Source organism: Flavobacterium sp. A45 (assembly GCF_002001005.1).
Classification (GTDB): Bacteria; Bacteroidota; Bacteroidia; order Flavobacteriales; family Flavobacteriaceae; genus Flavobacterium.
On the sequence record NZ_MUNX01000082.1, the window covers coordinates 1 to 41,693 of the forward strand.

The following is a 41,693-nucleotide window of genomic DNA, read 5'->3' on the forward strand; positions in this document are numbered from 1 at the left end:
CATTAAAACACAAATAAGTTATCAGAAAGTTTTATATATTACCGCTAAAAAAACCACATTTTTTGATTCTTCGAATAGAGTTTCATAACTTTAACTGGATCTTTTAAAGCAAAAAAAGTTATACAACTAAAATTTATATGGACAAACTTAGCCACAAATGACTTGGAAAGAACAACCCAATTTTTCACAGCATTAGGCTTTGTGTCAAATGGGAAAATGGATGAAGGAACCAGCTTTTTTTTGGGGCAAAACAAATTTGTTATCATTTTTTTCATTGAACAAAGATTAAAAAAAGACAAAAATGGATCAGGAAATTAAAGCATACAACGAAAAGCAAGCTTCGGGAGACAAAGAAATTTGCAACCAGCTTGCTACAGGTATTGACAACGAACTGACTGAAGCCGAACGTAAAATTTGGCACGCCCATCCTGTTTGGTTTTTAGACGGTAACCCAATTGTCGGCTACAGCAAACAAAAAGCGGGAGTCCGACTAATGTTTTGGAGTGGAGCCGACTTTGAAGAAGAAACTTTAAGCGTAAGAGGTCAAAAATTCAAAGATGCTTCTGTATTCTACAATAGTGTTTTGGAAATCGACACGAATGATTTAAACCGTTGGCTGAAAAAATCAAGAGACATTCAGTGGGATTATAAAAATATAGTGAAAAGAAAAGGGCAATTAGAAAGACTGAAATAAACTAAAAGCCCAAAGTTAAAACACAAGTATATGAACGACACAAGCCATCATGATGAGCGAATCGCTAAAATGACATTTGCTTCTGTATATCCACATTATCTCGCAAAGGTGGAGAAAAAAGGCAGGACAAAAGAAGAATTGCATCAGGTAATCGAATGGTTAACCGGTTATGACGAAAAGAAACTGCAGGAACTCATTGATGAAAAAGTCACTTTTGAAACCTTCTTTCAGAATGTTTCCATAAACCCTAATGCTTTCCTCATTACTGGTGTAATTTGTGGCTATCGCGTGGAAGAAATCGAAAACAAGTTGACGCAACAAGTTAGATATTTGGATAAATTGGTAGATGAATTGGCAAAAGGTCGCAAGATGGAGAAGATTTTGAGACTTGCTTAGAGCTGTCTGCAAATAATGGAATTTCTTTTTTAAATAGATCTCAAAAAATGGAACGACATAACAGTAAATTATAAATATAATGGAAGACACAAAAAATCTATCAGAAGGCACCTCACCGAAGGTAACAGGAATTGGCGGTATTTTCTTTTTTTCAGACAATCCACAGGAAACGAGAGAATGGTATGCCAAAAATTTAGGGTTTGAAGTCAATGAATGGGGTGCTACTTTTGAATCCAGAAAAAGTAACAAACCAGACGAGATAGAATCGCTTCAATGGAGCCCTTTCAAAATGGGAGACGAGTATTTTTCCCCATCCAAAAAAGACTTCATGATTAATTACCGAGTTCAGCATATTGAAGAACTTGTAAAAAAACTCAAAGAAAACGGAGTAACCGTATTGGACAGCATTGCCACCTACGATTATGGAAAATTTGTGCATATTATGGACGGCGAAGGCAACAAGATTGAACTATGGGAACCTTGATAGTTATTTGATGAGTTGTTTTTCATACTATAAGAATCAATAAGTCAAGAAAAAAACATTAGTTGTACTCATGCACAAATCTAGTATTTACAACGCCATAGTATAAAACTCAGTTTTTATTTATATTTTTAAAATCCATTTTAAAGGCTTTTATGAAAAACACATTTTTATTGATACTGACTTTTCTATCTATCATCTCATTTGCGCAAGACCCAGAATTTAGAAAACCCAATTATGATGAAATTAAAAAAGAAATAAAAGACGCTAATTCTGTTTATTATTATCCCAAATTAAAACAAAAATTCGATTCTGCTGATTTTACGATGTCAATGGAAGAAAAACGTCATTTATATTATGGCTTTGTTTTTCAAGATGATTATTCAGCAGAATATACTTCAAAAAACAGAGATAAGTTCATCGAAATTCTACAAAAAAAAGAATTAAACGAAATAGATTATGACCAAATCATCTCTTATGGAGACAGCATCCTCAAAACTAGCCCTTTCGATTTAAGGGTTTTGAATTATCAAAATATAGCATTCGATAAAAGAGGGATTACCAACAGAATGATTAGCAGTTCCTCTCAAATAAGAATAATTACAAATGCCATTTTGAGTTCAGGTGATGGTTTAACTAAAGAAAGTGCTTTTTATGTAACCACTATTTCGCACGAATATGACATTTTAAATATAATCGGTTTTGAATTTGGAGGTAGTCAAAGTCTAATCAAAACTTATGATTATCTTACCGTAAAAGAAAATGAAGATAAAATTAAAGGTCTTTATTTTGACATCAGCCCAAGTTTAGCGAAGCTTGACATTAATTTTTCAACCGAAACCTTTAAAAAAGAAGATTTAATAGGTACATGGAAAATAATCAATGTACTCGAAAAATCTCAAAATAAATATTTAGCTGAGTTAATTAAAGGATTTGAGGTTTCTTCTTTAATTTTTAATCAAGACAATACTTTTCATTTTAAATCCACTAACAAATCAAGAGGAATTTTAGAATTTACAAAAATGATGGGGACATCCAATTGGATTTATGACCCTAATAAAAATTTGATCAAAATAGGAACAAAAAAAGATCATTACTCGGTGATGGGTTTTAAATTCGTCCAAAAAGAAGGAAAAACTTTTTTTGTTATTGAAGACACTGACATGAAATTAACATTTGAAGTGCAAAAAACATGAATGTTAGCAAAACTATAAAAGAAGCTTTCCTTTGAATAAATTTAAAGTTTTTTATCTAATCCAAAGTAAAGGCTAAGTCTCCCGACTTCGCCACACAAGCTAAGTAAACAATACAATCCCACAATTCATAACCTTTTCATAATCAATAAGAAAAAAAATCACTGACAATAGTTTAGCAATGTAAGTCGTAAAAAAAACTTTGTCGAATAGTATTACGAAGATTTCTCCTCCTTCGAAATGACAATTTTGTGTTCAAACTTTGAGGCAAATCAGAACAATGTCATTTATATTGCTTTTTTAATAGAAAAATTAAACCTCGAAAATACCCAAGTGTAGCAAATAAAAGTCAACCCCAAGTCTCTAAATATATTCCCGTAAACTCTCTGATACTTCAATCATCAACAAATATAAATTTAACAATCCCCTTGCCTATTTGCTTTATTTTTTTAACTTTATGATTCCATAATTTATAAAAAAACGTAATGAAAATAGCAGTTTTAGGTACTGGAGCCGTTGGCACAACCATAGCCTCCAAATTGATCGAATTGGGTCATCAGGTAATGATAGGTTCCCGAAGTAAAACCAACGAAAAAGCAATTGAATTTGTAAATAAATTTGACCAAAATGCCACTAATGGTACTTTTGAGGAAGCGGCTACTTTTGGAGAAATTATCTTCAATTGCGTCAAAGGACAATTTGCAATTGAGGCATTAAAGCAAGCTGGCAACGGAATCGTCAATAAAATTCTCATTGACATCTCTAACCCCATCGATACTAGCAAAGGGATGTCATTTTGTTTAATTCCTGAACTTTGCAACACCAATTCATTGGGAGAAGAAATCCAAAAAACATTTCCTAATACTAAAGTGGTAAAAACCCTAAACACCATGTGGAGCACTCTGATGATGATTCCATCCATGCTGAAAGATGGAGATCATACCAATTTTATATGTGGCAATGATGAGGAAGCCAAAAACATAGTGCGAAATTTACTGAAAGAAATTGGTTGGAAAGAAGAAGCCATTGTGGATTTGGGCGATATTACTGGTTCTAGAGGTACTGAAGCAATGCTCCAATTGTGGTGGAAAATTTGGGGAGTCACAATGGGAACTTTCAGCATTAAAGTTGTCAATTAATAAAACAACAATTAAAATGCCTCCAAAAAGCTAAGACCTTTTGGAGGCATTTTTCTTTAGTATAAACACAAAAAGATAGTCGATTTAACTTTTTAAAAAATCCAAAAGTCAGTACCGCTACTCTTTTAAAAAATAACTATTTTTGCAATCTAATTTTTTTACCATGTCAAAGAAGAAATACAAAATAGCGGTGATTCAATTGAATCTAAACGATGTTGCCGAAAACAACCTTAAAAAATGTTTGAGTTGGGTACGTGATGCCGCCAGTCAAGGGGCTGAGGTGATTTCGTTGCCTGAGTTATACAGCAGTCATTATTTTTGTCAAAGTGAAGATGTTGACAATTTTGCTTTGGCAGAACCATTGTACAGCACTTCATTTATTGCTTTTAGTGCTTTGGCAAAAGAATTGGGAGTAGTTATTATTGTTCCTTTCTTCGAAAAAAGAATGGCAGGAATTTACCATAACAGTGCTTACATCATTGATACCGATGGTTCAGAGGCTGGATTATACCGCAAAATGCACATTCCGGACGATCCACATTTCTATGAAAAATTCTATTTTACGCCAGGTGATTTAGGTTTCAAGGCCTTCCCTACCGAAAAAGGAAAAATAGGAACTTTAATTTGTTGGGATCAATGGTACCCGGAAGCAGCTCGTTTAACAGCCTTACAAGGTGCCGATGTGTTGTTTTACCCAACAGCAATTGGATGGCATCCGCTTGAAAAAGAACAATACGGCGAAAACCAACACGGGGCTTGGATGAACGTGATGAAAGGTCATGCCGTTGCCAATGGCGTTTATGTAGCAGCAGCCAACAGAATTGGTTTAGAACAATATATTGAAGGAACTGCAGGAATTCAATTTTGGGGATCTTCGTTTATTGCGGGACCACAAGGTGAAATTTTGGCGCAAGCTTCACACGATAAAGAAGAAATTCTGATTGCCGAAGTAGACTTGGATTTACAGGAAAATGTACGCCAGAACTGGCCTTTCTTTAGAGACAGAAGAATTGACGCTTTTGGTGATATTACTAAACGAGCAATCGACTAATATTCTCTTTTTAAATAAATAAAAAAACTACCAAAAGTAAATTACTCTCGGTAGTTTTTTTTTTTATTCAACCAAATCTCAAAGATTAAAAAAAAGGTACTAGTAGACTAAATATTCTGATAATCATCTTTTAGACCTTAGTGTCTTAGTACCTCTACATTCAACAAATTACTACTAATTCAAATCTGGCTGATATATTTTAACTGAACCATCTCCTTCGCTGCTTACAACAACCAAACTCCTCTTTGTTGGACTTTTAGAAGCTGGAATAAACAATAAACCTTCGGGAGCATCGCCTGTCTTTAATGTCTGTAAATATTTTGGAGCTGCTGGATTACTCACATCATACACCATAAATGCATCAACTCTTTCCAATCCCACAAAAAGAATTTGCTTATCTCCCATTTTAGCTACATAAACGGCTTCAGGTTCCACAGCTTTATCATCACTTCTTCCGTCATCATAAACTCCAAATTCTTGCGCTTTTTTGTCCAACTCATTTTTACTGTCAAAAACCAATTGTCCTGTAGCACCATTCCAAATTGAAAAAGAGCGAGCTCCAAATCCCACCAATTCATCAAAATCTCCATCTCCATCAGTATCACCCATTTTGGTATTGATATTCAATCTTCCCATACTTGCATCGGCTTTTAGTGCTGCAGCATTTGGAAAAATAGTTGGATCCAATATCACTGACGCATGATTGATTCTGCGAACATCTGTAAAAGCAGAATATTCTCTGGCATCACCTTCATTTGCGGTAACAATATATTGCACTTTATTCACTTCAAAATTACTAATGGCATCCGGTTGGAACATTCCTTTTAATTTCCATGGATTGAAAGCAACAGCAGCATCTTTGTCGCTGATATCAATAGCATTTTCAGCTAAACTGTAATCTTTATAACCCAATGGAAAAACTTGCGTGATTTTTTTAGTAACCAAATCAATTTTTGCAATACCATTGTTTTCCTGTAAAGTTACCCAAGCCGTTTTGGAATCGGCAGAAACGGTGATGTATTCCGGTTCAATGTCCGCGGCAAAATTATTGGTTGGACTAGCTATTCGAAATGCTTTGGATTTTAAAACTGATAATTGACTGCTAAAACTGGCAAAATTCAAAGTGGTAACAGCATAACCGGAAGCTACATCAATAATTGAAACCGATCCATCTGGATCTTGTGAATAGGTATCATTTGGTTCACCTTCATTTGCGGTTAGTATGAATTTCCCATCATGTGAATACGTAATCATATCAGGCAACGCCCCTACTGTAACTTCTTTCACAAAGGCATAACTTGAAGTATCAAAAACGACTACTTTACCAGGATCTTGCTTGTTAATTGTAGATTCTAGGGCAACCGCCAATTTACCATTAAAAACAGCCACACTATTTGCAGCTCCACTATATAAAGTTAAATCAATACTGGTCAGTAAAGTTGGTTTACTGGGATCCGAAATATCAATTACATCAATTTTGTTGGCACTGCTGTTATTTACGGTAAATATTTTTTTAGTGATTTCATCATAGGCACTAATTTCAGCGGCTCCAGTTCCACCAATTGTCAATGATCCAATTTCCTTGAAAGTAGAAGGATTCTCATTTATTGTTTCCTCTGGTGTTTCGTTGGAATCACTATTACTTTCACAACCCACCAATAAAAATAACGCTGCCAGTACAGCTACACTTTTCTTTATCATTTTTTCTATTTTTAATTTTCCCAAAAATACCTATCAAATTCACAGTACTTATTACTAGAATATTATAAAATCTTTAACATAACTTTTCAGATGAATCAAAATTGCACCCATAAATTAAAATGTAATCCTAAGAATTATTTATTAATTCTACTGTTTGTTTATCTTTGCACGCATTACAATTAGCACTTACTATGACTACAATTACAAGACGATTCCCTGCAGAGTGGGAAAAACAACAAGGAATTTTATTGTGTTTTCCACATAATGGAAAAGATTGGCCAGGAAAATATGAAGCCGTTCAATGGGCTTTTGTTGAATTCATCAAAAAAGTAGCCACTTACGAACAAGTATTCTTAGTTGTTGCTGACGAAAATCAAAAGGAGAAAGTAACTGAAATGCTGGAAACAGCTCACGTAAAAATGAGTAGTGTCTCTTTCATCATCCATAAAACTAATCGTAGTTGGATGCGTGATTCCGGGCCAATAATTGTGAAAAACGGTACAAAAAGGGAAGCTTTAAATTTCAATTTTAACGGTTGGGCAAAATACAAAAACATCAATCTTGACAAACATGTTCCTGCTAAAGTGGGTGAATTTCTTAACATTCCCGTTACTCAGGTGATGTACAAAGGCAAACCTGTCATTGTTGAAGGCGGTGCCATTGACGTAAACGGAAAAGGAACATTATTAACTTCTGAAGAATGTTTGATGCATCCCGATATACAGGTTCGAAATCAAGGATTTACCAAAGAAGATTATGAAGCAGTTTTCAAAGAATATTTGGGAGTTACCAATGTGATTTGGTTGGGTGACGGAATTGAAGGCGATGATACGCACGGACATATTGATGATTTATGCCGATTTGTTAACGAAGATACCATTGTCACCATAGTAGAATTAGACAAAAACGACTCGAATTATAAACCCTTACAAGATAATTTGAAGCGTTTACAAAATGCCAAACTCGAAAATGGAAAAGCTCCAGTTGTAGTGGCTTTACCAATGCCAAAAAGAATTGACTTTGAAGGATTGCGTTTGCCTGCCAGTTATGCCAATTTCTTAATTTTGAATAACTGTGTTTTGGTTCCTACTTTTAACGATGCTAATGACCGAGTTGCCTTAAATATTTTGGCAGAATGTTTCCCTGATCGAGAAATCATCGGAATCAGTGCTACTGATTTCATTTGGGGATTTGGAACATTGCATTGCTTAAGCCAACAAATTCCAGAGTAAAAAAACTGTTTAAAAGTTTAAAGGTTTAAGTGTTTAAAAAACTTAAGGATTTATTTGTTTTAGGTTCAAAATAACAACTATAAATAAAAAAAAGACTTGTAGAATATAAATCTGCAAGTCTTTTTTATTTAAAACTATATGAAACCTTATAAGTTAAAGCATTAAACTTTTAAACACTTAAACTCATTAATCTCTTGTAAAAGGAAGTTTTTGATTATCGCTGATAATCATTTCAAATCCATTTTTAGCTTCGTTAAATTGAAATTTAACTCCTGCTTCTTTAGATTCAAATAAATCTTTACCAATTGGGGTAAGAGAAAATTTTGGATAATCAGTGATTTCAGCAAAAAGCACACTATTTTTTTCAGTCATTTCAATTTTCAAAGGTGCTTTGGTGGTAGAATATTTACCTAGATAAGCATCCAAAATAACATCTTTTTCAACCACTCCATTTCCTGATTTCCAAGTATTGTTACTTTCATTTACGTCTGGAAATGCATGATCGGCATCAATAACTACGCTCTCGATTTCTTCGGTAGTATTTACTTTGAAAGACCAGTCTACATTACGCTGCCAAACTTCAACAGGCAATTTAACACGGGTTACTTTTCCGCTTTTGGTTTTAACGTCTAAAACTACTGGCATAGCCATTTTCTCAAAGTTTTCAATTGTTATTACTGCTCCTTTGCTAGGATCATTTTTCACATACTTAACAGAATTTACACCTTGATCCAAACGCCAGTTATTGACAAACCAACCTCTCCAAAACCAACTTAAGTCTTCACCCGACACATTCTCCATCGTTCTGAAAAAATCATCCGGAGCTGGATGTTTGAAAGCCCAACGTTCTACATACGTTCTAAAAGCCAAATCAAAACGTTCCGGTCCTAAAACCTGTTCTCTTAAAACAATCAATCCAGAACTTGGTTTGAAATAACACAAAAGACCAATATTTTTTTCCTTCATATTATCAGGAGAACTCATTATTGGTTCATTCTTTGGGTCTGTAAAATATTCGGCATTTTGGTGAAGATCTGTAGGTTTGCTTTTATATTCTCCATTATTAAAATCAACCGAACTTAATGAATTAATGAAAGTATTGAATCCTTCATCCATCCACCCAAATAAACGCTCATTAGAACCCACAATCATAGGGAACCATCCATGACCAAATTCATGATCCGTAACTCCCCACAAATCTTCACCTTTAGATTCCCAACTGCAAAAAACAATACCTGGATATTCCATACCTCCTTCGTTTCCAGCTACGTTTGTAGCAACTGGGTAAGGATATTCAAACCATCTTTTAGAATAATTTTCAATTGAGGCCTTTGTATATTCTGTAGAACGTCCCCAAGCCTCATTCCCTGCACTTTCAACTGGGTAAGCCGATAATGCCAATGATTTTTGTCCACTTGGTAGATTGATTCTGGCACCATCCAATATAAATGCCGGTGAAGATGCCCATGAAACATCTCTTGAATTCTTAATTTTAAAACGCCATGTCTTTTCAGTAGCAGTTCCTGCTTTTGAAGCATTTTCAGTTACTTCTTCGGCAGTACGGATCATTACCGTTTTTTCACTTTGTTTGGCTTGCGCAAGTCTTTTTTGCTCTGTGGCAGAATATACAGCAGTTGGATTCAACAGATCACCTGAACAAACTACAATGTGATTGGAAGGCACAGTAATATTTACATCAAAATCACCATATTCCAAATAAAACTCTGATGCTCCCAAATATGGATTAGTATTCCAACCTCTCAAGTCATCATACACACACATACGCGGATACCATTGCGCAATAGTAAAAATTTTACCGTTTTTGGTATCCAAAACTCCCGTTCTGTCCGAACCTTCTTTTGGAGAAATAAAAGAGAAATCAATTTTAATAGTAACAACTCCTCCTTTTGCTTTCAAATCATCTGGAAGAAAAATCTGCATTCTTGTATCAGTAATACTGAATTTTGCTTCTTTTTCAACAGACTTACCTTTTGAAACAGTAACAATTTTTACCGATTTGATTTTATGACCTCCGTCAAAAACCTCACCTCTAGCACCATTACGACTTCCGGCTAATGGTATAAGTGCATTCCCTCTTGAATCCGCTTTGAATAAATTTTGATCCAAATGCATCCAAACAAATGACAATTTATCATTACTGTTATTGGTATAAGTTACAATGCCAGTACCCGTAATTTCATTTGTCTTTTCATTCAATTTTGCCGTCAACTTATAGTCTGCTCTATTTTGCCAATATTCATGTCCAGGCGCACCGTTTGTAGATCGTGTTGACGAACCATTGTTTGAATAAAAAAATGGTCCAAAAGCATCATGATAATCATACTTTGAAACTGGTTTAGCTGGAGATGTGCTAGTTGCAGGAGCTTCTTGACTCCATGCGGCACTAAATACAATTAATAAAGTCAATTGCAACAAGACTCTAAAACAATTATTTCTCATAAGGTAAATTTTTATTGATTTTTATTTGGGTAAATGCAAAATAGACATCTGCAATAGACTTTTTGAAACCCGTTCCTTTATATGCTTATTTCATAAATTTCGTGTTTCTGAAACAAATTAATGGAAAAAAATTCAGATTTCAGCTTAATATTAAGAATTTGATTGATTTTATATCCAAATATAATCTCAACTTTCTTTCATAAAACAAGAATTATAAAATATCTTTACAATACTAATTTTAACAGCAAAAAAACTATTATTGTGACCACAACTATATCCAACTCCTTTTTAACCGCACAAATAAAACATACTGGAGCCGAATTATGTTCCTTAAAAGATAATTCCAATAAAGAATACATTTGGAATGGAAACCCTGCCTTTTGGGGAAAGCATTCTCCTGTTTTATTTCCAATTGTAGGTACATTAAAGAACAATTCTTACCAACATGACAATGTTCAATATCAATTATCACGACACGGTTTTGCCCGTGAAATGGAATTTGAATTGATTGACAAACAAGAAAACTGTGCTACTTTTTCATTAGTTGCATCTCCAGAAACCAAAGAAAAATTTCCATTTGATTTTGATTTACACTTAATTTATACTTTGGAAAATAAATCCTTGACGATAGAGTACAAAGTCTTTAATAATGGGGAATCAAAAATGCCATTTTCGATTGGAGCACATCCAGCATTTGATTTGTCAGGAAATTTTGAAAATTACAGCTTGGCTTTTGAGAAAGAAGAAACTTTAAATTATTATTTACTCGAAGAAGGCTTGATTTCAAATGCAACCAATGAATTGACATTAGACAAAAATGAATTGCATTTGAATTATGAGCTTTTTGCAAATGATGCTTTGGTTTTCAAAAAAATAACGTCCAAATCGATAACCATTTTGGAGAATTCAAAACCATTTTTGAAAGTGAGTTATTCCGATTTTCCGGATTTGGGAATTTGGACTCCTCCAAATGCTCCTTTTATATGTATTGAACCTTGGTTTGGCTATTCTGACACTGTAGATAAATATGGTAATCTTTTCGATAAGGAAGGCATACAAATATTGGAAGCTAATACCTCTTTCCATTCAGCTTTCAGTATTGAAGTTCTGTAAACTAATAACGATTTGAATCTTATGCTAGAAATAAACTTTTTACCATTCCCAATACTAAAAACCAAACGCTTTTTATTGAGACAACTCAACGCAAATGACGCTGATGCAATTTTGTCACTACGTTCGAATGACGAAGTCATGAAATACATTCCGAGGCCTTACCTTAAAACCAAAGAAGAGGCCTTGGAACTTATAGCCATGTTTGATGACAAAATAGAAAATGGAATTGGCATCAACTGGGGTATTTACTTTCTTGAAGAACCCGAAAATCTCTTGGGAATTATTGGCTATTACCGAATGAAACCTGAACATTACAGAGCAGAAGTAGGTTACATGATTTTTCCGGAACATAGTGGAAAAGGAATCGTATCGGAAGCATTGCAAAAGGTGGTGGAATATGGTTTTAAAGAGATGAAACTGCATTCCATAGAAGCTGTTTTGGATCCTGAGAATAAAGGTTCGGAAAAGGTTTTGTTAAAAAACGGTTTCACAAAAGAAGCCCATTTAATTGAAAATGAATACTATGAAGGTCGTTTTCTTGACACAATGATTTATTCTCTTTTGAATAAATGATTATAGGATTCATATAATTACTTCAATTCTAAAAAATGGAAATCAAACAAGCGGTCATAAATGATAATGAAATTTTGACAGAAATAACAAAAAAATCAAAAGCCTATTGGGGATATTCTGAAGAACAGATTTTAAAGTGGAATGACAGTTTAACTATTTCCAAAGAATATGTTGAAACGAATTCTGTTTTTAAATTAATGGATAATGATAAAACTATTGGTTATTATTCTTACCTCATAGAAAAAGAGAGGAACGTAATGCTTGACAACTTATTTATTTTGCCAGAATATATCGGAAAAGGATTTGGTGAATATTTAATGAGTGATTTTTTAAATCGGATGAAGATCGAAAAGTTTGAAAAAATAACGCTTAATTCTGAACCAAATGCTGAAAATTTTTATCTAAAAATTGGATTCAAAAAAATTGGCGAGTTTGAAACGTCAATAAAAAATAGATTTATGCCAATTATGGAAATGAGCCTTTGAATCGATTAAAAAAATCAATCCTTAATAATACACAAATCTTTCTTATGAAGACCAATGCCCTAGCCCTGATAGAAGTGGAAATCCTTTTACTTTTCTTTTAAAAGTAAAAGATTGAAACGGATAGCAGGATCAAGCTCCTGATTATTTGGATTGAATTTTCGGAAGGGTTTTTATATACAGTTCTTCAACTTGTTTTCTAGCCCAATCCGTTTTTCGCAAAAAGGTGAGACTTGATTTTACACTTGGATTTTCGTTGAAGGATTTTATTTTAATCAGTTCGCCTAATGTGTCAAATCCATAATATTCTACTAATGTTTCCACAATTTTTTGAAGTGTGACTCCATGAAGCGGATCCTTTGATTGTTGTTTTTCCATGATGCAAATTTATAGCATTTTCCTAAAAACAATTGTTCTTTCATTAATTAGTTCCTAAATTTGCCCAACTATGCAAAAAACCGTCAACATACTCAATAAAAGAGCCCGATTCGATTATGAAATCCTTGAAACATATACTGCTGGAATTGTTTTGGCAGGAACCGAAATCAAATCCATTCGATTAGGCAAAGCCAATATTACCGAAAGTTTCTGCGAATTTAGCGGTACCGAACTTTTTGCAATCAATACTTATATTGAGGAATACACTTTTGGGAATCAATTTAACCATAAAGCAAGAAGTGAGAGAAAACTGCTTTTGAACAAAAGAGAATTGAAAGGACTGGCTCGAAGCGTACAAGCCAAAGGTCTTACTATTGTGCCTTTAAAATTGTTTACTAACGAAAAAGGTCTGGCGAAACTGCAAATTGGCCTTTGCAGAGGTAAAAAAACATACGATAAAAGAGAATCACTTAAAGAACAAGATACTAAAAGAGATTTGGACAGAATAAAAAAAGCATATTAGTGTAATTCACGTTAAATTTTGTTTTATTGCGTAGTTTTTTATCAAATTTTAACTACTTTTACTTACATTAAAACAAAAATAAACAAAATTATGAAAAACTTTTTTATTGCATTAATCTGTGTATGCTTTGCCAGTTGTGGAAGTAATACTTCTATTGTATCCAGTTGGAGAGACCCAAATGCTACACTTGCCAAAGAAAATTTCCAAAAAGTATTAATTGTTGCATTAGCAAAAGACGAAAGCACAAGAAGATCTACTGAAAACAGGATTGCCTCCATAAACCCAAAGGTTCTAAATCCTTCCTACAATTATTTGAACCAACAAAATTTAAATCTTACCCAGGAACAAAAAATAAGTATTGTACAATCTGAAGGTTTTGATGGAGCTATTACTATGCGTTTCATTAGAGCAGATAAAGAAACACAATATGTTCCCGGAACAACAAACTACTATAGTGGTATGGGATATCCTGGTATGGGATATGGCTATGTAGGTGGTTACGGTATGGGTTATGGTGCAGGTTTTGGTGGATGGTACGGCGCTTATGCTCCAGCTTATTATTCTCCAGGCTACTACCAAGAAAATGTATACTACTACATTGAAACTAATATTTTTGATTTAAAAAACAACAAATTAGTTTGGAGTGCAACTACAAAATCTCTAGATGTATCAGATGTAAATACTACAGTTGATGAAATCATGGAAGCTTGTGTACAGCAAATGAGAGCTGATGGTTATATGTCTCCAAAATCAAAATAAAACATAGTTCATTTCCCTTAAAAGAATTGAAACTAAAAAAGCAACACTGAAAATTTTTAGTGTTGCTTTTTTAGTTTGTGAAAAATATACTATTTAAAACCTACTATTTGTTCTTCAGCCGCAATTACTTCTTCTACAAATTTTTTGTATTCCAAATAATCCTTTGGAGCGATATTATCCCAAACAATGGTTACATCTCTTTTTATCTTCAAAGAATTGTTTTTTATAAGTTCAAATTTTAAAGTATAATTTTGATTCTTAAATGAAAAAGTTTTACTCTCTGGTATTTCTGAAAACTTCTTATCTTCAGGAATATTTAGAATAACTTCTGATTCATATTTATTATTATTTTCATAATTATAATAGTTAATATCAGATTTCCTATTTTCTGTAGCAATAATGTCTCTTGTATAAACTTTATCGATAAAAGGGATTTCTGTTATTTTGAGTCCACCTACTTTTTGTAAATTTTCGGATATCGAAAACTTAGTTTCATAGGTGAGTCCTTTATCAAACATTTCGTTAGATACCAGTTTTACAGATTCCAAGCTAATCACTTTTTGCAATTGCTTATTATATCCTTTTTCAATTTCCTTTTCTCTAACATCCTCAGTAGTTCCATCAGAAAACAATTCATTATAATATGATTTCGTTGCTCCTTCGATGGTATGTGTATTCACAAATATTTTTGATTTTTCATCTAATGTTACAACTGAAGAGGTTTTCAAAATATTTTCAATCGTAGAATCGAAAGGAATTTTTATCAATATAGATTTTTCATTTTCCTTTTTATCAAATGAAATAACTAGTGCATTTGCTTTATATAAAGAAGTTGGTAGCATTCGATATGGCAAATATTTATCGGTAAGTTCCAAGAAAACAATTTTATTATCGATTCTTGTTTGTACAATGCAATGATTAAATTCCAATGACGGTAATCGCATCGAATTAAAACCATTATCATTTGTTGAAACTAAAACCAAATTAGATTTTAATCCAGCATATTCTGATAATGCTACAAATAAGGTTGATACATCTTTACAATCTCCTAGTTTTGTTGTAATTGTTTTAGAAGGTTTTTGAGGCACATAACCACTTTGTCTAAAATCTAAAGAACTATAGGTAATGTTTTTTTCGATATAAGCATATATTGCTTTCGCTTTTTCTTCATCACTTAAACTAGCAACTCCTTTGGGAAAAATTGCATTAAAAGTATCTTTGGTAATTTTATCCAATTTTAAATTTTTCTTCACCAAATCCGAATACCAATTCGAAATATCGCTCCAAGATTTTAAGGTCCCTACTTCAATCGCATTTGTCAAGTCACTCGATATTGGAGAGTAATCCTCTTTAAGCGGTAAAGCTGGTATATTAGTTCTTTTCCAAATACTACAGTTCTTTCCATTTAATTTTCTTGTAGTTGGCACAACATCACCATTACTGAAATTGGTATAATATTGGCATTCCACTGGGCTTATCAATCCAAAAATGGCTTCAGTTGATGGATAATCGCTATCAAAATAACAAGACAAATTAAAATCTTTATAAAAACGACCTGTTCCATTATCAATGCGTTCGTATTCTATATAAATTACATCACCCACTTTTAAATTTGAAAACACCAATAAGTTATCCCCTTGTTCGGCAGGAACAATAGTTTCGTCAGTTTTAATAATTTCAGATTTTAAAACAGTATTATAATTCAAGTTTATCGAATACTCTTTCATTTTCTCGATACCGCTTTCGGATGTTATTTCATATACATACGAAATTCTAGATTTTCTTCCTCCTTCTGGAAAAACATTTACAATATATTCGTCCAACAATAATACTACACCATAATCACTTTTCAGTTTTGAATTCCTCCTTGCTTTAACCAATTTATAAATGTCCTTTGTGGCTATTTCATCAATTTCATTAGGAATATTAGAAATATCATACAACTGCTTTCTTAACGTCCCATTTCCAGAATTATGGATTAATGACTGTCTAATGTATTTTTCTGCTTCTTTATTATTCTTCATCAAATTATAGATGGCGGCTTTCTTTTCCATATTGGTAAAAGAATATGGAAAATTCCTCAAATTCTCATCTACAGCTGAAAGTGCTTCTTCATATTTATTTTCATTTGTCAAAATAGTAATATAATCATTTCTGAATACATTAATATAAGGATATTCATCAACCCTTCTTTTTATTATTCTCTCAACTGAAGCTTTATCATTCAGTTCATTATAATAATTAATCAATAAATTATCTACTTCATTTATTATTTTACCTTTAGACATTTCTTCCAAAAGTGAAATAGTTTTTGCCTTATCATTTTTGAGACTAGAATACAAATTTGCCGATGCTATTTTAAGCTTCTCACTTCCAAAAGTATCTTTATCTATATCTCCAAGCATCCTTAACATTCCCTCTATATCTTCTTTTTTGGAAGCTATCATAAAATCGAACATTAATTCACAGAAACGTTGTTTATATTTCTTGGAACGATCTCTATATGCTTCTAAATCTGCAATAGTAGAATTTTGAATCCATTTACTATCAATTATTTTTGAAACAGAAACAAAATAATAATCAAGATCATTTTTCTCTATATTTTTTAAAATCTCCTGTTTCTTTTGATCCTCATCGCCAACTAAATTATAATATCTTAGAAAATAGCTCCCAATAAAAGAGCTATTAGGATATTTTTTATCCAAACCCTCTATAGCCTCATAGGCATTAACAGTTTTATTATTTGATTCATAAGCTGTAAATTGATATAACTTGTATAACAAATTATTAGGATATTTTTTTACTAGATCATCAAAATATTGTTCATAATCTAATTTTAAAACTTCCGTTTCCGTATTTTCAGATTTTGAAATTGTATAGGGCTGAAAAGTCTTGCTAAATTTCAATTCACTAGGAAAGCTAGTGTCGAGATTTTTAAGTTGTGCCGAAAAATAATCGTTTCCTCCTGTTGTAGCTAATTTAAAAAGTAATCTATTAACTCCCTTTTCTAAATCAATTTTTATTGAGTATGCATCAAGGTTTGTCTTTTTAACATCCTGATTATAGTAAATCTCTTTATCATTCAAAAATATTTTCAACCCTTGACCAGCTCCAAAATTCAATAATAAAAATTTCTTTTCAGGTGAATCAATAAAAGTTTGTGCATAAATAATACCATTCCCATATTCGCTTTCATTTATAAAAAATTGATAAGCATCGTCTTCAATATTTTTAGGATTGTACCAACCAATTTTGCCGTTACTGTTGGCATCAAAAAGTTTATCATTTTTGGTATAATTTTCAGCTTCATACTCTATATCTAAACCACTACCATTTAAATTTTCAAAAACACCACAAAACTGCCATTCATTTATTGCTCCTATATCTGCAAATGATTTTTTAGCCTCTTCAAATTGCATTCTTTTGCGCTCAAAAACTCCTTTTCTATACTTAACGATAGGTAAGTCCTTAAACTTTGGCGAAGAAGCTAGATAATCAATCTTTTTATAAGTAAGATCATTGCTAGCATCAGTCGAAATATTACAAAGTATAATATCTCTATTAATAAAAGGTGCTATATAATATTGTGAATTGGGAAGTTTTTCTAAATTTTTGATCAATGTTTCATCAAAATTTATCTTACCAGATTCTTCATCAATAAAAGCATCCAAAAACAACAAATCAATATTTGTTGTTTTACTTTTGCCAAACTGTTTGTCAAATAAGATCCTGGCTTCTTCTCGTTTATTATTAATCAATAAATTAAGAATGTTTGTATAATCTGCTTGAGAATAAATAAAATTGGTAAACAATAATAAAAATAAAATAGTAGTTTTTTTCATGAATTTTGATTGGTTAAATAGCTTTTTAATTTTTATCTTCTAATAAAGGAACAAAACGAAACTCTCCAAATTCATGTTTTTCAAATTGCTTTTCATTGACGCGGATTAACAATGTCATAATTTGAACATCCTCACCCAACGGAATAACGAGCCTTCCTCCTATTTTCAGTTGAGCCATCAAAGGTTGCGGGATTATTGGAGCACCAGCAGTAACAATAATACTGTCAAACGGAGCGTGATTCGGCAACCCTTTATAACCATCACCAAAAGAAAGATGCTTGGGACGAATACCTAGCTTGGGCAGTAAAGCTGATGTTTGTTTGAACAACTCATTTTGTCTTTCTATACTAAATACCTGAGCGCCCACCAAACACAAAACGGCAGTTTGATATCCGGAACCTGTTCCAATTTCCAAAACTTTATGTCCTTTTTTTATTTCCAACAACTGCGTCTGAAAAGCAACAGTATAAGGCTGGGAAATTGTCTGACCTGCCGCAATAGGAAAAGCCTTATCTTGATAAGCATAATCTTCAAAACTTGAATTTAAAAATAAATGACGAGGGATTTTTTTAATAGCTTCCAAGACATTCTTATCAGTAATCCCTTTTTGTTGCAAAACGGTTACTAATTGATTACGAAGTCCTTGATGCTTGGCTGTATCTTTCAAAATTTAAGTTTTTATTTAAAGCAAAAATAGAAAACTAAATCAATTTTTAATTCAAAATAAAATCTAATTCCATTCCTAAAATAATAATACATTACACTAGAATTTAATATTTTTATAAATTGGAATTTCTTATTTTATTACTATTTTTGTGGAAACATCATTATTATGCTGAAAATTGGAGTATTGGGTGCTGGTCATCTCGGTAAAATACATTTGCGTTTATTACAACAATCTAAAAAGTATGAATTAGTAGGTTTTTATGACCCCAATCAAGAAAACGCTGAAAAAATAAGTAAAGAATTTGGATATAAAAATTTCAGTACTATAGCAACATTGATTCATGCAGTTGATGTTATTGATATAGTCACTCCTACTCTTTCTCATTACAAATGTGCCAAAGTAGCCATCAAATCAGGCAAACATGTTTTTATTGAAAAACCCATTTCCAATACGGTTGAAGAAGCCGAAGAAATCATTGCTCTTGCCAAAGAATACAATATAAAAGGTCAGGTTGGACATGTCGAAAGGTTCAACCCTGCATTTACAGCAACCAAAAACATGATTGAAAACCCAATGTTTATCGAAACACATCGATTGGCAGAATTCAATCCTCGTGGTACTGATGTTCCTGTTGTTTTGGATTTAATGATACACGATATTGATGCTATTTTAAGCGTCGTTAAATCAAAAGTAAAAAACATCAATGCCAGCGGAGTTTCTGTAATAAGTGACACTCCAGATATTGCCAATGCCCGAATTGAATTCGAAAATGGTTGTGTAGCCAATTTAACCGCGAGCCGAATTTCAATGAAAAACATGCGTAAATCGCGTTTTTTTCAAAAAGATGCCTATATCTCTGTTGATTTTCTGGAAAAAAGATGTGAAGTGGTAAAAATGAAAGATGCTCCAGAAGTTCCTGGCGATTTTGACATGATTTTACAAAATGCAGAGGGAGTAAAAAAACAAATTTATTTCTCTAATCCTGATGTAGAACAAAATAATGCTATACTTGACGAATTGGAATCTTTTGCAGATGCCATCAATAACGATACTACTCCAGTAGTTACTTTGGAACAAGCTACAGAAGCTTTGAGAGTAGCGTATCAAATTATAGATTGTTTTAAAAAATAAAAACCAAAAAATATACATTGAAAGTTTAAAGTTTAAAGTCAATCATTCGTCTTTAAATTTTAAACTTTTTTAACTTTAAAATACAAAAAAATGAAAATTATAGCTGTAATCGGAGCAGGAACTATGGGTAATGGAATAGCTCATACTTTTGCACAAAGTGGTTTCACCGTAAAATTAATTGATGTTTCCGAAAAATCATTGGATAAAGGAATGGCAACAATAGCAGCCAATTTAGACCGAATGGTTTCAAAAGGAACCATAACCGAAGAAGACAAAGCGAAAACAATCACCAATATTATTACCTATACCGACATCAAAGATGGTGTTGTTGGAGTTGATTTAGTAGTTGAAGCCGCTACAGAAAATGTAGAATTAAAATTAAATATTTTCAAACAATTAAACGAAGCTTGCTCTCACAATACTATTTTAGCTACTAATACTTCATCTATTTCAATTACTCAAATTGGAGCTGTAGTAGCACATCCAGAACGTGTAATAGGAATGCACTTTATGAATCCGGTGCCAATTATGAAACTGGTAGAAATCATTCGTGGATATAACACAAGTGATGAAGTGACCAACATCATCATGAAGCTATCCGAAAAACTAGGTAAAGTTCCTGTTGAAGTTAACGATTATCCAGGTTTTGTAGCAAACAGAATTTTGATGCCAATGATTAATGAGGCGATTGAAACGTTATACAATAAAGTAGCAGGTGTTTATGAAATTGACACTGTAATGAAACTGGGAATGGGGCACCCAATGGGTCCTTTGCAACTAGCCGATTTCATTGGTCTTGACGTTTGTCTTGCCATATTAAATGTAATGTACGACGGTTTCAAAAACCCAAAATATGCTCCTTGTCCGTTATTGGTAAATATGGTGAGGGCTGGAAAATTGGGAGTGAAATCAGGCGAAGGTTTTTATGATTATAGCGAAAGTAAAAAGGCTGAAAAGATTTCGAAACAGTTTGTTTAAAACATTTTAAGTTTAATCAATTGAAATGTCTGACAAACAAAGTTTAGGTAAGAAGCTAGAAAATGAGCTAGAAAATGAGCTAGAAAAAGATGAAGTCTTAATTTGGTCTGATTATCCAAAACAAAGTTTTCAAATAGTATTTGAAGACCTTATAATTATACCATTTTTAACAATCATTTTTTTTATAGGTGTCTATCTGCTCATTATGGTTTTAAACTTTGACGCAAACAAAGACTTAATTATTTTTTCAATTTTTACTGTTGTTATCTCTATTTTATTAATAAATTACAGATATGTTCAAAAAGTAAATATTCAAAAAAAATCAATTTACGGATTAACATCAAAAAGAGTAATTATAATTGCCAACAATAAAATAAAATCTCTAGATTTAATTCACATTAAAGAAATTTCATTTGTAGAACATCCCTTTAATTTTAAATATGGTTCTGTTATATTCGGTGAACCTGAAAATATTTTTGGAAGTTCAAATGAACCTTTTAAGTTTAACAATCGTGGAGGATTAAATTTAAAAAGAGATGATTTTGCATTTGATTTTATTACTGACACAAAAAAAATATATCATTTGATTGAATCTAAGATCAATAAATAATTTATAATCACTAACAAATGTCCATTCAGCAAAACCTTCTCCATATAAAATCAACTCTTCCAGAGCATGTCACTCTGGTAGCGGTTTCCAAAACCAAACCCGTTTCTGATCTAATGGAAGCCTATAATGCTGGTCAACGCATTTTTGGAGAAAACAAAATTCAGGAAATGGTAGATAAATGGGAACAAATGCCCAAAGATATCGAATGGCATATGATTGGACACGTACAAACCAATAAGGTCAAATACATGGCTTCTTTTGTGAGCTTAATTCATGGAGTGGACAGTTTAAAATTATTGGAAGAAATTAATAAACAAGCTCTAAAAAACAATAGAATTATAGATTGTTTGCTACAAATATACATCGCCGAAGAAGAATCAAAATTTGGACTTGACGAAGAAGAACTGTCTGCACTCCTATCTTCAACTGCTTTAAAAGAGTTGAAAAACATCCGAATTGTTGGTTTAATGGGAATGGCAACTTTTACGGATAATCAAAACCAAATCAAAAAGGAATTTTCGCATTTGAAATCTATTTTTGATGGATTACAATCACTGCAAACTGCAAACTGTAAACTGCAAACTGTTTCCATGGGAATGTCTGGCGATTATCAATTATCAATTGCATGTGGCAGTACAATGGTTCGGATTGGAAGTAGTATCTTTGGAGGGAGATAAAATTATTCAATTGCAAAAATCAATGGCAATTGCAAAAATCAATTTTAAAAGTAAAAATGGATATCAATAAACCAAAATTTGCAAAAATATTCAATTTTGAAGACCGATTAGTAAGATTTGCTGGAGAGTGCATCATTTTTAGCCGTAAATTAGAAAAAACATTTGAACATGATTACTATAAAAATCAACTTATTAGATCATCAGGCAGTTCTTCTTTAAATTATGGTGAAGCTCAAGGTACGATTACTGATAAAGATTTTATTTTTAAAATTTCATTGAGTATAAAAGAACTTAAAGAATCTAGAAATTCATTAAAAATTCTTGATTATATAAAGGCTGGAATTGAAGAAGAAAGAAATGATTTATTAACCGAAGTTGAAGAATTAATAGCTATTTCTTCAAAAATGATGAATAATAAAAGAATATAAAAATCAATTGAAAAATTTAAAATTGATTTTTGATATTGTAATTGATTTTTGATATTGAATATGTACGCAATACTCGACATAGAAACCACTGGAGGACAATTCAACGAAGAAGGGATTACGGAGATTGCTATCTATAAATTTGATGGACATGAAATCGTAGATCAGTTTATCAGTTTAATCAACCCAGAAATCCCAATTCAGCCGTTTGTGGTCAAACTCACCGGTATCAACAATGAGATGCTTCGCGGTGCTCCAAAGTTTTTTGAAGTGGCCAAACGCATTATCGAAATGACAAACGACTGCGTACTTGTAGCTCACAATGCCTCTTTCGATTATAGAATTCTTCGCACAGAGTTTCGTAGATTGGGATATGATTTCAACATCAAAACACTTTGTACCGTAGAATTATCCCAACGATTGATGCCAGAACAACCCTCCCATAGTTTGGGTAAATTAGTTCGTGCACTAGGAATTCCAATGGCTGACAGACACAGAGCTAGCGGTGATGCAATGGCAACAGTCAAACTTTTCAAGATGCTTTTGGATAAAGATCTCGAAAAAACCATCACAAAAGAGCTTATAAAATTTGAAGTTATCAAAGGCGTATCTCCCAAATTATTGGACATTATCGAAAGTCTGCCTTCCAAAACCGGAATTTATTACATCCATCGCGAAGATGGCAGTATTATATTTATCGGACAAAGCAAAAATATCAAAAAAAGAGTTAATCAGCATTTTACAGGTATAACCACAAGCTCAAAAAAAATCCAAGCCGAGGTATTCACCGTAACTTTTGAGGAAACAGGAAGTGAATTGATTGCTCTATTGAAAGAGTCTGAGGAAATAAAGAAAAACAGTCCCATTTACAACCGAATGGCACGAAAAAATACTTTGCCCTGGGCTATTTATGCAGAAAAAGACCCAAATGGATATTTGAACTTAAAACTTCAAAAAGCCGATGGACGAAAAAAAGAAATAACAGCATTTGCCAACCAACAGGAAGGAAAAAGTGCTCTCAGCCGCATCACTACCACTTATCTGCTGTGCCCAAAACTTACCGGGCTTTCTACTTCAAAAACTCCCTGCTCACAGAATGATAACAATCAATGTGATGGCGCTTGCATCGGACAAATAACTTCCGAAGAATACAATTCTAGAGTTCAGGTTTTTATCGACAAAAATCTTTTCGATAACAAAAACATGATTATCATTGATAAAGGCAGAAAAACCGGGGAACACAGCGCAATATTAATCGAGAAAGGAATATGCAAAGGATATGCCTTTTATGATTTGAATTACCAAATCATAAACCCCGAAATCCTAAAAAACATCCTGGTCCCAATACCGAATAATAGAAATACCAGAGCATGCATTCAAGGCTATTTGAGAAAAAACAGGGTACAGAAAATTATTAATTTTTAATAATCAAAATTGGGAGGAATTAAATCAAAATATGATATTTTCAGGCAACAAACTCGAATCATAGTCCACGGCACAACTACAAAAGCCGGCCGAATATTTGATTTGATACTTTTGGGCGTCATCCTATTGAGTCTCTTTTTGATTATAATGGAAACTGTTGAAGGTTTTGATGCAAAATACCACAGCCAACTCGTTTTTTTAGAATGGGTAATTACTATTTTCTTCACTATCGAGTATATTTTACGGGTAATTTCCATCGACAAACCCCTCAAATATGTTGTTAGCTTCTACGGGATAATAGATTTCATTGCAACTTTACCCATGTATTTGTCAATATTTTTCCCTGGCACAAGTGTTTTAACCGCTGTTCGGGCTCTACGATTATTACGACTATTCAAAATCATAAATCATCCTCATTTCACTAGTCAATCTATACATTTAAAGGAGGCTATCAACGCCAGTAAAGGAAAAATCATTGTCTTTATTTATTTTGTTTTAATCTGCACGATCATTATTGGATCAATAATGTACATTATCGAAGGCAAAGAAAGTGGTTTCACAAGTATCCCAACAAGTATTTATTGGACTATAGTAACCTTGACAACAGTTGGTTACGGCGACATTTCTCCACAAACTCCCCTAGGGCAGATCTTTGCTTCACTGGTAATGATTTTAGGCTACGGAATCATCGCCGTCCCGACCGGAATAATAACAGCCGAATTTGCAAAAAGAAACATAAACCCAAATACAAGCTCAGAAACTTTCAAAACCACTTGCACTGCATGTAATACAGTCATCCAAAACAAAGAAGCATTATTTTGTCACCATTGCGGTGATAAATTAAATGATTCTATTGTCAGGAGCTAATCCAGCTGTACACTACAACTCCTCATTATTCCAGTAGTTTTTCTAAGGCATAAAAGGAGCTTCTTTCAGTCGCTCTTTTATACCAAGAAAAACAAACTAGAATGACTCCGGGGTTTTCATTACCATCTGGGCTAATGACAAGATTACGTTAAAAAAGAGCAAATGAAAACATTGCAATAAAACTAAATGAAATATTTAATTACCATAGTCGGACCAACAGCCATAGGAAAAACAGCCTTAAGCATTGACCTTGCCAATCACTATAATTGTGAAATTGTTTCCTGTGACAGCCGACAGTTTTTCAAAGAAATGACAATTGGAACGGCTGTACCCAGTCCAGAAGAATTAGCATCGGCGAAACATCATTTTATCCAAAACAAATCCATTTTTGATAATTACACCGTAGGTGATTTTGAAAAAGAAGCACTTATAAAAATTGAGGAATTATTCCAAAACAATGATTACGCAGTACTTGTTGGCGGTTCAGGATTGTATGTGGATGCTATCTTAAAAGGCTTTGACGAATTTCCGGCCATAGATTCTTCCATTCGTGAAAACGTAAATTTAAATTATGAAAATCTAGGAATCGAATATTTACAACAACAATTAGAAACACTAGATCCAATTTATTTTCAAAAAATAACTTCCGAAAACCCTCAAACTTTACAAAATCCGCAACGTATGATGCGATTTGTAGAAGTTTGTCTTGGAACCGGAAAACCATATTCGTCGTTTTTAAACCAAAAGACAAACAATCGAAACTTCACACCAATCATCATTGGTCTTGAAGCAGACAGAAACGTGATTTACGAAAGAATAAACCAACGAGTAGATATTATGCTCAATCAAGGGCTTTTAGCCGAAGCCCAAGCGTTATACCAGCACAAAGAATTAAACGCCTTGCAAACGGTTGGCTATAGAGAGTTATTCAGTTATTTTGATGGAGAATTTACGTTGCCTTTTGCCATTGAAGAAATCAAAAAAAATACCCGCCGATTTTCAAAACGCCAGCTCACTTGGTTCAAACGCAAAGAAAACACGAAATGGTTTGATTATTTGACTAATAGAACGAAAATCATAAGTTATATAAACAGCCAAATTCATAATTCATAATTATTCATATGCCAATAGATCCAAATTTCACTTCCATATTGAGTAAAGATTGGGAAATCAATTTTACCCAATGTACTCCAAATGGCTATTTAAAATACACTGATTTATGCAATCTTTTGCAATTAACGGCTGCAGCCCATTCCGAAGTGGGTGGAATCAGTTTTACCGATATGCAGGAATTCAACCAAGCTTGGGTTTTGAGCAGAATGAGAGTTGAAATTACAGAATTGCCCAAATGGAGAGATGTTGTAACCGTAAAAACCTGGATCAATTCCTTAGAAAATTCTCGTTCGGTACGTGCACTCGAAATGTATGTCAATGGAAAAAAAATAGTAGGCTCTGAGACATTTTGGGCTGTTTTTAATACCAAAGCCCGAAGACCGGAACCTTTGGCACTTCCCTATCAACATTTTGAATTGTATCCTAAAAACAAAGCCACTGAGATGGGTTTCTCAAAAATAAACATAACTCACGAAAAAGAAATGGTATTCGAAAGAACCGTTTTCATGTCCGATTTAGATATTGTAAACCATGCTAATAATGTAAAATACTTGGAATGGTGTTTGGATTTAATTGATGAAAATAAAATACTATCACAACAAGTAAAAAGCTTTGAAATGAACTTTTTAAAAGAACTCTCCCTAAAAGATAAAGTTATCATTCATGAATGCATTAAAGATACCAATGCTGTTTTTAGCATCACAAAAGAGGATAAAACATGCTTTGCGTTGCAACTCAATTGGAAATAAAAAAAGCTTCGAATTAATTTTCGAAGCTTTTTTTATGAATTAACAAGACCTAATTATTTGCCTTTCACAACTAATCTGAATCCTTCACCGTGAATGTTCAAAATTTCAACATCCTCGTCTTGTTTTAAATACTTTCTTAGTTTAGCGATGTAAACATCCATACTTCTAGAAGTAAAATAGTTATCATCTCTCCATATTTTTGTTAAAGCCAATTCTCTTGGCATCAAATCATTTTCATGTAGAATCAACATTTTAAGCAATTCATTCTCTTTTGGAGATAACTTAATAGGTTCCTCGTTATTAAAAGTTAAGAAACGAAGTTTTGAATTAAGATGAAACTTACCAACATTAAATTCAAATTGAACCGCTTCTGTTTTCACATCAGATGCTTTTCTTTGAATGATGGCTTTAATTTTCATCAATAATACTTCAGAATCAAAAGGTTTGTTCAAATAATCGTCTGCACCTGCTTTATATCCTTTCAATACATCCTCTTTCATAGATTTTGCAGTAAGGAAAATAATAGGCACATCGTTATTTTTTTCTCTTATTTCTTTTGCTAAAGTATACCCATCTTTATATGGCATCATCACATCAAGGATGCATAAATCATAGGAATCCTTTTTGAATTTTTCAAAACCTTCCATACCATTTTTAGCCAAAACAACATCAAAATCATTTAGCATTAAATAGTCTTTTAGAACTGCACCAAAATTAAGGTCATCTTCTACTAATAGTATTTTTTTATTTGTGTTTTCCATACTCTAATTTATTAAAGGTAATTTTATAATGAAGGTACTTCCTTTTCCCTTTTCACTTTCTACATATACTTGACCATTATGGTCGTCTACAATTCTTTTTACATAAGCTAGACCTAATCCATGACCTTTCACATTATGTATGTCTCCGGTATGTTCCCTGTAAAATTTTTCAAAAATCCTTTTTTGAGCAATTTTACTCATACCCACGCCATTATCTTTTATCTTAACAAGAACCATGTCCTTTATATTTTCTGTGTAAATGTCAATTTTAGGTATACCAGGCGTATATTTTATGGCGTTTTCTAAAATATTGACTATCACATTCGTAAAGTGAACATCATTCAGTAGAACCGTTTTTCTGACAGCTCCAAAATGTATCGCTATAGCTCCTCCTCTATCTTCTAGAATCAAGTTAACATGTTCGATAGCATCGTTTATAACTTCTTCTATATTGCTTGACTCCTTTATGATATTTAATTCTTTCTTTTCTAATTTAGAAATCCTTAATACATTTTCAACTTGGGCATGCATTCGTTTATTTTCGTCCCGAATCATTTCGAGATACTTAAACACTTTTTCTTTGTCATCAATAATCTTTGGATTTCGGATAGCGTCCAAAGCAAGATTAATTGTGGCAATCGGTGTTTTGAACTCATGAGTCATATTATTGATAAAATCAGTCTTAATCTCCGAAATTTGTCTTTGACGAATCAGCTGATTCAAAGCACTGGTATAAGCAATTATAATAATTAATGTAAATATGATAGACAGTATCGTAATGCTTACCAATTCGGACAATAAAAATTTCTTTTTATGTGGAAAAGTAACTAACAATTTATACTTTTCATTTCCTTCATTATCTGTAAAAATCGAAATCGAATAAGTCGCGTCTTTATCGTACTTAAAATTATCTGATTTTACTTTTGTTTGTATTCCATTACTTAAAATTCCAAATTCAAACTTGGTTTTAACACCATACTCTTCTAATTCCTTTTTAATAATCTCACTTAAAACCTCTTTTGTTATTCTTTCTTGAAGAGGCATTGCAGAAGCAATATCTTTAAAGAATATCTCATATTGAGCATTATCCAAAATATCTAAATTCCCTGACTTTTCAATTTTAACATCAGGAATCAAACTTTGCTGTACACTTGAATTATCAAGTTTATTTTCGTTATAAACTTCGGTAACCCTTCTAGAATTAAAGCTTTTAAATGTCTCTGTATCAAACTTCTTATCAAAAAGCCCTGCTGAAATTTTAAAATCTTCGGATATTATACTATTCGAATAAATGATAGTTTGATTAGTCTTTGGATTTTTTTGAACATAATAAAATTCTAATAAATCATCCCTTTTTGGAATCTTACCTGTACTATCCTTGTAATGATTGTATTTATCATAAAAACTATAAGCCTCACGATTGTGCAATTTCTCTGCAACATTCCCCAACACCTGTTTTACATGATACTTAAATTGTTCATCATTATTCTTAAATGAAGTATCAAACCAATATACTTGCACAAGAATTATCCCAATCAAGGACAGACTCATTAACAATACAAGCAATCTAAAAAATAATTTGTTCATTCAAGCAAAATTAGTATTTTAACAATATAATGAATAAAGCATTAACCAAAGATTAACATTTAAGAGTTCATTTGTTTAATTCTTAAAAAATTAAGAATTTTAACAATTTCAAGCTTTATTGCCTCCATACTAGTATTATTAATAATAAAATCACTTTTTGATGACTTTTCCTCATCATTCCATTGATTTTTAATTCTTTCCAATACTTTTTCTCGTGTTGTTTTATCTCTTTCAATTACCCTTTGAATTCTTGTTTCAAGAGGTGCTACAACATTTATTACAAAATCACACTCCTTATAACTGCCACTTTCAAATAAAATTGCACTTTCATAAATAACTAAAGGGCTATTTTTATGCTCCAAAAGCCATTCGTTAAAATGTTGCTTCACTGCGGGATGCACAATACTGTTGAGTTTTACTAATCTCTTGTCATCATTAAAAACAATTTCGGATAATTTATCCCTAAGTAAAACACCTTTATCAAAAACTGTGCTTCCAAATTCTTCTTTGATTTGATTCAAAACAGAATCAGACTGCATCAATTTTTTTGCCTCCAGATCTGTAATGTAAACAGGAACTCCAAGAGATGAAAATTCATTGGCAACGGTAGTTTTACCGCTCCCAATTCCTCCTGTTAAACCAATAACTTTTGTCATGTTATATTTTAAAAAACAATTCCGGAAAAGCTTGTTTTGGATCTTGCTTTAAAATTATTACTTTAATATAAGACTTTAAAAATCCTAGTCCATATCCATAAAACTGTTTCCAAACTGCAATAATTGATAAATAACCAATTTTAACACTTTTATTCTGAATAGAAGACAACAAAAATAATGCCAAAAAGTAGCCAAAATAAAATTTAAGCAGAATATCTTGATTAAAAATCAACAATACTAAAGATACAAAAAATCCTATTATAAAAACCGTTGGGAAGAAAAAAGTTAATTTATTATATTCTGGGTACCAACTATTTAGAATTGGCCTGGCTTTTCCGAACTTATTTACTTGTATAGAAAATTTCTCCCAATCAATTCTTCTTTTATGATAAACAAATGCATTAGAGAAAAGTCGGGTTTCAAAACCTAAGTTCCACAAACGGATTGACAAATCTGGGTCTTCACCAGGATGAATATTACCGAAGCCTTTAGAAACTTCGAATGCTTTGCGCGAAATTCCCATATTAAAACTACGAGGTTGAAATTTACCTATCTTTTCCGATCCGCCTCTAATTCCTCCTGTAGTAAGAAATGAAGTCATAGCAAAATTGATGGCTTTTTGTATATCCGAGAAACTATCCAAAGCTTTATCTGGCCCGCCAAAACAATCCACATAATTTTCCTTTAAAGCTTTTTCGACTTCATTTAAATAATTGGTAGGTATAATGCAATCGGAGTCGAAAATAATATAATAGTCCCCTCTAGCCTTATTCATTCCGTAGTTTCTGGAATCGCCTGGACCTGAATTTTCTTTGTAATAATACGAAATATCCAATCTGTCGCCATACTTTTTAGCAACATCTTGACATCGAATTGTAGATCCATCCTCTACAAGTACTATTTCGAAAATTTCTTCATAGGTTAATTTTGCTAAACTTTCTAATAATTCATCAACTTCATCAGGACGATTATAAACGGGAATGATCAATGAAAACAACATAATATTTTGAGTTATTATTTTTTACTTTTTTTTAATTTAAATTTCGACAAAGGTACTCTTTATCAACAAAAAAACCATCAAATAAATAATGATGGTTTCTATAAAACAAAGGTGCTTATTTAACTATTCAAACATTTCCATAACTTCTTGACTAACTCCCATATTTGAGAATCCACCGTCGTGTAATAAGTTTTGCAAAGTCACTTTTCTAGTCAAATCCGAAAACATAACGACTATGTAATCTGCGCATTCAGCAGCTGTGGCATTACCTAGAGGAGACATTTTATCTGCGAAAGCAATAAAACCTCCAAATCCTTTAACTCCCTGTCCTGCTCTGGTAGCTGTTGGAGATTGCGAAATGGTATTGACTCTTACTTTTTTATCTCTTCCAAAGAAATACCCAAAACTACGCGCAATAGATTCCAAAAAAGCCTTATTGTCTGCCATATCATTATAATCTGGGAATACACGTTGTGCAGCCATATAGGATAATGCAACAATACTGCCCCACTCATTCATGGCGTCTTTTTTATACAATACCTGCATCAGTTTATGAAAAGAAACCGCAGAAACATTCCAGCCTTTTTCGGTATACTCATAATTTTGGTTCGTATAATGATTTCCTTTTCGAACATTGACCGACATACCGATCGAATGCAAAACGAAATCAATTTTACCTCCTAAAATTTCAACCGCTTTATCAACCAGTACTTCTAAATCTGTAACCGAAGTTGCATCAGCTGGAATTATTTGGCATCCTATTTTTTCTGCTAATGAATCAATGTTTCCCAATCGCATTGCTGCAGGAGCATTTGTCAAAACAAAAACTCCCCCTTCTTCATGAATACGTTCGGCAGTTTTCCAAGCAATTGAATTTTCATCCAAAGCACCAAAAATAATCCCCCTTTTTCCTTTTAATAAATTATACATAAAATGACATTTAAAATTATACTATAACTCTGAGATTGTATTTTTCCTTTTTTAAATCATTCCAAAAAAGCAAAATTTCTGACCTTAGCCCCGATTGAAGTGAAAATCCTTTTGTGCCGGGGTTCGGCACAAAAGATTACAACGGAAAGCGGGACGATGTTTCCAAAAATGCAAATCTTTCTGCTCCAAAAATAATTAATTGAACTAAGTCAATAAAAAAACACCTTATTCTCTTGATTTTAAACCATCAAGTAATAAGGTGTTTTTGAAAATTATAAATATTGTTTGCTAATTACCCAATACTTGGAATAGCAACCATTTCGTTTGTGTCTGCTTTATAATCAACACCATCAAATCCAAAACCAAACAGATTGTAGAAATCACTTCTGTATCCTTCTAAATCTCCTAATTCAGCAAGATTTTCAGTAGTAGCCTCTAACCATAGTTTAGCAACTTGAGCCTGAACGTCATCACGCATTTCCCAATCGTCAATACGGATTCTTCCTTTATCATCAGTCAACATTGCTTCTCCCGTATATAGTCTTTCTTGATATAAACGTTGAATTTGTTCAATACACCCTTCGTGGATTCCTTTTTCTTTCATTATTTTATACAATAAAGAAATATACAATGGAATAACCGGAATTGCTGAACTTGCTTGGGTTACCAAAGCCTTGTTTACAGAAACATAAGCTTTACCATTAATATCGGCTAAACTATCAGTAATCGTGAATGCAGTAGCTTCTAAGTGATCTTTGGCACGACCGATTGTTCCTTTTCTATAAACAGCTTCAGTTAACGATGGTCCGATGTATGAATAAGCAACAGTTGTAGCACCTGGAGCCAATAAATTTTCAGCTTTCAAAGCATCAATCCACATAGCCCAATCTTCACCACCCATTACGGCAACTGTATTGGTAATATCATCCTCATTACAAGGCTCAATAGAAATTTCTGAAACTTTTCCAGTATGAAAATCAACTGTTTTATTGGTAAAAGTACTTCCAATAGGTTTCAAAACAGAACGGTGCAAAACACCTGTGTTTGGATTTAATCTTACTGGTGAAGCAAGACTGTATATAATTAAGTCAACTTGACCTAAATCAGCTTTAATAAGATCTAAGGTTTGTCTTTTTACTTCATTTGAAAAAGCATCTCCGTTAATACTTTTTGCGTACAAACCTGCTTTATGAGCTTCTTTTTCAAAAGCAGCTGAATTGTACCAACCTGGAGAAGCAGTTTTTCCTTCAGAAGGTTCTTTTTCAAAAAACACACCAATTGTAGCGGCATCAGAACCAAAAGCACTTGTAATTCTTGAAGCCAAACCAAAACCAGTTGAAGCTCCAATAACCAATACTTTCTTAGCTCCAGCTATAGTTCCTTTTGATTTTACATATTCAATTTGATTTTTAACACTTTGTTCGCTCCCTTTTGGTTGGGCTGTCAAACAAATAAATCCTCTCATTCTTGGTTCTATAATCATATTATCAGTACGTTAATTTATATTATATAATTTCAATTAATTGAATCTTTTAAAGCTTTTAAAATTGAATGGGCAAATATAGTCCAATTATTTAGTTCAACAAGGCTTTTGCGTGATTTAAGGCCGAATCCGAAATAACGGTTCCAGACAGCATTTGTGCGATTTCCACAACTCGTTCATCGATCGTTAGTAATTTTAATTCTGATTGGGTGTCGTCACCAACAGTAGATTTAAACACTTTAAAATGCTCATTACCCTTAGCTGCAATTTGAGGCAAATGGGTTATTGCAAATATTTGCATCTGAGTACTCATTTCCTTCATAATTTCTCCCATTCTATTGGCAATTTCCCCAGAAACACCTGTGTCAATTTCATCAAAAATCAATGTTGGCAATTTGGAATATTGTGCTAAAATCGCTTTTACAGCCAGCATAATTCTTGACATCTCACCACCTGAAGCCACTTTTTTCAACAACCCAAAATCAGTTCCTTTATTGGCAGAAATTAAAAATTGTAACTCGTCTTTTCCATTTTCAAAATACGTTGGAGTGCTTTTTAATTCCATATTGAAACGCACATTTGGCATTCCCAAAGTCTCTAATATAGATATTAATTTTTGTGACAAAAGAGGAATCGCTTCCAACCTATTCTTATGTATAGTGTCGCAAATTTGATCAAGCTCCTTGATATTGTCATCAACCAGTTCGGTTAGTTTTGCGATCTCATCGTCTATATTCCCCAATTCCAATACTGAGTTTTCTAATTTGGCTTGAATAACCAATAACTCATCTACAGTACTTACCTGGTGTTTCTTTTGCAAATTGTATATCAGTTGCAACTTTTGATTAATCAAATTTAATTGCTCAGGGTCATTGATTAATTTTTCAGAACAGCGGTTGAGTTCTGTTGCGATATCTTCAAACTCGATTTTCAAACTTGTTATCCTTTCGAATAACAAATTATAATCAGCAGAGAAAAGAGCAATTTTCTGAATGGCATTTTTTATTTCGTTCAAATTGTGAAAAACCCCAATTTGTTCTTCATTGGAGATAGCCAACGATTTATCAAGTGCTTCTTTAATAATTTCTACATTATTCAGTTGCTCATAATTTTCCTCTAAAAATTCTTGTTCACCAGATTTTAGTTTGGCAGACACTAATTCTTCCAAAAGAAAAGTATTGTATTCTTGCTCTTTAGACGCTTCTGATTTTCTTTTGGTTAAGGCATTTAATTTGGACTTATTCGATTTGTAGTTTTTCAAAACCGATTGATAAATCACAATTGTATCTAAATTACCCGCAATAGCATCAATAATTTTGAATTGAACGTCCTCATCAGACAGTTCTTGAGTTTGCTGTTGTGAATGAATATCAATTAAATACAAACTTAGCTCTTGCAATTCCTGCAAATTAACAGGGCTATCATTTATAAAAGCTCTGGATTTTCCGGAAGGCAAAATTTCTCTTCGAATGATTGTTTCCGGTTCGTAGTCTAAATCATTGGCTTCAAAAAAGGGAAGCAAATTGTATTTGGATATATCAAAATGAGCCTCAATCACACATTTTTCTTCTTTATTTTTAAGTGAAGTCAAGTCGGCTCTTTTTCCCAAAGCCAAACCTAAAGCTCCTAATATTATCGATTTTCCCGCTCCTGTTTCTCCAGTAATTATCGAAAACCCTTTTGAAAAATCGATTGTCAATTTTTCGATTAAGGCATAGTTTTTTATAGCTAGTGAAGTTATCATTTATAGATTTTTATGAGTAGATTGGATTAAATAAAAGAAATTATATAAAGACTAATATTTTAACAATTGCCATTTTCCGGAGTTTGATGAAGATGTTTTGTTTAAACTATCCACCATATCATTTATTGCAACACTGGGACCTCCAGAAAAAATAGATACAATTTCATCTGATTTGGAGTCCATAAAAACGCGCAATAAATAGCAATTAGGTTTGGTGCTATTCAATTTGGACAAATTCATCAAAGAACCCTTAATAATTTCTTTGGCTTTCTTAAGGTCTTGGTGCATGGTATCGAGCCCTAAATAATATTGAAAACTGGATTGTCTTATTTCATTGTAAGTTGGCGACATTAAATCATTGATTAAAACAAATCTACTCAATGTACCATCGGATTGATTCCATCCTTTATAACCACCTTGCTGAGCAAGATTGGCAATATTAATAGCTTCTTTATAATAGCGATCTCCAAACAATGGAATAAAAGTATCGGCATCCATTCCTAAAATTATGTAACAATAAAATGATAATACTGAAACTAGATTTGAATCAAAACTTGTAGGATTGTATCTTAAATTCTCAAATTCAGTATAATTAAAAGTGAAATCCTTATCGTTAATATTCAAAACTGGTGAGGAATAAGTCGAATTGTAAATCCCTCTGGCAGATTGCACCTGAATATTAGCCATAAATTGATCCGAGGTATAATTGGAAAGCGTAATATACATTGAACAATTCACTTTTTCTTTTTGAGAAAGTGATTGCCCAGTCCAGTCTGTTTTATTGACAAACTCATTCATGGCAGTTTCCAGTGTTTTGAAAACCTGTTGATTGGCATTGCTTATTTTTTGGGTATTTAAAGTAACTGTACAATTCAGCTGTTGTGCCTGAATAAAGCCACAACTAAAAAATAAAAACAAAACAAATCTAACCATAAAAGTGTGCTATTACTTTGTTTAAAATATCATCGGCCACAGCCTCTTTGGATTTTAAATCCATCGATTCTATTCTAAATGCACTATCAATAAAGGTAACTTTGTTGGTGTTTTTGCCAAATCCAGCTCCTTCATCTTGCAACGAATTAAGAACTATCAAATCTAAGTTTTTTTTCTGGATTTTTGCTTTAGCATTTTCAATTTCATTTTCTGTTTCTAAAGCAAAGCCAATTAAAAACTGTTTTTTCTTAATTTCCCCAAGCGAAGCCAGAATATCTTTGGTCTTCTCTAGTTCGATAGTAAAATCATCTGCAGCTTTTTTTATTTTTTGCGAAGCCACATACTTTGGTCTATAATCAGCTACAGCAGCAGCAGCAATAGCCACATCAACCTCTTTATAATATTGATGACAAGCTTCATACATTTCCTGTGCAGAAATCACAGGAATCACTTGAACTAAAGGATGATTTAATTTACAATGAGTTGGTCCCGAAATCAATACAACTGATGCACCAAGATTGGCAGCACTTTGGGCAATATCAAATCCCATCTTTCCTGAAGAATGGTTTCCAATAAAACGTACAGGATCGATTGCTTCGTATGTAGGACCTGCGGTGATTAATATTTTCTTTCCTTTTAGGGGCAATTTACTTTCAAGATCAGCTTCCAAAAACGAAACAATGTTTTCAGGTTCAGCCATTCGTCCTTCACCAGATAAACCACTAGCCAATTCCCCATTTTCGGCAGGAATCATTGTATTTCCAAACGCTTTTAAAGTTCTAAAACTTTCTAGTGTAGAAGGATGGATATACATATCTAAATCCATTGCCGGTGCAAAATAAACAGGACATTTAGCCGATAGATAACAGGCAATCAAAAGATTATCGCACAAACCATTAGCCATTTTGGACAACGTATTGGCAGTTGCAGGCGCAATAACCATCAAATCTGCCCAAAGTCCTAATTCTACATGACTATTCCATTCCTCGTTTTTTTCATCTTTATTGTAAAATTCAGAAAAAACGGGATTCTTGGATAGTGTAGATAAAGTAAGTGGAGTTATAAAATCCTTAGAAGCAGGTGTCATTATCACTTGGACATGTGCACCTGCTTTTATGAAGAGTCTAACTAATGAAGCCGTTTTATATGCAGCAATTCCGCCAGAAATCCCTAGCAAAATCTTTTTTCCGCTTAAAACTGACATTAGATTGATTATTTATTTGCTTCTCTGTGGTAAATTTTACCATCTAACCATTCTTGAACGGCCAAAGCGTGTGGTTTTGGAAGTTTTTCATAGAATTTAGAAACTTCAATTTGCTCTTTATTTTCAAAAACTTCTTCTAAACTATCATTGTAAGTTGCAAATTCTTCTAATTTCTCAGTCAATTCTTTTTTGATTTCAGAATTGATTTGATTTGCTCTTTTAGCCATAATTGTTATCGCCTCATACACATTTCCAGTAGGTTCTTCAATAACTGTTTTATTGTAAGTTATTGTATTTACTGGAGCATTTGTCTTTTTTAAATCCATGACTTTATTTATTTATTATATTTTTGCAATTCAACGTCAATTTGTGCTAACATTTCGTCAGCTTTCTTTTTGTATTCTGTATTTGGTTTAAATTTAACCAAATTATTGTAACTCGTTTTAGCCGTATTTAATCGATCTTCCATTTTTGAAGGAACACTGTTTATTGCTAATAAAAAAGCTGAATCCAATTTGTAGTACAACGCTTTTTCTTTAAAAGGAGTTCCAGGATAATCTGCAATAAAATTATCAAAAGCGATAATAGCCGATTTATAATTTGAAATTCTATTGTATTCTAATGCGTTTTCATAAACTTTACGCTCAATCTTTTCATTTAACTTTCTTGATGTTGCATTAGCTTCAGCAATATATTGAGAATTTGGATAACGGTCGATAAACCCTTGAATCTTTTCTATTGCCTTAAAAGTGTCTGTTTGATCAATACTGTAAACTGGTGACAGCATCGAATAACTTTGCGCTCCTAAATAAGCACACTCTTCAGCTTTTTCACTTTTTGGATAACCAGAAACAAAACTATCAAATTGATACCCTGCCAAATAATATTGTTTGGTCTTGTAACACGATTGGGCATACATGTAAAATAATTTTTCTCCTTGAGGCTTTCCTCTGTATGCTGGCGCTAATTGCTCAAAAAGTCGAATCGCTTTTGAATATTTTCCTGCATCGTATAATTTGGTTGCAACATCAAACTTTACTGCGACGTCTTCATTCTTCAATGCAGCCTGATAATCACTACAAGAATACAAAAAGAGAGCAACAAGTAATACAGATATTATTTTTTTCATTTTATTCACTGATTTTATTTTTATTGCATAATACATTATGCAGTAAAAGCCACCAAAGTTAGGTGGCAAATTTAGTTATTAATTTAGGTATTACAAAATATTTCTTTATTTTAAAAAAAACGTGTCTTTTTATGTGTTTTTGACCATTTTCTTAACAAAAAAATCCAATCTATTTGCCAAAGATTCATCTACAGAAACCAATGGTAAGCGAACAACATTCTCTGCAATACCAAGAATCCTGAACACCTCTTTGATACCTGCTGGATTACCTTGTTCAAAAATCATATCGATACAATCCGCTAACAAATAATGCAATTTAAAGGCATCATCTACTTTTCTGTTCAATCCCAATCGAATCATTTCGGAAAATTCTTTTGGAAAACCTTGCCCTATTACTGATATAACTCCTGATCCACCAGCTAAAACAATTGGCAATGCAATCATATCGTCACCCGAAATTACCAAAAAATCTTTAGGTTTATCTTTTATAAGCTGCATTGCCTGGACCAAATCTCCAGCTGCTTCTTTTATAGCCACAACATTTTCAAAATCATTTGCGAGTCTAATAACTGTTGACGGCAGCATATTACTAGATGTTCTTCCTGGTACATTGTAAAGTATTACCGGAATCGGAGAGGCTTCAGAAACTGCTTTAAAATGCTGATAAATCCCTTCTTGACTAGGCTTGTTATAATATGGGGAAACTGATAAAATTGCTTCAAACGCTGATAAATCTCTTGTTCGCAGTTCCTCTACAACTTTTAACGTATTATTCCCTCCTACTCCAAGAACTAATGGCAGTCTGCCCGCATTCACTTCGATTATCGTAGCGATTACCAGTTCTTTTTCATCAGCTGACAGTGTAGCATTTTCTGCTGTAGTGCCAAGCACAACAAGATATTCAACCCCGCCATCTATCGAAAAATTGACGATTCTTCTTAAAGCTTCAACATCAATTGTAAAATCGTTATTAAACGGCGTTACTAGGGCAACTCCTGTTCCTATTAATGATTGCATAATTTAAATTATAATTTGTTTAATATTTTTAAGTATCTAAACAACTCGTGGGTAAATCCTTTATAATCTTCCAGAGTTGTGTTTATCAATAAATGATTCAGTCTTTTATCTACAGTTGAAAAACCAGTCTTAAATTTCGCCTTCGAATTATGTGTTAAAAGCAACAAAATAGGCTTCTCCACATTATAATAATTAATCAATAAATCAAATTCATCTGAGATAAATTCTTTTATCTCTGGTTGAGTAAATTCGCACTGCATATTTAATTTTTGCAAACTGAATGTGGGATGAGAATACACTTCTTTCTCTTTTAAAATATCACGGTAAGCAATAATTTTAATACTATCTTCATCAATTCCATTGAAAATAATTTCTCTTTTTAATGCATCTGTCTCTAAAAATTTACTTTCATCAACAACCAAGCCAATTTTCAAAGCAGGGCAACTTAAAGACTCTTCTTTAACGTTACCTAGTTGTTTTTTCAAGGTTTTTTTTAATAAAAAGCTCTTTATATAATTTAAAAACATAGTACTTTTACAAGATTACAAATTTAATTATTTAAGTTACATTTAAGATGGTAAATCTAAAAAACTACAACGACTTTTTAAAACTTTTTGTTATATTCTTAACACTTTCTTCTATTATTTCTTGCAGCACCAAAAGTTTAAGTGTCACAAAAATTGAAGGCAAACAAATTCCGATTACAGGAAAAGAAAATCAAAATACTGAGATAGAAAACTTTATCACACCATATCGCGAACGAATAAACAGCGATCTTGACAAAGTTCTTGCGTACAATCCGGAGACATTAGAAAAAAGTAAAGGAAAATGGCAAACTAACATAGGTAATTTCATCTCGGATGTTACTTTATCAAGAGGAAACACCGTTTTTAATAAAAGAGAAAATAAAAATATAGACATCTGTTTACTTAATCATGGAGGCATACGTTCTATATTGCCCAAAGGCAATATTACTGCAAGAACAGCTTATGAAATAATGCCTTTTGAAAATACTCTTTTTGTAATTTCTTTAAAGGGTGAGCAGGTTAAGGAAATAGCCGACTTTCTAATTGCTGATAAAAAACCGCATCCTCTCTCTGGTCTTACTTTTAGCATTGATAAGAACAATCAGGCCAAAAATATTTTAGTGCAAGGCAAGCCCCTAGACACTGATAAGATTTATTATGTAGCAACGAATGATTACTTAATAAACGGAGGAGACAATATGGCTTTCTTCCAAAAAGGAATTCAAAAATTTGATTTAGAATACAAACTAAGAAATGTATTAATTGATTATTTTATTGAAGTAGACACTGTAACAGTCAAAAATGACACTAGAATATCAGTAGAGTAATTTTTGGTTTACTATTTCAAAATAATGATTTAACACCTTATACATTCCATAAATTTTCAATGTAAAACCCAATGAAAAGAAGAGATTTTATCGAAAAAACGGCAGCTAGCACTGCATTATTAAGCTTGGGATTATCTTTAAGCAGTTTCAAATCAGAATCTGTTGAGCATTTAACCATTTTGCATACTAACGATGTTCATAGTTACATAGATCCTTTTCCAGCCGATCATCCAAGAAACCCAAACATGGGAGGCGTTTCTAAAAGAGCCTCAATTATAGAAAAAATCCGTCTTGAAAATCCTAATGTACTACTTCTTGATGCGGGCGATATTTTTCAGGGAACTCCGTATTTTAATTACTACGGAGGAGAACTCGAATTCAAGTTAATGAGCATGATGAAATATGACGCTGCAACCATTGGAAATCATGATTTTGACAATGGATTGGAAGGCATTGTTGCACAAATGCCACATGCCAGCTTTGAATTTATTTCATCCAACTATGACTTTAAGAATACGCTTATGGATGGTTATGTGAAACCCTATAAGATTTTCAACAAAGGCAATATTAAAATTGGCGTTTTTGGACTAGGAATTGAACTAAGCGGCTTGGTTGATAAGAAAAACTACAAAGAAACTGTTTATAACAATCCTGTTGAAACCGCCCAGGAAATGGTTAAAATACTAAAGCACGAAAAAAAATGCGACCTAATTATCTGTTTGTCACATTTGGGGTACAAATACAATACAGAACCTGATAAAATTTGCGATTTAAAATTAGCCGCCCTAACTAAGGACATTGACCTAATCATTGGCGGACATACTCATACTTTTTTGGACAAGCCTACTATTGTGAAAAATCTTGAACAAAAAGAAGTCTTAGTAAACCAAGTGGGCTGCTACGGAATAAATTTAGGTCGAATTGACTTTTATTTTGATTCCAATAAACAAATAAAAACTCAAGGAAAATCAATAGTCGTTTAAATCATCAATTACTTTATCTTTTTCCAATAAATAATTGACCATAAAGAAATAGGATAAAAATTGAGTAATAATACTGATTAAAGTAAAAGCATAGTTGTAAAAATAAAATTTATACAACACAAAAAAGATATCCGTAATTATAAAACAAAGACACATTAACATGGAATTAAAAAAGGCATAACTGCCTTTTTTAATGTAATTTATAATGGAAATAATACTCAAAACACTCAAAATTATTCCAAAAGCCACATAT

General features: G+C 32.6%; 41 protein-coding genes and 1 pseudogene. 23 read left to right on the forward strand and 19 right to left on the reverse strand.

What is annotated here, in order from left to right; genetic code table 11:
• Positions 1-301 precede the first annotated feature (301 nt).
• The 6 genes from B0E44_RS09750 to B0E44_RS09775 all read left to right on the forward strand — a co-directional run bounded on the left by B0E44_RS09750 (position 302) and on the right by B0E44_RS09775 (position 4,954).
• Positions 302-694 (forward strand): DUF1801 domain-containing protein, encoded by a 393-nt coding sequence (locus B0E44_RS09750; protein WP_077373733.1) that lies wholly within the window; start codon positions 302-304, stop codon positions 692-694.
• A gap of 30 nt (positions 695-724) precedes the next feature.
• Entirely contained in the window at positions 725-1,090 is a 366-nt protein-coding gene (locus tag B0E44_RS09755) for a DUF2200 domain-containing protein (protein WP_077373736.1), read from the forward strand.
• Positions 1,091-1,169: 79 nt separating this feature from the next.
• On the forward strand, positions 1,170-1,574 hold the full coding sequence (locus tag B0E44_RS09760; protein WP_077373739.1) for a VOC family protein: 405 nt from the start codon (positions 1,170-1,172) through the stop codon (positions 1,572-1,574).
• A gap of 152 nt (positions 1,575-1,726) precedes the next feature.
• Positions 1,727-2,767, forward strand: coding sequence for a DUF4919 domain-containing protein (locus B0E44_RS09765; protein ID WP_077373742.1), 1,041 nt, complete (start codon positions 1,727-1,729; stop codon positions 2,765-2,767).
• 482 nt (positions 2,768-3,249) lie between these two features.
• Positions 3,250-3,903, forward strand: coding sequence for an NADPH-dependent F420 reductase (locus B0E44_RS09770; RefSeq protein WP_077373745.1), 654 nt, complete (start codon positions 3,250-3,252; stop codon positions 3,901-3,903).
• Between the two features lie 163 nt (positions 3,904-4,066).
• On the forward strand, positions 4,067-4,954 hold the full coding sequence (locus tag B0E44_RS09775; protein ID WP_077373747.1) for a carbon-nitrogen hydrolase: 888 nt from the start codon (positions 4,067-4,069) through the stop codon (positions 4,952-4,954).
• A gap of 174 nt (positions 4,955-5,128) precedes the next feature.
• Here the strand turns inward: B0E44_RS09775 and B0E44_RS09780 are convergent, their stop codons facing one another.
• The gene (locus B0E44_RS09780) at positions 5,129-6,655 is read right to left on the reverse strand and encodes a choice-of-anchor I family protein (RefSeq protein WP_077373844.1); all 1,527 of its coding nucleotides are present in this window, start codon (positions 6,653-6,655) and stop codon (positions 5,129-5,131) included.
• 191 nt (positions 6,656-6,846) lie between these two features.
• On the opposite strand from B0E44_RS09780, the gene B0E44_RS09785 reads away from it, so the two are divergent.
• Complete coding sequence (locus tag B0E44_RS09785) at positions 6,847-7,887, forward strand: agmatine/peptidylarginine deiminase (protein ID WP_077373750.1); 1,041 nt, start codon at positions 6,847-6,849, stop codon at positions 7,885-7,887.
• A gap of 186 nt (positions 7,888-8,073) precedes the next feature.
• On the opposite strand, the gene B0E44_RS09790 is transcribed toward B0E44_RS09785, so the two are convergent.
• Positions 8,074-10,347, reverse strand: a complete 2,274-nt coding sequence (locus tag B0E44_RS09790) for a M1 family metallopeptidase (RefSeq protein WP_077373753.1) — start codon at positions 10,345-10,347, stop codon at positions 8,074-8,076.
• Between the two features lie 261 nt (positions 10,348-10,608).
• On the opposite strand from B0E44_RS09790, the gene B0E44_RS09795 reads away from it, so the two are divergent.
• The 3 genes from B0E44_RS09795 to B0E44_RS09805 are packed head-to-tail and all read left to right on the forward strand — an operon-like array spanning position 10,609 to position 12,518.
• A complete protein-coding gene (locus B0E44_RS09795) occupies positions 10,609-11,460 on the forward strand; it encodes an aldose 1-epimerase family protein (RefSeq protein WP_077373847.1) in 852 nt (283 codons plus the stop codon).
• Positions 11,461-11,481: 21 nt separating this feature from the next.
• Positions 11,482-12,033: a GNAT family N-acetyltransferase gene (locus B0E44_RS09800; protein ID WP_077373756.1), complete on the forward strand. Its 552-nt coding sequence runs from the start codon at positions 11,482-11,484 to the stop codon at positions 12,031-12,033.
• A gap of 35 nt (positions 12,034-12,068) precedes the next feature.
• Positions 12,069-12,518 carry a GNAT family N-acetyltransferase gene (locus B0E44_RS09805; protein WP_077373759.1) on the forward strand — a complete coding sequence of 150 codons (450 nt, stop codon included), beginning with the start codon at positions 12,069-12,071 and terminating at the stop codon, positions 12,516-12,518.
• Positions 12,519-12,659: 141 nt separating this feature from the next.
• Here the strand turns inward: B0E44_RS09805 and B0E44_RS09810 are convergent, their stop codons facing one another.
• Positions 12,660-12,893, reverse strand: coding sequence for a VF530 family DNA-binding protein (locus B0E44_RS09810; RefSeq protein ID WP_077373762.1), 234 nt, complete (start codon positions 12,891-12,893; stop codon positions 12,660-12,662).
• A 70-nt stretch (positions 12,894-12,963) separates the two neighbouring features.
• On the opposite strand from B0E44_RS09810, the gene smpB reads away from it, so the two are divergent.
• Entirely contained in the window at positions 12,964-13,416 is a 453-nt protein-coding gene (smpB, locus tag B0E44_RS09815; RefSeq protein WP_077373765.1) for an SsrA-binding protein SmpB, read from the forward strand.
• Between the two features lie 90 nt (positions 13,417-13,506).
• Positions 13,507-14,175: a hypothetical protein gene (locus B0E44_RS09820; protein ID WP_077373769.1), complete on the forward strand. Its 669-nt coding sequence runs from the start codon at positions 13,507-13,509 to the stop codon at positions 14,173-14,175.
• 89 nt (positions 14,176-14,264) lie between these two features.
• Here the strand turns inward: B0E44_RS09820 and B0E44_RS09825 are convergent, their stop codons facing one another.
• The gene (locus B0E44_RS09825; RefSeq protein ID WP_077373772.1) at positions 14,265-18,017 is read right to left on the reverse strand and encodes a transglutaminase domain-containing protein; all 3,753 of its coding nucleotides are present in this window, start codon (positions 18,015-18,017) and stop codon (positions 14,265-14,267) included.
• Positions 18,018-18,042: 25 nt separating this feature from the next.
• Entirely contained in the window at positions 18,043-18,684 is a 642-nt protein-coding gene (locus B0E44_RS09830) for a protein-L-isoaspartate(D-aspartate) O-methyltransferase (RefSeq protein WP_077373774.1), read from the reverse strand.
• Positions 18,685-18,849: 165 nt separating this feature from the next.
• Between B0E44_RS09830 and B0E44_RS09835 the strand changes: the two genes are divergently transcribed.
• From B0E44_RS09835 to B0E44_RS09875, 9 genes are all read left to right on the forward strand, one after another.
• A complete protein-coding gene (locus B0E44_RS09835; protein WP_077373776.1) occupies positions 18,850-19,815 on the forward strand; it encodes a Gfo/Idh/MocA family protein in 966 nt (321 codons plus the stop codon).
• 90 nt (positions 19,816-19,905) lie between these two features.
• Positions 19,906-20,793, forward strand: coding sequence for a 3-hydroxyacyl-CoA dehydrogenase family protein (locus B0E44_RS09840; protein ID WP_077373778.1), 888 nt, complete (start codon positions 19,906-19,908; stop codon positions 20,791-20,793).
• Positions 20,794-20,818: 25 nt separating this feature from the next.
• Positions 20,819-21,403 (forward strand): hypothetical protein, encoded by a 585-nt coding sequence (locus B0E44_RS09845; protein ID WP_077373781.1) that lies wholly within the window; start codon positions 20,819-20,821, stop codon positions 21,401-21,403.
• A gap of 17 nt (positions 21,404-21,420) precedes the next feature.
• A complete protein-coding gene (locus tag B0E44_RS09850; RefSeq protein WP_077373784.1) occupies positions 21,421-22,080 on the forward strand; it encodes a YggS family pyridoxal phosphate-dependent enzyme in 660 nt (219 codons plus the stop codon).
• 29 nt (positions 22,081-22,109) lie between these two features.
• Positions 22,110-22,508: a four helix bundle protein gene (locus B0E44_RS09855; RefSeq protein WP_371594753.1), complete on the forward strand. Its 399-nt coding sequence runs from the start codon at positions 22,110-22,112 to the stop codon at positions 22,506-22,508.
• Positions 22,509-22,568: 60 nt separating this feature from the next.
• A complete protein-coding gene (locus B0E44_RS09860; protein ID WP_077373790.1) occupies positions 22,569-23,930 on the forward strand; it encodes an exonuclease domain-containing protein in 1,362 nt (453 codons plus the stop codon).
• Between the two features lie 9 nt (positions 23,931-23,939).
• Entirely contained in the window at positions 23,940-24,797 is an 858-nt protein-coding gene (locus B0E44_RS09865) for an ion transporter (RefSeq protein WP_077373793.1), read from the forward strand.
• Between the two features lie 186 nt (positions 24,798-24,983).
• Entirely contained in the window at positions 24,984-25,910 is a 927-nt protein-coding gene (gene miaA / locus B0E44_RS09870) for a tRNA (adenosine(37)-N6)-dimethylallyltransferase MiaA (protein ID WP_077373796.1), read from the forward strand.
• A gap of 8 nt (positions 25,911-25,918) precedes the next feature.
• Entirely contained in the window at positions 25,919-26,659 is a 741-nt protein-coding gene (locus B0E44_RS09875) for an acyl-[acyl-carrier-protein] thioesterase (protein ID WP_077373799.1), read from the forward strand.
• 53 nt (positions 26,660-26,712) lie between these two features.
• Here B0E44_RS09875 and B0E44_RS09880 read toward each other — a convergent pair whose 3' ends face one another.
• The 13 genes from B0E44_RS09880 to B0E44_RS09940 form a co-directional block, all read right to left on the reverse strand.
• The gene (locus B0E44_RS09880) at positions 26,713-27,420 is read right to left on the reverse strand and encodes a response regulator transcription factor (protein ID WP_077373802.1); all 708 of its coding nucleotides are present in this window, start codon (positions 27,418-27,420) and stop codon (positions 26,713-26,715) included.
• Between the two features lie 3 nt (positions 27,421-27,423).
• On the reverse strand, positions 27,424-29,007 hold the full coding sequence (locus B0E44_RS09885; RefSeq protein WP_077373805.1) for a sensor histidine kinase KdpD: 1,584 nt from the start codon (positions 29,005-29,007) through the stop codon (positions 27,424-27,426).
• Between the two features lie 59 nt (positions 29,008-29,066).
• Complete coding sequence (gene coaE / locus B0E44_RS09890; protein ID WP_077373808.1) at positions 29,067-29,663, reverse strand: dephospho-CoA kinase; 597 nt, start codon at positions 29,661-29,663, stop codon at positions 29,067-29,069.
• Position 29,664: 1 nt separating this feature from the next.
• Entirely contained in the window at positions 29,665-30,663 is a 999-nt protein-coding gene (locus B0E44_RS09895; RefSeq protein ID WP_077373811.1) for a glycosyltransferase family 2 protein, read from the reverse strand.
• Between the two features lie 123 nt (positions 30,664-30,786).
• Positions 30,787-31,593 carry an enoyl-ACP reductase gene (locus tag B0E44_RS09900; RefSeq protein ID WP_077373814.1) on the reverse strand — a complete coding sequence of 269 codons (807 nt, stop codon included), beginning with the start codon at positions 31,591-31,593 and terminating at the stop codon, positions 30,787-30,789.
• 292 nt (positions 31,594-31,885) lie between these two features.
• On the reverse strand, positions 31,886-33,076 hold the full coding sequence (fabV, locus tag B0E44_RS09905; protein WP_077373817.1) for an enoyl-ACP reductase FabV: 1,191 nt from the start codon (positions 33,074-33,076) through the stop codon (positions 31,886-31,888).
• 91 nt (positions 33,077-33,167) lie between these two features.
• A complete protein-coding gene (gene recN, locus B0E44_RS09910; protein ID WP_077373821.1) occupies positions 33,168-34,820 on the reverse strand; it encodes a DNA repair protein RecN in 1,653 nt (550 codons plus the stop codon).
• Between the two features lie 51 nt (positions 34,821-34,871).
• Complete coding sequence (locus B0E44_RS09915) at positions 34,872-35,753, reverse strand: DUF4835 family protein (protein ID WP_077373824.1); 882 nt, start codon at positions 35,751-35,753, stop codon at positions 34,872-34,874.
• Positions 35,746-36,957 carry a bifunctional phosphopantothenoylcysteine decarboxylase/phosphopantothenate--cysteine ligase CoaBC gene (gene coaBC / locus B0E44_RS09920; RefSeq protein ID WP_077373828.1) on the reverse strand — a complete coding sequence of 404 codons (1,212 nt, stop codon included), beginning with the start codon at positions 36,955-36,957 and terminating at the stop codon, positions 35,746-35,748. The genes B0E44_RS09915 and coaBC overlap by 8 nt, the downstream gene beginning before the upstream one ends.
• An 8-nt stretch (positions 36,958-36,965) precedes the next feature.
• A complete protein-coding gene (locus B0E44_RS09925) occupies positions 36,966-37,283 on the reverse strand; it encodes a DNA-directed RNA polymerase subunit omega (RefSeq protein ID WP_035634966.1) in 318 nt (105 codons plus the stop codon).
• An 8-nt stretch (positions 37,284-37,291) separates the two neighbouring features.
• On the reverse strand, positions 37,292-38,086 hold the full coding sequence (locus tag B0E44_RS09930) for an outer membrane protein assembly factor BamD (RefSeq protein ID WP_077373851.1): 795 nt from the start codon (positions 38,084-38,086) through the stop codon (positions 37,292-37,294).
• Positions 38,087-38,215: 129 nt separating this feature from the next.
• Complete coding sequence (gene dapA, locus B0E44_RS09935) at positions 38,216-39,103, reverse strand: 4-hydroxy-tetrahydrodipicolinate synthase (RefSeq protein WP_077373831.1); 888 nt, start codon at positions 39,101-39,103, stop codon at positions 38,216-38,218.
• 8 nt (positions 39,104-39,111) lie between these two features.
• Positions 39,112-39,630 (reverse strand): hypothetical protein, encoded by a 519-nt coding sequence (locus B0E44_RS09940; RefSeq protein WP_077373834.1) that lies wholly within the window; start codon positions 39,628-39,630, stop codon positions 39,112-39,114.
• A gap of 47 nt (positions 39,631-39,677) precedes the next feature.
• Here B0E44_RS09940 and B0E44_RS09945 point away from each other — a divergent pair, with 47 nt between their 5' ends.
• Together B0E44_RS09945 and B0E44_RS09950 are read left to right on the forward strand one after the other, a co-directional pair.
• On the forward strand, positions 39,678-40,457 hold the full coding sequence (locus B0E44_RS09945; protein WP_077373838.1) for a 5'-nucleotidase C-terminal domain-containing protein: 780 nt from the start codon (positions 39,678-39,680) through the stop codon (positions 40,455-40,457).
• 71 nt (positions 40,458-40,528) lie between these two features.
• The gene (locus tag B0E44_RS09950; protein ID WP_077373841.1) at positions 40,529-41,440 is read left to right on the forward strand and encodes a bifunctional UDP-sugar hydrolase/5'-nucleotidase; all 912 of its coding nucleotides are present in this window, start codon (positions 40,529-40,531) and stop codon (positions 41,438-41,440) included.
• Here B0E44_RS09950 and B0E44_RS18950 read toward each other — a convergent pair.
• Positions 41,426-41,693 (reverse strand): annotated as a pseudogene (locus tag B0E44_RS18950) (hypothetical protein); the annotation flags it as partial. The gene B0E44_RS09950 and the pseudogene B0E44_RS18950 overlap by 15 nt on opposite strands.

What these genes read in the sequence shown, in the direction of transcription:
- B0E44_RS09750 (WP_077373733.1), top strand. Translation starts at nt 302, where the DNA reads ATGGATCAGGAAATTAAAGCATACAACGAAAAGCAAGCTTCGGGAGAC.
- B0E44_RS09755 (WP_077373736.1), top strand. Translation starts at nt 725, where the DNA reads ATGAACGACACAAGCCATCATGATGAGCGAATCGCTAAAATGACATTT.
- B0E44_RS09760 (WP_077373739.1), top strand. Translation starts at nt 1,170, where the DNA reads ATGGAAGACACAAAAAATCTATCAGAAGGCACCTCACCGAAGGTAACA.
- B0E44_RS09765 (WP_077373742.1), top strand. Translation starts at nt 1,727, where the DNA reads ATGAAAAACACATTTTTATTGATACTGACTTTTCTATCTATCATCTCA.
- B0E44_RS09770 (WP_077373745.1), top strand. Translation starts at nt 3,250, where the DNA reads ATGAAAATAGCAGTTTTAGGTACTGGAGCCGTTGGCACAACCATAGCC.
- B0E44_RS09775 (WP_077373747.1), top strand. Translation starts at nt 4,067, where the DNA reads ATGTCAAAGAAGAAATACAAAATAGCGGTGATTCAATTGAATCTAAAC.
- B0E44_RS09780 (WP_077373844.1), bottom strand. Translation starts at nt 6,655, where the DNA reads ATGATAAAGAAAAGTGTAGCTGTACTGGCAGCGTTATTTTTATTGGTG.
- B0E44_RS09785 (WP_077373750.1), top strand. Translation starts at nt 6,847, where the DNA reads ATGACTACAATTACAAGACGATTCCCTGCAGAGTGGGAAAAACAACAA.
- B0E44_RS09790 (WP_077373753.1), bottom strand. Translation starts at nt 10,347, where the DNA reads ATGAGAAATAATTGTTTTAGAGTCTTGTTGCAATTGACTTTATTAATT.
- B0E44_RS09800 (WP_077373756.1), top strand. Translation starts at nt 11,482, where the DNA reads ATGCTAGAAATAAACTTTTTACCATTCCCAATACTAAAAACCAAACGC.
- B0E44_RS09805 (WP_077373759.1), top strand. Translation starts at nt 12,069, where the DNA reads ATGGAAATCAAACAAGCGGTCATAAATGATAATGAAATTTTGACAGAA.
- B0E44_RS09810 (WP_077373762.1), bottom strand. Translation starts at nt 12,893, where the DNA reads ATGGAAAAACAACAATCAAAGGATCCGCTTCATGGAGTCACACTTCAA.
- smpB (WP_077373765.1), top strand. Translation starts at nt 12,964, where the DNA reads ATGCAAAAAACCGTCAACATACTCAATAAAAGAGCCCGATTCGATTAT.
- B0E44_RS09820 (WP_077373769.1), top strand. Translation starts at nt 13,507, where the DNA reads ATGAAAAACTTTTTTATTGCATTAATCTGTGTATGCTTTGCCAGTTGT.
- B0E44_RS09825 (WP_077373772.1), bottom strand. Translation starts at nt 18,017, where the DNA reads ATGAAAAAAACTACTATTTTATTTTTATTATTGTTTACCAATTTTATT.
- B0E44_RS09835 (WP_077373776.1), top strand. Translation starts at nt 18,850, where the DNA reads ATGCTGAAAATTGGAGTATTGGGTGCTGGTCATCTCGGTAAAATACAT.
- B0E44_RS09840 (WP_077373778.1), top strand. Translation starts at nt 19,906, where the DNA reads ATGAAAATTATAGCTGTAATCGGAGCAGGAACTATGGGTAATGGAATA.
- B0E44_RS09845 (WP_077373781.1), top strand. Translation starts at nt 20,819, where the DNA reads ATGTCTGACAAACAAAGTTTAGGTAAGAAGCTAGAAAATGAGCTAGAA.
- B0E44_RS09850 (WP_077373784.1), top strand. Translation starts at nt 21,421, where the DNA reads ATGTCCATTCAGCAAAACCTTCTCCATATAAAATCAACTCTTCCAGAG.
- B0E44_RS09860 (WP_077373790.1), top strand. Translation starts at nt 22,569, where the DNA reads ATGTACGCAATACTCGACATAGAAACCACTGGAGGACAATTCAACGAA.
- miaA (WP_077373796.1), top strand. Translation starts at nt 24,984, where the DNA reads ATGAAATATTTAATTACCATAGTCGGACCAACAGCCATAGGAAAAACA.
- B0E44_RS09875 (WP_077373799.1), top strand. Translation starts at nt 25,919, where the DNA reads ATGCCAATAGATCCAAATTTCACTTCCATATTGAGTAAAGATTGGGAA.
- B0E44_RS09880 (WP_077373802.1), bottom strand. Translation starts at nt 27,420, where the DNA reads ATGGAAAACACAAATAAAAAAATACTATTAGTAGAAGATGACCTTAAT.
- B0E44_RS09885 (WP_077373805.1), bottom strand. Translation starts at nt 29,007, where the DNA reads ATGAACAAATTATTTTTTAGATTGCTTGTATTGTTAATGAGTCTGTCC.
- coaE (WP_077373808.1), bottom strand. Translation starts at nt 29,663, where the DNA reads ATGACAAAAGTTATTGGTTTAACAGGAGGAATTGGGAGCGGTAAAACT.
- B0E44_RS09895 (WP_077373811.1), bottom strand. Translation starts at nt 30,663, where the DNA reads ATGTTGTTTTCATTGATCATTCCCGTTTATAATCGTCCTGATGAAGTT.
- B0E44_RS09900 (WP_077373814.1), bottom strand. Translation starts at nt 31,593, where the DNA reads ATGTATAATTTATTAAAAGGAAAAAGGGGGATTATTTTTGGTGCTTTG.
- fabV (WP_077373817.1), bottom strand. Translation starts at nt 33,076, where the DNA reads ATGATTATAGAACCAAGAATGAGAGGATTTATTTGTTTGACAGCCCAA.
- recN (WP_077373821.1), bottom strand. Translation starts at nt 34,820, where the DNA reads ATGATAACTTCACTAGCTATAAAAAACTATGCCTTAATCGAAAAATTG.
- B0E44_RS09915 (WP_077373824.1), bottom strand. Translation starts at nt 35,753, where the DNA reads ATGGTTAGATTTGTTTTGTTTTTATTTTTTAGTTGTGGCTTTATTCAG.
- coaBC (WP_077373828.1), bottom strand. Translation starts at nt 36,957, where the DNA reads ATGTCAGTTTTAAGCGGAAAAAAGATTTTGCTAGGGATTTCTGGCGGA.
- B0E44_RS09925 (WP_035634966.1), bottom strand. Translation starts at nt 37,283, where the DNA reads ATGGATTTAAAAAAGACAAATGCTCCAGTAAATACAATAACTTACAAT.
- B0E44_RS09930 (WP_077373851.1), bottom strand. Translation starts at nt 38,086, where the DNA reads ATGAAAAAAATAATATCTGTATTACTTGTTGCTCTCTTTTTGTATTCT.
- dapA (WP_077373831.1), bottom strand. Translation starts at nt 39,103, where the DNA reads ATGCAATCATTAATAGGAACAGGAGTTGCCCTAGTAACGCCGTTTAAT.
- B0E44_RS09940 (WP_077373834.1), bottom strand. Translation starts at nt 39,630, where the DNA reads ATGTTTTTAAATTATATAAAGAGCTTTTTATTAAAAAAAACCTTGAAA.
- B0E44_RS09945 (WP_077373838.1), top strand. Translation starts at nt 39,678, where the DNA reads ATGGTAAATCTAAAAAACTACAACGACTTTTTAAAACTTTTTGTTATA.
- B0E44_RS09950 (WP_077373841.1), top strand. Translation starts at nt 40,529, where the DNA reads ATGAAAAGAAGAGATTTTATCGAAAAAACGGCAGCTAGCACTGCATTA.